Genomic DNA, 56184 nt, shown 5'->3' with positions numbered 1-56184 from the left:
CTCCGCGAGGAGGGAGGTGCCGATGAGTACGCACCCGGCGATCAGGATGGCGCAGCCCAGCGGCAGGGCGCGGCCCGGACCCGTACGGCCCATCAGCTGCCCGGCGGTGGAGGCCAGGAACACCGTCAGCACGATCGCACCGGCCACGGCCAGGTTGTCGACGCCCAGGTACTGTGCGGCGAACGACGGGGCGACGGCCGTGAACAGCCCCAGCACCGAGAAACCGGCGAACGACGCCAGCCCGGCCGGTACGAAGACGGACCGCGTCTGCGGCGGCACGACCATGCCCTCGGGACGCAGGGGCGGGCGCGGAACGGGCCGGTGCACGGACTCGGGCAGCGCCGCGACCAGGACCATGGCGACCGCCAGCATGCCGATATGGACCAGAAAGGGCAGCCGCAGCGGGTGAGGGGCGTACTCCGCGAGGACTCCGGCCAGCAGGGGCCCGCACCCCAGTCCGCCCATGTTGGCCGCGGTGGCCGCGAACGCGGCTCGCGCCCGCTCGTCGGGGCGGGCCAGTTCGGTGACGGCCGCCGTGGCGGCGCCGCTGAGCAGCCCGGCCGCGAACCCCGAGAACACCCGGCCCACGAACAACAGCGGGAGTCCGTCCTCGAAGAGGAAGCAGAGCGCGGAGAGGACCGACAGCACGAGCGCGGTGAAGATGATCGGCCGGCGGCCCAGCACGTCGGAGAAGCTGCCGGCCAGCAGCAGGGCGACGATGACACCGACGGCGTACACGGCGAAGATCACCGTGATCAGGAACTGCGAGAAGCCGATCTCCTCGCGGTACAGCCCGTACAGCGGGGTGGGCAGTGTGGTGCCGGCCATGCCCACGGCGAACACCACGGCCGCGACGACGTACCAAGGGAAACTCCGCTGCCTGGGTTCCGTCATTCCGCCCTTCCCTGGGTCGCCGGGGCGCGACGGCCTCCCGCGCACGGAGCCGGCTCGACCTGATCAGCTCACCACAGGCGGGCGGCGCTCGCACTCCGTGACGGTGACAGGGAGTCAGACGGTCCTGGCGTCCTCATTCGACGGACGCCCACGACGGCACCCTGGCCGCCTCGGGGTCGTGGTCGAGCCGTTCGCGCAGGCAGGCCGGCAGGACGCCGACCGGTGCCAGCGCCAGGGGCAGCAGGACCAGCGCCACCGCCACCGGCACGATGAGGACGAGGACACCGGTGACCCAGACGTTGTCGTCGGTGGTGGCCAGCATGAGCAGCCCCGCCCCGTGCGCGACGTACGTCCCGAGCCACTTCAGCAGCGTGAAGGCGACCGCCAGGACACCGAGACCCAGCAGCCAGAGCCCCGTGGTCCGGGACCGGGCCGCGCGGGTGAGCGTCCAGGAGCGCCGCATGGCGACGGTGGCCGAGCAGTCGTCCGCCACCCGGATGGCGGTCGCCAGGGAGAAACGGCCCAAAAGGACGAGCCCGCCCGCCCAGATCAGCACGGGCAGGATCCGGCCGACGAGGATGAACTGCACGGTCGCCGGGTCGTGATAGGTCGGCCGGACCACGCCCGGCACCAGCTCCTCCTCCACCGCGACCAGCACCGCCAGACCGGCCAGCGCGGGGCCGAGCGCGCACGCCACCGTCAGCGCCTGCACGCGGAGGGCGGCGCCGAGGTGCCCACGCGAGCGGTCCCACACGGCACGCAGGGGGAGCCCGCCGGACCGGCGCCGGGTGTGCGCGACGATCACGGCCTGGGCGGTGAGCAGCCAGGCGACACAGGTCATGGCGACCAGGAGCAGCAGGGGGAACACGACCAGGGCGACGCGGACCAGGTCGTCCCACTGGTCGGCGTACGCGACATAGGAGTCCTCCGACGCGATGCTGAACTCGGCGTCCCTCCTGGCCTGTAAGAAGAGCCCCCAGGAGGCGGCGAACGCACCGGCCACCACACTCCCGCCGACGACCAGCGCCCCCGCGCACGCCAGAAGTGCGGAACCGAGCACGGGGCGTCGGGCGCGCACGGTGGTCCGCGCGGCCTCCCTCAAGAGGCCGACGCCACCGCGGTGGGGGTCCGCGTGATCCTTCATGCTGGCTGCGACGCCCGCACCCGTCCGCCCGGTTCCGCTTCCGAGCGGTCCGCCGGTGATGCACGGGCCGCACGACGAGATGGGAAGGCCAGGTGTGACGCAGGTCATGGGAACTCCGCCGCACGGGCCGACAGTTCAGGACGTGACGACAGACAGACGAGCGCGGGTGCGCAACGGGGACCCGGATGCCTTCGCGGAACTTTTCGACGAGTGCGCCCGCGCGGTGTACAACCACGCCTTCCGCCTGACCGCCGACTGGTCGACGGCCGAGGACGTCATGTCGACGACGTTCATGGAGGCCTGGCGGCGCCGGGAGACGGTCGACGCCGAAGGCGGCACGCTGCGGCCGTGGTTGCTCGGCATCGCCACCAACGTGGCCCGCTCCCACCACCGCGGCGACCGCCGCTACCGCGCCGCCGTGGGCGCGGCCGCGGCGGCGATGGAGGACGTCGAGGACCATGCCGAGGCGATCGCCGGACGCGTGGACGACCGGCGCACGCTCCACGCCACGCTGACCGCCCTGAGCCTGCTCAAGCGCCCCGAGCGCGAGGTGCTGACCCTGTGTCTGCACGAGGGGATGGCGTACGCCGAGGTGGCGCGCGTCCTCGGGATCCCCGTCGGGACCGTCCGCTCCCGCCTGTCCCGCGCCCGCGGCAGGCTGCGCAAACTCACCGACGCGCAACTGCTCCGCGAAAAACGGGAACCCACCCCCGCAAACCGGCAGATACAGGATGACCGCGGATACACGGTCCGGTCCGCACAGGAAGGAAACCGATGAACGCCAGCCCCTCCCACCAGCCGCACCCGGCTGAGTGGACGGAGACGCAGGGCCTGCTGCCCTGTGCCGAGCGGGATCTGCCGGCGGGCCGCCACCAGTTCCACAAGGAGCAGTTGATGGCCCAGATCCACGAAGACCTGCGCACCACCACCCGCCCGGAGGCCCCGAAGCGCCGCCCCAACCCGTTCCTGCGCCGTACGGTCCTGCTGCCGGCCGCCGCCCTGGCGCTGGCCGGAGCGGTCGCGGGCGGCCTCGCCCTCACCTCGGGCTCCCCGGACGACGGCAGGACCGCCCTGGCCACCGGGCCCGCCCTGACCACCACCGTCGGTGTCGCCGACGCCAAGGGCGCGCCCCGGCTGCTCGACCAGATCTCCCTCGCCGCCGCGGACACCTCCACGCCCGCCCCGCGCAAGGGCCAGTACATCTACATCGAGTCGCAGGTGGCCAGCACCTACCCCAAGTCCGTCGGCGACACCACCACGGTGGTCAGCGAGGAGCTGCACCCCCGCAGGGTGTGGAACTCCCTCGACGGCAAGGACGGCTGGCTGATCGAGCCCGGCCAGACCGGCGACGAGGGCATCACCCTGGCGAGCAAGGTCAGGTTGGCCGGGGCCTACGACGTCCTCGCCGCGCTGCCCACCGACCCCGACGCGCTGCTGCGCCACATCTACCGCGAGTCGGACGCCACCCGGGACCACGAAGTGCCGCGCGACCAGGCCGCGTTCGTCGCCATCGGCGATCTGCTGACCGAGAGCTACCCGCCCGCCGAGGTCAGCGCGGCCCTCTACAAGGCCGCCGCGAAGATCCCCGGGGTCGTCGCCGTGAAAGACGCCGTCGACGCCATGGGCCGCCACGGGGTCGCCATCGCCCGGGAGGACACCACCGGAGGCGAGCGCGTCGAGTGGATCTTCGACAAGAAGACACTGCGCTTCCTCGGCGAGCGGATCGTCGTGGTCAAGTCGGTGGCGGACAGCCCGTTCAAGGTGGGCACGGTCACCTTCACCAGCGCGATCACCCGCCGCGCCGTCGTCGACGCCAACCAGCAGATCCCCGGCGCGGCGGGCTGAACGTCTGTGGTCCAGAGGCACGGGTGAGCTTGCCGGCCGTACTCGGGCCGGCAAGTGCATCCCACCCCTGAGCAGTTGAAAGGAGCGGGGCGACGGCTGCAGACAGAAAAAAGTCGCTCGCCCCGTACAACCCTTCAGCCCCTCCGGGAGTCTCTCCTGCGCCGGTCATGATCGTGCCATGCCAAACGGTGTCGGCGACGGCGACCGCGATGGCCACGGGACCGGCACGGACACCGCTTCCCTGGGAGGACCTTCGTGCGCAAACGCACCCTGCTGATGTCCGCGACGCTGCTCGCGTCGGGCCTGTCCCCGCTCGTCGCGGCAGGAGCGCAGGCCGCTTCCGGGGCCCCGGGCGACATCGACAAGGACGGCTATCGGGACGTCGTCGTGTCGGCCCAGGACGCCAAGGTCTCCGGGCATGCCAAAGCCGGGGCCGTGGTGGTCCTGTACGGCACCGCCCGCGGCATCGACCCCTCCCGGCGCACGGTGCTGACCCAGAACTCCACCGGCGTGCCGGGCACCGCCGAGGCCGGCGACCGCTTCGGCGCCGCCGTCGCCGTCCACGACCTGAACCGCGATGGCTACAGCGACCTCGTGGTCGGCGCGCCCGGCGAGGACGTCGACGGGGACGACGGCGGCGGCTCCGTCACCGTCGTGTACGGCGCCGCCTCCGGCCTCACGAAGGCAAGGACCGTCGCCGACCCCTGGCCGACGACGCACGACGCCTGGGGACGCACCCTCGCCGTGGGCGTCTACAACGGACTCAACCCCGTCAACGACGGCAAGCTGTCCATCGCCATCGGCGCCAACGACGCCGAGGTCACCTACATGCCGGCCGACCTGTCCGCGCAGTCCGGCACTTCCGGCAACGGGTTCATGTTCAATCCGGCCCACGGCATCGTCGCCCTGACCCAGGTCGACCTGCCCAACAGCGACAACGACCGGCTGATCGTCCACGGCCGTGGAGTGTCGGACGGCGGCTGGGGCTACGACGGAACGGGCGACGACCCGGCCACCTGGCTCGCCGACCCGGCCGGGTTCGAGGACGCCCAACTGCCCGCGGGCACGGTCTCCGCCGTGGGCGACCTCAACGGCAACGGCTCGCCCGACCTGGTCATCGGCAACCCCGAGGACCCCTCGCAGAGCCCCGGGACCGCGCTCGGCGGGCAGGTGACCGTCTACTTCGACGCCGGATACGGCGGTTCGCCGAGCAGCGTCCAGACCATCACCCAGGACACCTCCGGCGTACCCGGAGCCGGTGAGGCCAAGGACCGCTTCGGCGCCTCCGTCGCCGTCGGCGACACCGACAAGGACGGCCGGGCCGACCTCGTGATCGGCGCCCCGGGGGAGAACGGGAACAGCGGATCCGTCATCGTCGTCCGCGGCACCGCGGGACGGCTCGACACCGCCCACGCCCGCACCTGGACCCAGAACACCGCGGGTGTGGCGGGCACCTCGGAGACCGGCGATACCTTCGGCGCGGCCGTGCGCGTCCTCGACACGAATAAGGACGGTTACGGCGACCTGCTCGTCGGCGCCCCCGGCGAGAACGGCGGAGCGGGCAGCCTGTGGCTCCTGCGCGGCTCGGCCACGTCCGTCACGGCCGCCGGCTCGGTCAACGTCGGTCCCGGCGGCGCCGGGCTCGGCTCGAGCGGTGCCGCGCACTTCGCCCAGGTGGTGACCGGCCCGTGACCGCTCGCACCCCGCACACCCGACTTTCCCTCCCCGGAGCAGACATGCCGTCCCCCGCCCGCGTCCCCTCGCGCTCCCTCGCCTGCGCGATCGCCGTCACCACGGCGGCCACCCTGACCGCCGTCGTGCTCCCGGCCGGGACCGCGGCCGCCGCGGCGCCGTACAAGGGCGCCAACACCGCCGCCGTTCAGGACGACTTCAACGGTGACGGCTACCGCGACCTGGCGGTCGGTGCCCCCGGCGCCGCCAACGGCTCGGTGGACGCCGCCGGTGCGGTCGTCGTCCTCTACGGCTCGGCGAGCGGCGTCTCCGCCACGCACCGCACCGTCATCACCCAGGCCACCACCGGCGTTCCGGGTGCCCCCGAGGAGTGGGACGGCTTCGGCACGTCGGTCGCCTCCGCCGACCTGGACCGCGACGGCTACGCCGACCTGCTCGTGGGCACGCCGAGCGAGGCGGCGGGCACGATGGACGGCGTCGGCTCCCTCACCGTCGTCTGGGGCGGCAGCTCCGGACTCAAGGGAGGAGCGGCCGTCTCACCGCCCACCGGCCTCGACGAGGGCTGCGGCTTCGCCGCCGGCATCGCGGTCGGAGACGTCACCGGCGACGGCGCCCCCGACATCGGGGTCACCGGGAACTGCGGCGCCACCTCGTACACCGGCCCGTTCACCCGGACCGGCCGCCCGGCCCAACGGTCCTTCGTCAACGCGCTCGGCACCAACCGCGGTGTCGCCATCGACGACGTCGACCGCGACGGACGGGCCGAACGCTTCTGGCTGCCCGGCCCCACCGGTGGAGACGCCAACGGCACGGTGTACGTCGACCGGGGGGATGGCACCTACACCGAACTGCCGCTCGCCGACGGCGTCACCGGCCGCGTCGGGGACGTGAACGGCGACGGCTACGGCGACCTCGTCACCGGCGTGCCCTACGACGCCTCGCTGACGTCCGACCCCAGCGCCGCCCACCGCGGCGGAGAGATCCAGGTCCTCTACGGAGGCCCTCACGGCATCGACCCGGAGCAGAAGCCGCAGGTCATCCACCAGGACACGGCCGGAGTCCCGGGAGCGGGCGAGGACGGCGACCTGTTCGGCGAGTCGCTCAGCGTGGGGGACACCGACGGCGACAAGTACGCCGATGTCGTCGTCGGCGCTCCGTGGGAGGCCCTGGGTTCCCGCGTGGGCGCGGGACAGGCGACGCTGCTGCGCGGCTCCGCCACCGGCCTCACCGCCACCGGCGCGGTCGCCTACACCCAGGACACCGCCGGCGTGCCCGGCACGGCGGAGCAGGGCGACCGGTTCGCCGCCGCGGTCCACCTCGTCGACGTCACCAAGGACGGCCGGGCGGAGCTGGCGGTCGGCGCCCCCGGCGAGAACGCCGACGGGTTGCTGTGGACGGCCAAGGGCGCCACGGCCGGCCTGGTGACATCCGGGTCGAAGACGCTCAGCGGAACCGCCGCCGGTGCCAAGCGGAGGTACGCGGACGTCGAGTTCGGTGCCGCACTCCCGGGTGCGCGCCAGACCGGCTGAGCCGGACGACGAAAGCCGAGGGGCAGGCGCCCGTCACGGTCGCCCGCCCCTCGTGTGCGCGCCGGCGCCCACCCGCTCAGCGCCAGCCGAGCTCCGGTGCCACGTGGGTGAGGATGCTCTCCAGCACATGCGTGTTGTAGTCGACGCCCAGCTGGTTCGGGATGGTCAGCAGAAGGGTGTCGGCGGCCTGGATGGCCTCGTCGTCCTGGAGGAGCTTGATCAGTTCGTCCGGCTCCCCGGCGTACGACCGGCCGAAGATGGCCCGGGTCGTGTCGTCGATCATGCCGATCTGGTCCCGGGAGTTGCGGTCGCGGCCGAAGTAGGCGCGGTCGCGGTCGTCGGTCAGGGCGAAGATGCTGCGGCTGACCGACACCCGGGTCTCCCGGGTGTGGCCCGCCGCGCGGTACGCCTCCCGGTACGCCTCGATCTGCTTGCGCTGCTGCACGTGCAGCGGCTCGCCCGTCTCGTCGTCCTTGAGCGTCGAGCTCTGCAGGTTCATCCCCAGCTCACCGGCCCAGACCGCCGTCGCGTTCGACCCGGAACCCCACCAGATCCGGTCGCGCAGTCCCTCGGAGTGCGGTTCGATCCGCAGCAGGCCGGGCGGGTTCGGGAACATCGGCCGGGGGTTGGGCTGGGCGAACCCCTCGCCGTCCAGGACCTTGAGGAACTCCTGGGTGTGGCGGCGCGCCATGTCGGTGCCCGTCTCGCCGGGGGCCGGTTCATGGCCGAACAGACGCCAGCCGTCGATGACCTGCTCCGGTGAGCCGCGGCTGATGCCCAGCTGCAGCCGGCCGCCCGCGATGAGGTCGGCGGCGCCCGCGTCCTCCGCCATGTAGAGCGGGTTCTCGTAGCGCATGTCGATCACGCCGGTGCCGATCTCGACGGTCGAGGTCCGCGCCCCGATCGCGGCGAGCAGCGGGAACGGGCTCGCCGCCTGCCGGGCGAAGTGGTGCACCCGGAAGTACGCGCCGTCCACGCCGATCTCCTCGGCGGCGACCGCGAGGTCGATCGACTGGTGGAGCATGTCCGCGGCCGACCGGGTCCGGGAGTACTCGCCGGGCGACCAGTGACCGAAGGAGAGGAAGCCGATTTTCTTCACACTGTCCCCAGCGTCCGGACGCCCTCGTTGATTCCCGCCCTGGTCAGCGGGGCAGCAGGGCCAGCGCCGCCGCGGCGTTGTGGTCCGCGATCCCCCGCATGACCTCGCGGTGCGGGAAGTCGCCGTCCAGGAGGCGCAGCGGGCCGGCCACGAGCGAGAGGTGCGTCGCGAGGGCGTACAGGTCGAGCCGGGCGGGGTCGAGTCCCGGACGTGCCAGAGCCGGGTACCGCTCGCCGAAGCGCAGCCTCAGGAAGACGTGCTCCCACTCGACGTCGAAGTACATCAGGCCCTCGATGTCGATGAGGACGGGGTGCCCGTCGGTGCCGACCAGGACATGGTCGGGCCCCAGCTCGCCGTGGATCAGCCCGTGCCCGGTGCGTGGAGCCACCCGCGCGGCCAGCTCCCGCAGACGGTCCCGCAGGGCGTCCGCGACGGCACCGATCCGGGCATCGCGCTCGGCCGCCTCCGCGAGGTCGTCCAGAGCCCGCTCCAGCACCAGCTGCCGGCACGACTCCCCGGCCGCCGTACCCCCGCGTTCCAGCACGTCCACCCGGCCGTACCGGGGACCGCGCTGCCCGTGCATCACGTCGAGCATGACCGCCAGCTCGTCCATGGCGGCCGCCCCCCGTACGGGATCGGACTCCAGGAGGGCTTCCAGGGTGTCGCCGGGGACGTCCTCGACGACCGCCACGTCCGCCGGATACCGGGTGCGGCCGGCGTCGGAGAACAGCGCGGCCGGGACCCGGACGCCGAGGCCGTCCAGCGTGCGCTGGGCCGCGAGGAAGGGAGCGAGGCCAGAGGCCGGGGCGAAGGGATGGGCCGGGTCCACGCCGTCCACGCCGGGCCAGAAGTTCTCGTCCTCGGCCCAGCTGTAGACGATCACCCGCGTGACCGGCGATCCGTCCGTGTGGACGCGGTACACGCCCTTCTTGCTGCCGCCCCGCAGCCGCTCCACGCCGACGACACGGGCCGCCGCTCCCAGCGCTTCCCGCACGACCCCCGACAGGGCTTCCCCCTCCGCGAATTGACGCATCCGGCGACCTTATCCCGGCCCGTGCCGCACCTGGGCCGGGATAGGCCGCGCAGCACGTCCTAGCGGTGGAGGTCGTACCGGTCGAGGTTCATGACCTTGTCCCAGGCGGCCGCGAAGTCGCGGACGAACTTCGCGTCGCCGTCCCGGGCCGCGTACACCTCGCTGAGGGCGCGCAGTTGGGAGTGCGCGCCGAACACGAGGTCGACGGCGGTCGCGGTCCACTTGACGTCGCCCGTGACCCGGTCGCGGCCCTCGTACACGTTCTCGTCCATGGTGGACGTGGACCACTCCGTGCCCATGTCGAGGAGGTTGACGAAGAAGTCGTTGGTCAGCGCCCCGGGCCGCTCGGTGAGGACGCCGTGCCGGGCCCCCTTGAAGCCGGTGTCCAGCGCGCGCATGCCCCCGATCAGGACGGTCATCTCGGGGGCGGTGAGGGTGAGCAGGTTCGCGCGGTCCAGCAGCAGCGTCTCCGGGGAGAGCTTCTCGCCGGGCTTCAGATAGTTGCGGAAGCCGTCGGCCGCGGGCTCGAGGACGTCGAAGGTGTTGACGTCCGTCTGTTCCTGCGTGGCGTCCGTACGGCCGGGAGCGAACGGGACGGTGACCTGGTGCCCGGCGTCGGCCGCGGCCTTCTCGACGGCCGCGCAGCCGCCCAGGACGATCAGGTCGGCGAGGGAGATCCGGGTCCCGCCGCTCTGCGCGCCGTTGAAGTCCTGCTGGATCCGCTCCAGCGCCCGCAGCGTCTCGGTGACCTCGGGCAGGTTGTTCAGCTCCCAGTCCTTCTGCGGCGCGAGCCGGATCCGCGCCCCGTTGGCGCCGCCGCGCTTGTCGGTGCCGCGGAAGCTGGCCGCCGAGGCCCAGGCGGTGGTGACCAGCTGAGGGACCGACAGCCCCGAGTCGAGGATCGTGCGCTTGAGGGCGGCGATGTCCGCGTCCCCGACCAGGTTGTGATCGACGTCGGGAACGGGGTCCTGCCACAGCTGCGGCTCGGGGATCCACGGGCCGAGGTAGCGCGAGCGGGGACCCATGTCACGGTGCAGCAGCTTGAACCACGCCTTGGCGAAGGCGAGCGCGAACTCCTCCGGGTTCTCGTGGAACCGCTTCGAGATCGGCCCGTAGACCGGGTCCAGCTTCAGCGCGAGGTCCGTCGTCAGCATGATCGGGGCGTGCCGCTTGGACGGGTCGTGGGCGTCCGGCACCTTGTCCCGGGCGGACGGGTCGGTCGGGGTCCACTGGTGGGCGCCCGCCGGACTCGTCGTGAGCTCCCAGTCGTAGCCGAACAGGTTGTCGAAGAACCCGTTGTCCCACTTGGTCGGCTCGTACGTCCACGCCCCTTCGAGCCCGCTGGTCAGCGTGTCGGAGCCCTTGCCGGAGCCGCAGGTGTTCCGCCAGCCCAGACCCTGCTGCTCGATGGGGGCACCCTCGGGCTCCGGGCCGAGGCAACTCGGGTCGACCGCGCCATGGCACTTGCCGAACGTGTGACCGCCCGCGATGAGCGCGACCGTCTCCTCGTCGTTCATCGCCATCCGCCCGAACGTCTCCCGGATGTCCCGGGCGGCGGCCATCGGGTCGGGGGTGCCGTTCGGACCTTCCGGGTTGACGTAGATCAGCCCCATCTGCACGGCGCCGAACGGGCCGGTGAGCTCCCGGTCCCCGCTGTAGCGCTCGTCCCCGAGCCAGGTGTCCTCGGGACCCCAGAAGATCTCCTCGGGTTCCCACACGTCCTCCCGCCCGAAGGCGAACCCGTACGTCTTGAACCCCATGGACTCCATGGCGCAGTTCCCGGCGAAGACCAGGAGGTCCGCCCAGGAGATCTTCTTCCCGTACTTCTGTTTGACCGGCCACAGCAGACGGCGCGCTTTGTCCAGGCTCGCATTGTCCGGCCAGCTGTTCAGCGGCGCGAACCGCTGCGCGCCGCTGCCGCCACCGCCCCGGCCGTCCGCGATCCGGTACGTCCCCGCCGAGTGCCAGCTCATCCGGATGAAGAGCGGGCCGTAATGCCCGTAGTCGGCGGGCCACCAGTCCTGCGACGTCCGCATCACGTCGAACACGTCCCGCTTCAGCGCCTCGACGTCGAGGGACGCGAACTCCTGGGCGTAGTCGAAGTCGGGGTCCATCGGATTCGCCCGCGGAGAGTGCTGGTGGAGGACCTGCAGGTCCAGCTGGTTCGGCCACCAGTCCCGGTTCGTCCGGGGCCGGGTGGCCGTCGGGGTGGGGGAGGGGATTGCCGGGTTCTCGCTCTCACTGCCGGGCATGTGCGCGTCCTGCTTCCTGGAGTGTCGTGTCCCTTTTGCCGGATTCTCCTTCTGACGGTGGGTGCTTTGCGCGCGCCGGGCAATCCGACACGCGCGCGAACGGACCCATGGCGCCCGCAGGAGGGAAACAGGGCGCGTCGCGCGCCCGGTCGCCTCCGGCTCAGAGCGCTCCCCACGCCGTGGCCGCGTCGGTGAGCTGCTCGCGTACGACGGTGAGGGCCGGGTTGGCCGGCGCGCCCCGCCGTACGGCGAGGTAGAGCGTGTTCAGTGGAGGCGCCTCCGAGCGGTGGAGCCGTACGACCCGGCCCGCCGCCAGGGCCGGTTCGGCGAGGTAGCGCGGGAGTGCCGAGATTCCCGCGCCCGCCTCCACGGCCGCCAGGACGGCACGCAGATCCGGGGCGACGAGGGCGACCGGGTTGGCGGGGCGGTGGCCGAACTCGCTGCGCCAGTAGCGGCGCAGGATCGGCAGCTCCTCCCCGTAGGCGACGAGTGGCAGCGCCGCCAGCGCCTCGGCGGGGTCGGTCCGCAGCCGCTCGGCGTCCACGGTGCGGGCCATCGACGGCGGGCCCACGAGCAGGAACTCCTCGTCGACGAGCGGGACGCCGAGAAGGGCTTGATGGGTAGGCCGGATGGACGACACGACGAGGTCCAGCCGGTCGGCGGCCAGGTCCGCGAGAAGAGCCTCCGCCAGACCGAAGGACGCCTGGAGATACAGACCGCGGCCGGTGAGCGGGGCGAGCGCCGGCAGTACCCGCAGGGTCATGATCTCGGCCGCGCCACCGATCCGTACCGTCCCGCGCAGCGGCGGCTCGGCCTCCGTGGAGCCCAGGACGTCCCGCAGGCTGTCCAGATGCAGACTCACCCGGGCCGCCAGGGCGGCCGCGCGAGGTGTGGGCGTGACCCCCTGCCGGGAGCGCAGGAACAGCGGCTCCCCGATCTGCTCCTCCAGGCGGGCCAGCTGACCGGTGACGGCGGGCTGTGTCACGCCCAGCCGCTGGGCGGCCGCGGACAGCGAGCCGGCGCGGTAGATCTCCAGGAACGTGGCCAGCAGGTCCAGGCTCGGCACGCGGTCTTCCTCCTCTCGAACGGGTCAGCGACGGGTGTCCGGATAGAGCCAGTTCCGGAAGAGCCGGCTGAGGCGGGGCATGATCAGGAACGTCAGCAGCGGTGCCGCCACCACGGGAAACGCCAGGGCCCGCAGCGGCAGTGGCCAGGACCCGAGGTGCGGGCTGAGGAGCCAGTTGATGAGGAGCGACACGGGGTAGGCGCCCAGCATGGTCATGAGGGTCGCCTTCCACTTCGGCGGGGCCTTGACCGGTTGCTCCGGCAGCCTGAACCAGGTCTCGGTCCCCGTGGTCTGCGGCGGCGACGTCGACACCTCGTGCGCGATCTCGTGGACGCGCCGGAGCCAGTCCTGCCGTTCGGGCAGTTGGACCCACTCCATGAGCCGATCCTCGTCGGTGAAGCGGAGGACGCTGTGGTAGACGCCCTGGCTCCCGTGCGGACGCAGCCAGGTCACACCGTCGTGGCCGCAGAACTCGCGTGCGCGGTCCGCGATCTCGTGCGTGAGCTCTTCGAACTCCTCCTCGCGGCCCCGCTGGACGGCCCAGCTGATGACGAGCGTGACGCCCTGTGGTTCGTCGGCGGCGGGCGTCGGCGGCGGGGACGCCGGTCGTCGCGTCATCGGGCCGTCCTTCCGGTGCGGGTGGTCAGTTCGTGGGCTCGGTCAGCAGGGTGTAGCGGACGGTCTGGGCGCGGATGAGGCCGTCGCGGAAGACGAAGGTGTCCACGCCTGCCTTTTGGCGGCGATCGTGTCGAGGTCTCCCGAACCGAGGGCCCGGACGTGGTCGCTGAAGGTCTCCTGAGGGCTGCGCGTCATCGAGGCGTGTCCGTTCGTGAGATCCGTGCCGCGGGTGCGGCACAGGAAGCATGTCAGGGGAGGTAGGCGATGCCGTGGGCGCCCTGCGTCGTGTCGGGGTCCCCCCGGGTCGACGTCCAGCACCGTGATCACGGAGCCGTCGACCAGCACCGTCAGCCGCCCGTCCTGGGGCACGCCCGCGGCGTCCGCGGGGGCGAGACCGACCAGGACCCGCCCGTCCGCGGCGACATGCACCGGGCAGCCGGGAGCGGCCAGCGGCTCACGCGCGACCTTTCGTCCATCGGGTAAGGAGGGGGAGGGATCGGCGGGGCCGGGGGAGGGGCTTCACGCCCTGCCCCCGGCCGTGTGCGCGTAGGCGCCGCCGCGCCCGGCTCAGGCGGAGAGGGTCTTGAGGACCGCCTCGGCGGTGGCCGTGCTCGACTGCGGGTTCTGACCGGTGATCAGGTTGCCGTCGACGACGACCGTGCTGCTCCAGGCGGCACCGGTACGGACGTCCGCGCCGCGCTCACGCAGCCGGGACTCGACGTAGTACGGCGTGTTGGCGCCGAGGCCGCCCTGGTTCTCCTCCTCGTCGGTGAACGAGGTCAGCGCGCGACCGGCGAAGGTGAAGGTGCCGTCCTCCTTGGTGGCGCTGAGCAGACCGGCGACACCGTGGCACAGGGCGGCCACCGTCTTGCCCTGCGCGACGGCCTCGTTCAGCAGAAGGCCGAGGTCGGCGTCCTGGGCGAGGTCGGTCATCGGCGCGTGGCCACCGGGGATGTAGACCGTGTCGTAGTCGTCCAGCGTGACGTCGGACAGCGACAGCGGAGCCGCGAGCGCGTCGGCGACACCGGCGAGGTACGACTCGAACTCGGCGGCGTCGGCCGCGGAGACGCCGCCCTGCTCGCTCAGGCTGAGGGCGTCCACGGTGGGCTTCGCGCCACCCGGCGTGGCGATGTCCACCGTCGCCCCGGCGGCCGTCAGCACACGGTGGGAGGCGGCGACCTCCTCGGCCCAGAAGCCGGTCGGGTGGGCGGAACCGTCGGCGAGCTCCAGCGTCGTGGCGGCGGAGACGACCATGAGGATCTTCGACATGAGTAGGCCTGGCCTTGTCAGTGGGAAACGGATGTCACGCGGTGAACCCGCGCGCCGTCCGGACGGGGTGCCCGGCGGCTGACGGGAACAACCCCACGATCCATCACCGATCTTCCACTGGCATTGCGAGAGCCATAAGGAAACTTATAGACGCCGCTCAGCGAGCCGCGGCGGGTGCGGTCGGGTCAGCCACCGACGGAGGGGAAGCCGACGGCGCTCACATGGGCCATGGCCCGGCTCGACACCCGGTAGCGGTCGTTGGGCACGTCACGGGACGTGGTCACGTGCACGGCCAGGGGCCCCGCCCACTCGTAGCCGCGGTGCGCGCCGTACTGCGCGAGCTTGTCGGTGAGCACCTGCCCCACCCGGGAGCGGTGGCCGCCGAGTTCGGCGTGGACGTGCTCGGCGAGCTCCACGTCGTAGGCGTTGGGGACCACGACACGGCTCTCGCTGCACACCACCGCATGCCGGTCGCACTCGCGCCGCAGCGCGGCCACCAGCTCGACCGGCTCCTTGCGGAACCACCGCTCGAAGAGCCGTCCTCCGACCCGCTCGAGCGCCTGCTCCCATCCGGTGAGGTTGCTCATCTGAACGCCACTCCTCTGTCCCGTCGTCAGTGCCTTGTGTCACGCGCTGCAGAAGCGGGTGCCCAGAACGCCGACTTCATTGCCTCGGGACGACGCTCGGATGGAAGTGCGCGTCTTAAGAGCCGGTCACGGTGGGGTAGTCCGTGTATCCGTTCACTCCACCGGCGTAGTACGTGTCGCGGTCGCCCTCGGCGAGGGGGTGGCCGTGCGTGAACCGCTCGACGAGGTCCGGGTTGGCGATGAAGGGGGCGCCGAAGGACACCGCGTCGGCGAGCCGCCGTTCGAGGAGGTCGTTGGCGGTCGCCTGGGTGAAGCCGAGGTTGGCGATGACGGAGCCGCCGTAGTGGGAGCGGAAGCGGGTGAACGCGGTGAGGGTGTCGTCGGTGTCCGGGTCGGGGGCCGGGCCGACGAGGTGGAGGTAGGCCAGGTCGGTGTCGTCGAGGCACTTCAGCAGCAGGTCGTAGTCGGCCAGCGTGTCGGCGTCCGCCGTGAAGGCCGGCCCGCCGTTCCAGTACGGGGAGAGCTTGACGCCGACCCGCTCGCCGCCCCACACGTCGCTCACCGCGTCCACGAGGTCGAGGAGGAACTGGGCGCGCTTCTCGGTCGTACCGCCGTAGGCGTCGGTGCGCTGGTTGAGGCGGGGGTTGAGGAACTGGGCGATGAGATGGGACCCCTGTGCGTGGATCTCCAGGCCGTCGAACCCGGCGCGCCGGGCGTTGGCGGCGGCCTGACGATAGCTGCGGATCGTGTCCGCGATCTCCGCGCTCGTCAGGGCGCGGGGTGTGACGGTGGCCTTCGGGCCGTCGGGGGTGAAGGACGTCTCCTGGGGGTTGACGGCCGAGGGGCCGACGGGGAGGCGGCCGCCCTGGTGGTCGGGGTGCGAGACGGCGCCGAGATGGCCGATCTGGGAGACGATCCGGCCTCCCGCCGCGTGCACGGCGTCGGTGACCTGGGCCCAGCCGGTGGTCTGGGCGTCGGTGTAGATGCCGGGGACGTGGATGTAGCCGATCGCGTCCGGGTTGACCCAGGTTCCCTCGCTGATGAGCAGACCGGCGCTCGCGCGCTGGGTGTAGTAGGTGGCGTGCAGATCGGTGGGGGTCAGTTCGGGGTTGGCGGCCCGGGCGCGGGTCATGGGCGCCATGACGACCCGGTTGGGCAGTTCGAGCGCGCCCAGACGGACGGGGCGCAGGAGGGGCTGGGTGGTGGTGGGGGCTGGCGTCTGGTCGGACATGAAGTTCTGTCTCCTGAACGGGAGTTGGGGGAGAAGGTCAGTCCTGCTTGAGGACATGGAGGCCGGACAGGGGGCCGCCGAGCTGGAGGAGCCGGCCTCCTTCGCGCAGGCTGCCGACGTCGACGGGCGCGAAGCCGAACTCCGAGGTCAGCCGCACCACGGTGTCCTTGGCGCCGGCGTCGTCACCGGCCAGGAACAGCACCTGGCGCCCGGCCTCATGGCGCGGGTCGGCTGCGATGTACCGCGCGAACAGGGAGTTGAAGGCCTTCACCACGCGTGCGCCGGGGAGGAGCGAGGCCACGTACTCGCTGCCGGTGATCTCGCCCAGGTCGGCGACCGTCGGGCGCGGGTGCAGGGTGGCGAACTGATTGGTGGCGTCGATGACGACCGTCCCGTCCAGGGACGGGAGTTGGGCGGCCACATCGGGGATCTGCGGCCAGCCGACCGCCAGGACGACGAGGTCCGCCATGGCGGCCTCGGCGGGGGTCGCGGCGGACGCGAGCGGGCCGAGGTCCTGCACCAAGGGGGTCAGGGAGTCGGGTCCCCGGCTGTTGCTGAGGACGACCTCGTGGCCGTGCCGGAGCGCGTGCCGGGCGATGGCCTGGGCGATGGTCCCGGCTCCGAGCATGCCGATCTTCATCAGGGAGCTCCAGTTTTAATGACGAGCATCATCAAAATAATGATGAGAGGTAACCTTGAAAACGTCAAACGCGGTGCGGTCGGCGAAGGAGAGCGGGCATGCCACGGATCACCAGGGAAGAGAAGGCCAGAAACCGGCAGAACATCGTGGAGGCGGCCGGGCGGCTGTTCCGCGCACAGGGCATCGACGCCGTCGGGATCGCCGACCTGATGAAGGAGGCGGGCCTGACCCACGGCGGCTTCTACAACCACTTCGCGTCCAAGGATGACCTGGCCGCGGAGGTGTGCAACGCGTCCTTCGCGTCGTCCCTGGGCGTGCTGGCGCAGGCCGTGGAGGCGGGTGACGAGCCCACCGGCTCACCGCTGCGCAGGGTGGTGGACGACTACCTCTCGCCCGAGCACCGCGACGCCCCGGATGGAGGCTGCCCCTCCGCCTCCCTGGTGATCGACGCCGGACGCCACGACGACACGATTCAGCGCCCGTACGCGGGTGGTGTGGAGGGCTATCTGGCGGGATTCGCCGGTGAGTTCGCGCGCGAGGCGGACGAGGAGCTCACTCCGCGGGAGGCCCGCGAGCGGGCGGTCCTGCTGCTCAGCCAGATGGTCGGCGCGATGGTGCTGGCCCGCGCGGTGCGGCACGTCGAGCCCGGGCTGTCCGACGAGATCCTGGAGACATGCCGGGCGCACGCACTCGACTGAGCGCCCTCAGCCGTGCCCGTACGGCACGACGACGATCTGCACGTCGTCCTCGTAGACGACCTGTCCCGGATCCGTGGAACGCAGCACCTGGCAGTCGACGCCGTGCGCGGCCAGGATCTCCAGATAGCCGGGGACGCGAGCGAGGAGATGCGTGGCCGACGGCTTGAACCATGCCGCGGCACCCGGGTTGACCTCGTCGTCGTAGACGGTGGGGTCGATGGTGGAGGGGTCGGTGTACGCCGCGTCGTACCACTTGTTGTTGAGGCGCCGGAACGCCTCCTGCTCCTCTGACAGCCTGCCCTCCCGAGCGAGGTTGTTCACGAGCCCGAAGACCCCGGTGAACCGACCTCGGTCGTTGCGATGTGGCGACTGGAACCGCAGGTACTGAACGCCCTCGCTGTCACTGATCCCCATCGGCACATCCTCGCACCGTCCTGTGCAGCGGCGATGCCGTTCGAGTGTCAGTGCCGGGACGACCTGTGCCAAGGTGTCAGCCGCATCAGCCGCCCGGGGATCTCACCTTCAGGAGGAGCCAGTGCCGCATCCGGAACCGCTCACCCCCGAGGAGAAACTCACCGAGGCGAAGGATCTGTTGAGCCTGCCGCGGATCGTCGCGATCTGCGGCTCCACCCGTTTCATGGCGGAGATGCACGAGGCCGATGTGCGGGAGACCGAAGCCGGCAGGATCGTCGTCAAACCGGGCTGCGACCTGAAGTCACCGCACCCGCTCTGGTCCGATCCGGACCAGGCCGAAGCGCTGAAGGCCCGGCTCGACGAACTGCACCGGGCGAAGATCCGGCTCGCCGACGAGGTGCTGATCGTCGGCGACCACATCGGGGACAGCACCCGGGCCGAGATCGCCTACGCCCGGTGGCTGGGCCGGCCCGTGCGGTTCACGCACCCGGAGGTCGACCCCGGCCCGTCTCCTCGGTGAGGGACGTCGGCCGTCACTCTGCGGCCTGGGTGCCCTCCTGGCTCTTCTCGAAGAGGGCGACCAAACCGTGAGCCGTGTTCTCCGGGGAGTCGAGCCCGGGCATGACGTGCTCCTCGACCTCGGCGGCGCGGGCGAACATCGCCTCCTCGTACTCCCTGAGGGCCCTGTCGACGTCCTCGGGGTGCGCGGAGAGGGCTTTGCCGAGTTCGGCGCCGTCCAGCAGGGCGAGGTTGGCGCCCTCGCCATTGGGTGCCGCGAGATGGGCGGCGTCACCGAGCAGGGTCACGCCCGGCACCCTGTCCCACCGATGCCCGGTCGGCAGGGCGTACAGCGGGCGCAGGACCGGTGGGACGTCGCTTTCCGTGATCAGGGCGGTGAGTTCGGGAGCCCAGCCGGCGAACTCCTGCGCGACGCGTGCGAGGGCGGTGGCGGGGTCGGAGGCATCGATCGCGGCGAACCAGTCCCGCGGCTTCGAGAGACCCACGTAGGCGTGCAGGGTGTCGCCCTTCTCCCGGTGGGCGAATATCTCCCTGCCCGGTGACGGCGCGAGCAGCATGCCGCCGCCGACCGCCTTCGCGGCGGCCGGATGGCGGGTGTCGGCGTCGAACAGGTAGGTCTCCACCACCGTCTTGCCGGTGTACTCGGGCGTCGCGCCGGACAGCAGCGGCCGTACGCGCGACCAGGCCCCGTCCGCGCCGACCAGCAGGCCGGTGACGACCGTGCCGCCGTCCGCGAACGTCACCTCGTGACGGCCCGTGCCGAGCGCACGGACGCCGGTGACCTTGTGCCCCCACCGCACGGTGCCCGCGGGCAGGGAGTCGAGCAGCAACTGCCGCAGATCGCCGCGCTGCACCTCGGGGCGCCCACCCGTGCCGTCGTCGGGGACCTCCATCACGACCGTTCCGTCCCGGTCGAGGACGCGCGTCGCCTGCCTGCCCTCCACGACGATCGCCCGGAACTCGCCCATGAGCCCGGCCGCCTCGACGGCGAGCTGCCCGTTGTAGTCGTGGATGTCGAGCAGCCCGCCCTGCACACGGGCCGAGGGGGACGGCTCCGCCTCGTAGACGGTGACGGGGACGGCGTGCAGGTGCAGGACACGGGCCAGCGTCAGCCCGCCGAGTCCGGCGCCGATGATCGTCACTGGGGTCCGCATGGTGTGGCTCCTTCGTCCGCGTGCCGCCGGTGGGTTCCGGTCGGCCTCCGCTGCCCAAGGTGCCGAGCGCCGCCGACAGGCCGCCGACAGCGGGTCGACCGTGCCGACAGTGCCCCGACAGCAGACCGACAGCGCGGCCGTACGCCGTGATCGCGAGCGGGCGCAGACGCTCCCCGATACACGGCTGATACAGGGCTGAGCTGTGACGGATGCACGGTCGCGGGGTGCGGCGGACATAATTGCGGACCTGGACGACAGGCCGCCGCGTGTGCGACGTGGGCGGTGTACGGCACGGAAGGAAGGTCGGGCCCCATGGCTGACGGGGACACCCCGGCACCCGTGTCGATCCTGCTGGTCGAGGACGACGAGGTCATCCGCAGGTCGGTCGCGCTGGCGCTGGAGCGCTACGGCTACCGGGTCACCAGCGCCGCCGACGGTCTGACCGGACTCGAACGGTTCCGGGAGGGCGGCCACGACCTGCTGCTGCTCGACGTGATGCTGCCCGGCCTCGACGGCATCGGGCTGTGCCGCCGGATCAGGGAGACCAGCATGGCCCCGATCCTGATCATGTCCGCGCGCGGCGACGCCCTGGACGTCGTCTCCGGGCTGGAGGCGGGCGCGGACGACTACGTCGTCAAGCCCGTCGACACGGCGGTCCTGGTGGCCCGTATCCGCTCCCTCCTGCGGCGGGCCGTGTACGCCCCCACCGCCGACCGGACCCGGGTGGGACCGGAGCCGTCACCGGCCGACACCGGCACCCGGCTCGTCTTCGGCGACCTCGTCATCGACACCGCGGGACTCGAGGTCGCGGTGGCGGGGCGTCCCGTCGCGCTGGCCCCCACCGAGCTGCGGCTGCTGCTCGAGTTCGCCGCCAACCCCGGCATCGTCCTCGACCGGCAGACCCTGCTGCGCAACGTCTGGGACTACGGCTGGGACGGCGACAGCCGCGTGGTCGACCTGTGCGTGCAACGACTGCGCAGGAAGATCGGAGCCGAGCGCGTCGAGACGGTACGCGGCTTCGGCTACAAGCTGCGGCGCTGACATGGACTTCATACGCGACCTGCGCAACTGGCGTTCGCTGCGCTGGAAGATCGCCCTGCTCGTCGCCGTCTGCTGCTGCGCGGTGGCGCTGACCGTCGGCCGGCTGGTGCACTCCAGCACCCTCGAACGGTCCATGAACGACGGCGGCGCCAAGGCCGTCGAGTCGCTGAGCCGGGCGCTGGAGGACTACGAGCGCGACGGCACCCCGCCGACCGGACTCCACCTCACCCCCGGCGCCCTGCCCGACGAACTGCTGCACCGGCTGCGTTCGGATCGGGACGCGAGCGGCGGCTACGTCACCTGGTACGACGGGGACGACCCCGGTGACCACCCGTCGATGTGGGCGGCGAGGACGTACCGCGGCGAGCCGGTCGCCGTGGAAACCGACATGACGAGCGACCTGCTCACCCGCCGTGCCCTGGACCGGCACATGTGGAAGTACTCGCTGCTCACCCTGGGTGTCGCCGTGCCCTTGGCGGCACTCGCCGCCGAACTGCCGCACCGGCGACTGCGGCGCGTGGCGCGCACCGCCCGCCGGATCGCCGCCGGTGACCTCACCGCCCGCACCGGGTCCGGCGGCCGGGGCGGTGACGAGATCACCGACATCTCGGCCACAGTCGACTCGATGGCCGACAGCCTGCACCAGCGGCTGCTGACCGAGCAGCGCTTCACGGCGGACGTCGCGCACGAACTGCGCACCCCGCTGATGGGCCTGGTCACCGCGAGCGGACTGCTGCCCGAGGGCGAGGCCACCGAACTGGTCCAGGACCGGGTCCACGTCCTGCGGACCCTGGTCGAGGACCTGCTGGAGATCTCCCGGCTGGACGCGGGCGCCGAGCGGGCCGACGTCAGGCGCGTGCCGCTGGCCGAGGCGCTCGCGGAGTCACTGAGCCGTACGGGACTGGAGACACCGCTGACCGAGGAGGACGCCGCGTCCGTGGAGACCGACCCGAGGCGTCTCGACCGTATCGTGACCAACCTGGTCGTCAACGCCCATCGGCACGGGCGGCACCCCGTCACCGTGACGGTGACCGGCGCGACGGTGACCGTACGGGACCACGGGCCCGGCTTCCCCGCCGAACTGCTCACCGACGGACCCCAGCGCTTCCGCACCGGGACACCGGAACGGGGCCGCGGCCAGGGCCTGGGCCTCACCATCGCCCTCGGCCAGGCCCGGGTCATCGGAGCGTCCCTGTCGTTCGCGAACGCCCCCGAAGGCGGGGCCGTGGCCACCCTGCGCCTGCCCCCATCCGCCTGACGCGCCTCCCTGTTACGTGACGGATGCACGGCTGAGCGGAAGCGAAGACTCGGGTACGGCCGTCCGGACATCCGTCCCGCCCACAGTGACCGATGTGCGTGAACGCCGCGCACCGAGCCCTGTGGAGGTACCCCCATGCCCGAGCCTCAACTGCGCCCCCGTCATGGCTCCTTGTGGCGCCGCCCCCTGCTCCTCTCGACCGGCACCCTGTCCCTGGCCGGCCTGCTGGCCCTCGGCGTCGTCCACCTGGACGGCGGGGACCGGGCGGGCACCGCCGGCGCGACGGCCCGTACGCCCTGGGCGGCCGAGCTGCCCTGGCCCCGGGAGGGGCAGGCCGCGGTACGGATCAACGGCGTGGGCGACCTGGGCTCCCACGGCCCGCAGACGCCGGTGCCGATCGCATCCGTCACGAAGGTGATGACGGCTTACGTCATCCTGCGCGACCACCCGCTGCGGGACGGCGACTCCGGTCCCAGCATCACCGTCGACCGGCGGGCCGCAGAGGAGTCGGTCTCCGGTGTGGAGTCCACCGTCCCGCTGGAGCGTGGACAGCGGCTGAGCGAGCGGCGGCTGCTGGAACTGATGCTGGTGCCGTCGGGGAACAACGTGGCCCGGCTGCTGGCCCGTTGGGACGCCGGTTCGGAGGAGGCGTTCGTGAAGAAGATGAACCGTGCCGCCGACGCGCTCGGCATGCACCGGACCACCTACACCGGGGCCAGCGGCTTCGAGCCCACGACCACGAGCACGGCCGCCGACCAGCTGAAACTGGCCCGCCAGGTGATGCGGGACAAGGCGTTCCGGGCCGTCGTCTCGAAGCCCCGCACCACCGTTCCGAGCACCTCCCGCACCCTCCCCAACACCAACACCCTGCTGGACACCCCCGGCGTGGTCGGCATCAAGACCGGTTCCAGCACACCGGCGGGCGGCGCGCTGATGTGGGCGGTGACGGTGCCCGACGGGCGGGGGCGGGAGCACCTGGCCCTCGGTGTCGTGCTGCACCAGCGCGCCGGCACCAGTCCGCAGGAGGGTCTGATCGCCGTCTTCGACAGCAGCCGGGCACTCATCGAGGCGGTCCGGGACCGGATGTCGGCGACCGAGGCCGCTCTCGCCGCGAACGCCAGGTGAGGCGGAGCCATGACCACGGTCCTCGCCCCCTCGCCCAGCTCGACCCCACCACCGCCCGCCCGGCCGCGCCGTTACGACGGCGTATGGCGCCGGGGACGGATCATCGCCCTGCTCGCCGCTCTGACGGCCTCCCTCATGCTGGGGCACTCCTTGATCCCTGCCGGGCCCGGGCATCTCGGAAGTCTGGTCGAGACGTTCCTGCCCTGGACGGGCCTCGCGGTCCCGCTGCTCCTCCTGTGCGCGGCGATCCGGCGCTCCGCCACGGCCGCCGTGGCCGTGCTGGTCCCCGCGCTCGTGTGGTGCTCCCTCTTCGGCGGGCGCTGTCTCGACAAGCGCGCGCCCGGCGGGGACCTGACCGTCGTGACGCACAACGTCAACGAACACAATCCGCACCCGGCCCGCACGGCCCGCGCCCTGGCCGCGACCGGTGCCGACGTGGTGGCCCTGGAGGAGCTGGGGGACAGCACACCCGTCTACGAGCGGACGCTGGCCACCGGTCACCCGTATCACTCGGTGCGGGGCACGGTCGGGCTGTGGAGCCGCTACCCCCTCGCCGACACCCGAACGGTCGACATCGCACCCTGGCCGCGCGCCCTGCGGGCCACCGTCCGCACCCCCGAGGGGCCGGTGGCCGTGTACGTCGCCCATCTGTCGTCCGTCCGTTTCACGGCTACGTCGGGGTTCGGCACGGGCGCACGGGACGCCGGTGCCCACCGCCTCGCCGCCGCGCTGAGCACCGAGCGGCTGGCCCGGACCGTCGTCGTCGGCGACTTCAACGGCACCACGGACGACGACGCCCTGTCCGTCCTGACGGCGCGCCTGCGCTCGGCTCAGGACGCGGCCGGGGACGGCTTCGGCCTGAGCTGGCCGGCCTCGTTCCCGCTGGCCCGGATCGACCACATCCTCGTACGGGGTATGGAGCCGCGATCGGCCTGGACGCTGCCCGCCACCGACAGCGATCACCTACCGGTGGCGGCCTCCCTGCGGCTGAGTGGAGGGCCATGCCCCAGGTCCGAGGCCGAAACGGCCGCGCCCCCGCGTTGTGATTAACTGCCTGACGTGGTGCGTAAGCGCCCGTGGTCCGGTGGAGGAGGAAGCGGATGAGCCGCCGGGACGAGCCCTCGACGACGTCAGAGCGCGGCCCTGCAGGCGGAAGCGGAGCCGACGCCGTCACCCGTATCCGCGCCGGCCGCCCCACACTGCCGCCCTCCCTGCGGCGGGTCGCCGACGCCGTGATCGCGGACCCGGCGGGCAGTTCGGAACTCTCCATCGGCGCGCTGGCCGAGCGGGCGGCCACGTCACCCGCCACCGTACTGCGGTTCTGCCGGACGCTCGGCTTCGGCAGCTATCCCCAGTTGCGCCTCGCGCTGGCCGCCGCGGTCGCGCACGAGCGTGCGGTGGGCGGGGAGCAGTCGGCGCTCGGGACGGACATCGATCCCTCCGACAGCCTGGAACAGATCGTCAAGAAGATCATCTACAACGAGGTCCGTGCCCTCGACGAGACGTCCCGCAGCGTGGACCCGTCCGTCCTCGGCCGAGCCGTGGACGCCATCACCGGGGCCCGGCGCATCGACATCTTCGGCGTCGGAGCCAGCGCGTTCGTCGGCCAGGACCTGCACCAGAAGCTGCATCGCATCGGCCACATCGCGTTCGTCTGGACGGACGTGCACGCCGCCCTGACGGCGACCGCCCTGCTGGGCCCCGGCGACGTGGCGATCGGCATCTCGCACTCGGGGGAGACGGAGGACACGGTCGAGCCGCTGACGGTGGCCGCGGCACGGGGAGCCACCACGGTCGCCCTCACCAACTTCCCGCAGTCACCTTTGGCGCAGGCGGCCGACCTGGTCCTGACGACGTCCGCCCGCGAGACCCCGTTCCGCTCAGGCGCAACGGTCAGCCGAATCGCCCAACTGGCGCTGGTCGACTGCCTGTTCGTGGCCGTGGCGCAACGGTCGTACGACGCGGCGGCGGAGGCACTCCAGGAGACGTACACCGCGGTGCAGCGCCGACGAAAGCGACACCCGTAGTCCGCCGGGCCCTGCGGGCAGTTGATGGCATGTGCAGCCGCCGGTCGGTGAGTCGACGCGTGAACCGTGACCTCTCTCTAGAGGAGCTCGAGGGCCGTCGCTGGTCGGTCCCGGCGGGCGGCGAAACCCGCCTCATGGCGACCGTGCGCGAGCTCCGGCGCAAACCGATCGGCGGCCTGAAGGTCGAGGACATGCGGTTGCTCATCGGACAGGACGTGGGCCTCGCCTACCTCCTACCGCTGGCGATGGAGGTCCTTCGGGTCAACCCGCTGGCGGAAGGCGACATGTACGAGGGTGATCTGCTGGCCGCCGTGCCTCACCATGCAAGGGGCCGGTCAGTTCCGCAGATATCTCAACGCTTCGCAGGTCCGCGCGATCATTCCAGACGATCAGTTAGTCGAGTGACCAATTCGTCAGCTTCATGGGATTCAGCATCAGCCACACGTTCGTGACGCACTCAGCGCTGACGTCGAAGGTCATCATTCCGTATCGATCGCCGCCACTTCGAAGAATGTAACCGAGGCCGTCAGCCGTATCGCGTCGCTCAAGGCGGAGGGCGGGCTGCTTGCGCATCACTCCCATGAACCACCGGGCCACATGATCCGACCCGCGGATGACCCGAGGTGCGGCATTGACGAAGCCTCCGCCGTCTACTCGCAGTTCGACGTCTGGAGCCAGCAAGCGAAGCAGGTCCTCGATGTTCCCTCCGACGGTCGCATCACGGAATGCCCGGACGACCTCGTCATGCTGGTGTGGAGAAACCTGTGCGCGTCTCCCCCGACGGACGTGGCGGCGTGCGGACGTCGCCAATTGCCTTGCCGCCGCGGGGGAACGACCTACGACGCCGGCGATCTCGTCAAACGGGACGCTGAACACGTCATGCAGCACGAATGTCACTCGCTCCGCCGGGGTCATGGCCTCGAGGACCGTCAGCAGCGCCATGCTGACGGCGTCATCCAAGGTGACACGTTCAAGCGGATCGGCAGCAGGGTGACCGGAATCCAGTGGCGCCTTCGCTGTGCCCGCGAACAGGTCGGCCGGAACCGGCTCCGGCAGCCACTGCCCGACGTACGTCTCCCGTCGAGCGCGCGCTGAACCGAGCAGGTCGAGTGAGATGCGGCTCGCGACTCGCATCAGCCATGCCGCCGGCGTGGCGATTCGGTCGCGTTCCTCGGGCTCGAGGCGGTACCACCTCACATACGTCTCCTGCACGACGTCCTCGGCATCGGCCAGGGTGCCCATCATGCGAAAGGCCAGCGACAGCAGACGATGGCGTTCCGTCATGACCGCATCGAGAGTCCGCGATTCATCGCGCTCGACTCCTCCGGAGTCCGTTGATTCGGCAGGAGAATCTTTCGGCATGGGGCACCCTTTTCCAATCTGTTCGCGCCGTCCTTCACTACCGAATTCAGGCGATGGGGATTCCAGGAATCGGATACCGCACGGTTCCTCTCCGGTACGCGCCGCGTGGGATCATGGCCTCGAGGAGCTCCTTTCCGTCTACGGTCACCACCTCACGGTGGTCTCCCCGATGGGCCAGCGTGGCGCGGAAAAGGTCGTCATGGTAAAAGCGATCGGGTCCCGCGATCTCGACCTCACTGCCCGGCTTCGGAGTCGTGACCGCTTCGGTGAGCAGGTCGATGACTTCGGCCAACTCGACGGGCTGGATGAATGTCCTCGGAGCGAGAACCTTCCCGTCCACGGTGTGCTGGTCGATGAGGGCAGGGATGTAGCTCTGGAACTGCGTCGCCCGAATGATCGTGGCGGGGATCGAAGCCGAACGCACGGCCTTCTCCTGTGCCACCTTGCCGAGGTAGTAGCCGATCTCCGACGCGTCCCCCTCCCCGACGCCGACGATGGAGAGCACGATGTGATGGCGCACACCTGCCCGCTCGCCCTCCGCCGTGAGGTTGTTGATCGATCCCTCGAAGAACGAGATCGCCCCGTCCGCATCGAAGCGGGGCGTGTTGAGGACGTTCACGATGGTGTCGACTCCGGCGAGAGCCTCGGCGAGGCCCTTGCCCGAGATCACGTCGATCCCGTCCTCAAGGCCTCCCGAGACCACCTCGATGCCCTTGGCCTCCAAGGTGTCGGCAAGTGGGGACCCCACACGACCGCGTCCGCCAGCGATGAAGACCTTCATTTCCTCACTCCGTTCCGGGGCGCCAGTCGCTGCCCCCACCAACATGACGACGCACCCGGGTCAGATGTGAGGTCGGCGGCCAGGGCGGCCTTGCCGTCACCCGGTCGACGTCGGTTCCTGCCTGCGGTCGTACGGCATCCCCACACCCACCCCACCGCATGTAACTAATTTTCATCGCACGCATCCGATTGAAAGTTATTGACATCCGGCGCCACAGCTCCCGATACTCCCGTGACCCACCGTCGTCCCGCGCCGAACCCGCGCCGATCTGCGGCGCCGCCGAGGAGCCATGAGTCACCCCACCGCCTCCGTCCCGTCCGCCGCCGCGTCACCGCCTCCTTCGGACGAGCGGCTGGCCGATCTTCTGGCCTCGTGCGTCGGGGACCCGGCCCGAGTCACGACCGCGCTGCCCCGCCGGATCGCGGCGGCCCACGACGCCTCCCCCTATCTGTTCACCCCGCGTGCCGTGGTCCGGGCGGCGTCGGCCGGCGAGGTCGGCGCGCTCATGGCCGGGGCGCGTGCGGCCGGCCTCCCCGTGACGCTGCGCTCGGGCGGCACCAGCCTCGCCGGGCAGGCCGGTGGCGACGGCGTCCAGATCGACGTACGCACGCACTGGCGGGAGGCGGAGATCCTGGACGACGGGCGTCGCGTCCGGCTTCAGCCCGGGGTGACCGTTCGGCAGGCCAACGCGCGGCTCGCCCGGTACGGCAGGCGGCTCGGGCCGGATCCGGCCAGTGAGAGCGCCTGCACGATCGGCGGTCTGGTCGCCAACAACTCCAGCGGCATGAACTGCGGCACCCGGGACAACGCGTACCGCACCATCGAGTCCCTGCGGTTCGTCCTGCCGTCCGGGACGGTCGTCGACACGGCGGACGCCGACGCCGACGCGGCGCTCCGGGCGCGCGAACCCGAGCTGCACGCGGGGCTGTTGCGGCTGCGGGACCGGGTGCGCGGCTCGGCCGCCTCGCGGGCCACGGTCGAGCGGCTCTTCGCCATGAAGAACACCATGGGGTACGGGCTGAACTCGTTCCTCGACCATGACACCCCGGCCGACATGCTCGCCCGGCTCATGGTCGGCAGCGAGGGCACGCTCGGCTTCGTCGCCGAGGCCGTCTTCCGTACGGTTCCGCTGCTCCCGCACACCGCGACCGGTCTGCTGGTCCTGCCGGGTCTCGCCGAGGCCACCGACTGTCTGCCCGTCCTGCTCGCCGCCGGCGCCCGGACCGTAGAACTGCTCGACGCGGCCTCCCTGCGGGTCGCGCAGCGGTCCGGCGAGCCGGTGGAGGCCCTGCGCCGGCTCACCGTCTCCGGGCACGCGGCCCTGCTCGTCGAGTTCGCCGAGGACAGCGCAGAGGCGCTGGAGCACACCGTGGCCGCCGCCGAGCCGGCCCTGCGGCTGCTGCCCACGCTCACCCCGGCCGCGCTCACCCGTGACGCAGGGGAGCGGAACAAGCTGTGGCGGCTGCGCAAGGGCCTGTACACCGCGGTCGCCGGGGCGCGCCGCCCGGGCACGACGGCCCTGCTGGAGGACGTGGCCGTGCCGATGGACCGGCTCACCGCCACCGGCGAGGGCCTGATCGACCTGTTCGCCCGGCACGGCTACGACGACGCCGTGATCTTCGGGCACGCCCGGGACGGCAATCTGCACTTCATGCTCACCCAGGAGTTCGACTCCGACGGCGAGCTGGAGCGCTACGCACGCTTCACCGACGACATGGTCGACCTCGTCCTCGACGCCGGCGGCACCCTCAAGGCCGAGCACGGCACCGGGCGCGCCATGGCGCCCTTCGTCCGGCGCCAGTACGGTGACGAACTCCACGACGTGATGCGCGAGCTCAAACGGCTCTGCGACCCGCACCAGCTGCTGAGCCCCGGCGTCCTGCTGGACGACGATCCCCGGGCGCACCTCGGCCATCTGAAGAGCGTCCCGCAGGTGGACCCGGCCGTCGACGCGTGCGTCGAGTGCGGCTACTGCGAACCCGTCTGTCCCACCGCGGACGTCACCACGACCCCGCGCCAGCGCATCGCGCTGCTGCGCGAGATCGCCGTCGCCGACGCGGCGGGGGACGACGCCCGCAAGCGCGTCCTGGAGGACGACTACGGCTATGCCGCCGTCGCCAGCTGCGCGGTCGACAGCCTGTGCGTGACCGCCTGCCCCGTCCACATCGACACGGGCGAGGTCATGAAACGGCTCCGCGCCGACGGACATGGCAGGACGGCCCAGGGCGTCGCCGACCGGGTGGCGCGGCACTGGGAGGGCACGGTCACGGGGGTGCGTACGGCCCTGAAGGCGGCCCACGCCGTCCCGCTGCCCGTCACCCGGGCGGCGACGCGCGCGATGCGCGGGCTCGGCGCCGGGGAACTGGTGCCGGAGTGGACCGGCGACATGCCGCGCAGCGGACCCGAGCGGCCCGCCGCGCGGCATCCCGCCGGGGCGGAGGCCGTGTTCTTCGCCGCGTGCATCGGCAGCCTCTTCGCCCCCGAGGAGGGCGGTGGTACGACCGGAGGGTCGGCGCGGGCGTTTCTCCGGCTGTGCGAACGCGCGGGGGTGCCGGTCGCCGTGCCGGACGGGCTCGGGGGGCTGTGCTGCGGCACCCCGTGGCAGTCCAAGGGGTACACCCGCGGCCATCGGACCATGGCGGCCCGCACGCTGGACGCCCTGTGGGCCGCCTCCGACCACGGCAGGCTGCCCGTCGTCTGCGACGCCTCGTCCTGCACGCATGGACTGGAACGGCTCGCCGACGCCCTGTCCGAACCGGTCCGCGCCCGCTACGCGGCCCTGAGGTTCGTGGACAGCGTCGCCTTCACCGCCGAACGGCTGCTGCCCGCGCTGCCCGCCGTACGCCCGCTGGCGTCCATGGCCCTGCACCCCACGTGTTCCACGGCTCATCTGGGCGCCGACGAGGCGCTGCGGACCGTGGCCGCCGCCCTCAGCGCCGACGTCACCGTGCCCGACTCCTGGGGCTGCTGCGCCTTCGCCGGGGACCGGGGACTGCTGCATCCCGAGGTCACCGCGGTGGCCACGGCACGCCAGGCCGCCGAGATAAACAGCCGGTCGTACGACGCCTACGCGTCCTGCAACCGCACCTGCGAGATCGGCATGACCCGTGCCACGGGGCGGCCCTACCGGCACATCCTCGAACTCCTCGACGAGGCCACCGCCCCGGCCGTTCCCGGAGCGTGACCCGGTGATCGCCCGGAGGGTCTTGACGCACCCCCTGTCTGAAAATATGTTTCATGTCGGCGGAGCGTAGTGAAAGAAAGTTTCGACGCTCGGGATCCCGCCTCTCGTGTGTCTCTCGTGTCACACGGGACAGTCGAACCGGCCTCCCGTCGCGTATGACGGAAACCTCCCAGGTGGCCCAAGTCGCCCCAGCCCCCTCAAACGCCCGAAGCACAGGAGCCGTGAACGTTCATGTCCATCCAAGACGCCGTCGGTGACGCCAGGCTGCGTGACCAGCTGGCCACCCTGGCCACGGAGGCGTACCGGCCCGACCTGGCGGACATCGACCGCCGCAGCACGCTGGACATCGCCCGCCACATGAACGCCGAGGACGCCACCGTCGGCGCGGCGGTCGCGGCCCGGCTCCCCGAGATCGCCGCCGCGATCGACGGCATGGCCGAGCGGATGTCCCGGGGCGGACGGCTCGTCTACGCCGGCGCGGGCACCGCCGGGCGGCTCGGCGTGCTGGACGCCTCCGAGTGCCCGCCCACCTTCAGCACCGACCCCGCGCAGGTCGTGGGCCTCATCGCGGGCGGCCCCGCCGCCATGGTCACCGCCGTCGAGGGCGCCGAGGACTCCGAGGAAGGGGCCCGGCAGGATCTGGACGCGCTGAAGCTGACCGCCGACGACGTCGTGGTCGGCATCTCCGCCTCCGGGCGCACCCCCTACGCCGTCGAGGCCGTCCGGTACGCGCGCTCGCTCGGCGCGCTCACGGTTGGGCTGTCCTGCAACGCCGGCAGCGCGCTCGCGCACGCCGCCGACCACGGCGTCGAGGTCGTCGTCGGACCGGAGATCCTGACCGGCTCGACCCGGCTCAAGGCGGGCACCGCGCAGAAGCTGGTGCTCAACATGTTCTCCACCATCACCATGATCAGGCTCGGCAAGACCTACGGGAACCTGATGGTCGACCTGCGCGCCTCCAACGAGAAGCTGCGGGCGCGCGCCCACCGGATCGTGGGCCTCGCGACCGACGCCTCCGACGAGGCCGTCACCGCCGCGCTCGCCGCCACCGGCGGCGAGGTCAAGAACGCGATCCTCCTCCTGCTCGGCGACGTCGACGCGCCGACGGCCGAACGCCTCCTCCGCACCGCCCACGGACATCTGCGCAGCGCCCTCGAAGGCGCGGCCGGCTGACAGCCGTAGCCGACCGGCAAGCCGCAGCCGACTGACAAGCCGCAGTCGACTGGCAAGCCGTATCCGCCTGACGCACCAGCCCCTACCACTCACAGCAAGGCCGATCTCATGGCGAACGAGAACAAGTACCGCGACACCGCGGCCGCCATCCTGCCCCTCGTCGGAGGAGCACGGAACGTGGCGTCGGTGGCCCACTGCATGACCCGGCTCCGGCTGGGCCTGCACGACCGGACCCTCGTGCAGGAGGAACAGCTCAAGGCACTGCCCTCGGTGATGGGCGTCGTCGAGGACGACACCTACCAGATCGTGCTCGGCCCGGGCACCGTCGCCCGCGTCACCCCCGAGTTCGAGACCCTCGTCGAGGAGGAGCGCGCCGCCGCTCCCGAGCCGGCCGCCCCCGCCGGCGGTGCGGCCCCCGACGCCGTGACCGCCGACGACCTCGCCGCCCAGGGTGCCGCCCTGCGTGCCGAGCGCAAGGCGCGCAACGCCACCCCCTTCAAGCTTCTGCTGCGGCGCATCGCGAACATCTTCGTGCCGCTGATCCCCGCCCTCATCGGCTGCGGCATCATCGCGGGCCTGAACGGCCTGCTGGTCAACCTGGGCTGGCTGCCCGGCATCACCCCGGCGCTGGCCGCGATGGCCTCCGGGTTCATGGCGCTGATCGCCGTGTTCGTCGGCTACAACACGGCGCAGGAGTTCGGCGGCACACCGATCCTCGGTGGCGCCGTCGCCGCGATCATCGTGTACGCGGGCGTCGCCAACGTGGAGGCGTTCGGCCAGCACCTTTCCCCGGGCCAGGGCGGCGTCCTCGGCGCCCTCGGCGCGGCCTGGCTCGCCGTGCAGGTCGAGAAGTGGTGCCGCCGCTGGGTGCCCGTCTCCATCGACGTCCTCGTCACCCCCACCATCACCGTGCTGGTGTCCGGTCTCGTCACCCTCTTCGGGCTGATGTTCCTCGCCGGTGAGGTCTCCACGAAGATCGGTGAGGCCGCCAACTGGCTGCTCTCCCACGGCGGCGCCGGCGCCGGCCTGATCCTCGGCGGCCTCTTCCTGCCGCTGGTCATGCTCGGTCTGCACCAGGCGCTCATCCCGATCCACACGACCCTCATCGAGCAGCAGGGCTACACCGTGCTGCTCCCCATCCTCGCCATGGCCGGCGCGGGCCAGGTCGGCGCCGCGATCGCCGTCTACTTCCGACTGCACCGCAACACGTCCATCCGCAGGACCATCAAGTCCGCGCTGTGGCCGGGCTTCCTCGGCGTCGGCGAGCCGCTGATCTACGGAGTGTCCCTGCCGCTGGGCCGCCCGTTCATCACGGCCTGCACCGGCGGCGCCCTCGGCGGCGCGTTCATCGGATTCTTCAACCAGCTGGGCACCGACGTCGGCTCCACCGCGATCGGCCCGTCGGGCTGGGCGCTCTTCCCGCTGCTCGACGGCGACCACGGGCTCGGCCAGACGGTCGCCGTGTACGCGGGCGGTCTGGTCGTCGGCTACCTCGGCGGCTTCCTCGCCACGTACTACTTCGGCTTCACGAAGACGATGCTCACCGACCTCAACGTGGCGCCCGCGCAGTCCGCCCCGGACACCGCGACCGCCGCCGGCCCGACTTCCGTCAAGGATGAGGCACCGGCACCGGCCGGGGTCCCGGCGGGCTGACGCGCCGCAGCACATACACCGACCCACCCGTGGGGCGGTCACCGTTCAATCGCGGTGACCGCCCCACGACGCGTTCCGGAGAGCCGACCGCTCCGGCACCCCGTCATGCGCTCGGGGAGCCGCCGTCCGCCGCCAGCCGGGTCAGCCACTCGCGCAGCAGGTGCTGCTCCGCCTCGCTCAGGACGTCGGCCTTGTCCGGGAGGGCGGCGCGCAGGGCGCGGGCCGCGGCGGCCGGGCCGTTCTCCGTGGCGGGGACCGTGGGCTCGGAGCGTGTGATGGCGGCGACCGTGGCCTCGCGCAGCGCGGTCAGAAGCGCGGGCGTGCGCCGTTCCGCCGGGGTGGAGTGCCAGGTGGTGACCGCGCCCCGGCCGGTGGCCTGGATGATCTGGGCCGCCAGTTCCTCGTCGACCCGCAGCCACCCGCCCGCCGCCAGCCTGCGTACCCGCCCGTAGAGCATCTCCAGGCCCGCGCGGTGCGCCTGGTCCGCTCCGCGCCCGGTCGCCCTGGTCATCACGGCGAACATCTCGGGGCGGGAGATCCCGAATTCCACCACCGTGTCCCACGCGCGGCGCAGATCCTCCACCGGGTCCTGCGGCGCGGGATCGAGCAGCGCCCGCTTGGTCTCCAGGAACTGCGCGTAACCGTGCTCGGCGACGGCCTCGAGCAGCCCCTCCTTGTCCCCGAAGAGACGGTAGATCGCCGGCGGCTGCATACCCGCTGCCGAGGCGACCGCACGGGTGCTCACGGCGTCCGGGCCGCCGGTCTCCAGAAGCTCGACGGCGGCCTCGACGATACGGCGCCGGGGGCTGTCGGGGGTGTCACGCGTGGTCATGAATCGATGATATCGGCAAGTTGCTTCCAGTGATATTCCAGTGTTAGCGTCAACGTGTTTCCACTGGAAACAATCACTGGAAACACCCACTGGAAACATCCGCCCGAGACACGGGAGAACCGCATGATCATCGTGACCGGAGCCACCGGAAAGCTCGGCCGTCGCGTTGTCGAACGCCTCCTGGAGCGCGTCCCCGCCGACCGCGTGGGCGTCAGCGTCCGCGACCCGGGCAAGGCTCAGGACCTCGCCGACCGCGGCGTCCGGGTCCGGCAGGGCGACTTCGACGACCCCGCCTCGCTCGTGCACGCCTTCGAAGGCGCGGAGCAACTGCTCCTCGTCTCCCTCGACCGCGCGGGCGAGGACTGCGTCGCCGGCCATCGCACCGCCATCGACGCCGCCGTGAAGGCGGACGTCGGCCGCATCCTCTACACCAGCCATATGGGGGCCGCCCACGACTCCCGCTTCCAGCCCTGCCGCGACCACGCCGCGACCGAGGACCTGCTGCGCGCCACCGGCCTGCCCTGGACGGCGCTGCGCAACGGCTTCTACGCGTCCAGCGCGCTCCAGTTCCTCGAGGCCGCCCGCCGCACCGGCGACATAGCCCTCCCCGCCGACGGCCCCGTCGCCTGGACCGGCCACGACGACCTGGCCGAGGCCACCGCCGCGATCCTCACCGGGGAGACCCGCTTCGAGGGGCCCACCCCGCCGCTCACCGGCGCGGCCGCGCTCGACCTCGACACGGTCGCCGAGATCGCCTCCCGGGTCACCGGACGCCCGTTCACCCGTACCGTCGTCCCCGACGACGCCTACCGCGAGCAGATCCTCGCGCACGGGGCTCCGAGTCACCTCGCCGACCTGTTGCCGAGCATCTTCGCGGCCGCACGGAACGGTGAGTTCACCGCCGTCGCCCCGACACTCGCCGGACTGATAGGACGCGCTCCCGTCCCCTTCGAGGCCCTGCTGGAGCGCGCCTGGACGGAGGAGAGCGCCACCGGACCCGCGGTCTCGTGAGTCGGCCCCGTCCCTGTGTCCGCCCAGAAGGCGAGCGTGCATCGCGCCTTTCGGGGGACACGAGGCGGTATGGCAAGAAGAGGCGGAAACAGCATGACGGCGCAGGCGGGGACGGGTACGGGGGGATCGGGCGGGGCACGGGAGGGCACGGTGCTCAAGCGCGCCCTGACGACCCCGCTGCTCTACTTCTTCATCCTGGGCGACGTCCTGGGCGCCGGGGTGTACGTCCTGGTCGGCCAGGTCGCCGCCGACGCCGGGGGAGCGGTCTGGGTGCCGCTCGTCGTCGCCCTGCTGCTCGCCCTGCTGACCGCCGCCTCCTACGCCGAGCTGGCGACGAAGTACCCGAGGGCGGGCGGAGCGTCCCACTACGCGACGCGCGCCTTCGGGCCGTTCGCCGGGTTCGTCGCGGGCTTCTGCATGCTCGCCGCCGGCGTCGTCTCCGTGGCCGCCCTCGCCCGGGGCTTCGGCGGCGACTACCTGGCGGAGTTCGTGACGCTGCCCGTGGGCCTGGTCGCCGTCGCGTTCCTCGGTCTGCTCGCCCTGATCAACGCGCGCGGCATCAAGGAGTCCACCCGTGCCAACGTCGTCGCCACCCTCATCGAGGTCGGCGGACTGGTCCTCATCATCGTCCTCGGCGCCTGGCTCCTGCTGCGCGGCGACGGTGACGTCGGGCGGCTCACTCAGCTGGGCACGCCCGAGAAGGGGGCCGCGGCGGCCGTCCTGAGCGGCTCGGTGCTGGCGTACTACTCCTTCGTCGGGTTCGAGACCTCGGTGAACGTCGCCGAGGAGACCCGCGACCCGCGGCGCTCCTACCCTCGCGCCCTGTTCGGCGCCCTCGCGACCGCCGGTGCCGTGTACGTGCTGGTGGGCCTGGCCGCGTCCGCGGCGGTGCCGACGTCGCGGCTCGCCGAGTCCAGCGGGCCGCTGCTGGAGGTCGTCAAGGAAGCGGGCGGCGTACCCGACCGGCTGTTCAGCGCCATCGCGCTCGTCGCCGTCGCCAACGGCGCGCTGCTGACCGGCATCATGTCCTCCCGCCTCGCCTACGGCATGGCGAAGGACGGCCTGCTCCCCTCCCCGCTGACCAAGGTGCTGCCCGGCCGCCGCACCCCGTGGGCGGCGATCGCCGTCACCACGCTGCTGGCGATGCTGCTCGCCCTCACCGGAAGCGTCGCCACCCTGGCCTCGGCGCTGGTCCTGCTCCTGCTGATCGTCTTCTTCATGGTGAACACCGCCGTCCTTGTCCTGCGCCGCGACGAGGGCGAGGCCGACCACTTCCGCGCCCCGACCGTGCTGCCGGTGCTGGGCCTCGCCTCGTGCGTCCTGCTGGCCACTCAGATCGAGGGCGCGGTGTGGCTGCGCGGACTGGCCATCGTCGGCGTCGGTGTACTGCTCGCCGCACTGACCACCCTGCGCCGCCATAAGGACGGCGCCGCTCCCGAGACCACCGCCGACGTCAGGACCGAGCAGCGGACGGAAGCGGAACGGGAAGGCTCCGCCACGTGAGCACACGTGAACCACCGGAGAAGACCCCCGACGGGCACTACGTCGTCATCGACGGACGGAAATGGCGGGCCACCGACCCGTCCCTCCCCGAGGAGACCGCCGCGCGCTTGCGGAAGCACCTGATGTCCGCCCGCCGCGCGGTCCGCTCGGCGACGACGGCGAGTGACGAGCAGGCCGAGCGAGAGGCCCGCGCTCGCGTCCAGCGGGCCAAGGTCGCCCTGGGGGAGCGAGGCGCCCCCTGGTGGGAGCAGTCCGAGGAGGAACGCCGACGACGGTGGCAGGACGGGCTGGCGGCGCTCGACGCCGAGGAATGAGCCGACCCGGCGACTGTGTCCTCAGTCGAGTCGCTCGTGCCGTCCGCCCAGGTCGAGCCCCGCGCGGGGCCTTACGCCGCTCCGGCCGGCCGGAGCGGGGAGGCGTCCAGCAGTACGGCCGCGGCGCCCCGGGCGGTCGTGGCCGCGGAGGGATCGTGGTCCATCTTCGCGGACTGCCCGGCGCCGTCGTACAGCAGCATGAACTGCCGGGCGATGGTGTCCGGGTCGGCGAACCCGGCCTCGGCGGCCAGCTCGGCGAACAGGCCGCGCAGCCACTCCCGGTAGCCGTCGGCGACCTTGCGCACGGTACTGTCCTCGTCCGCCTCGGACGTGGCCCGGGCGAAGGCGCAGCCGTTGTACCCGGGGTCGGTGAACGCCTCACCCAACGCGTCGAAGACGCCGAGCAACTGCTCGCGCGGTGTACGGAAACGTGTCAGCGCCCGGGTGATGTGTTCCTTACGGCGCTCGAAGCGGAGTTCCAGGTAGGCGCAGACCAGGCCTTCCTTGCTGCCGAAGGTGTTGTACAGGGACGCCTTGGCCACTCCGGCGTGCTCGATCACCCGGTCGATACCGACGGTCTGCACGCCTTCGCCGTAGAAGAGCTCGTCGGCCGCGGTGAGGAGACGCTCTCGCGCGGACACCCGGGTGGAGGCCCTGGCAGCCATGGCGCTCACCTTTCTCTAGACAGACCTGTTCATTGTAGACCCGTGCGAGCGTCCGGATCAGGCTTCGGACACCTGGGCCTCGAGCCGGTTCCGGTTCCGGCGGCCGTTGCGCAGCAGTCCGGCCAGGGCGACGAGGGCCAGCACGATGAGAGTGATGCTGTACTCCCTGGACGTCACGATCAAGCCGCCGCCGTGCACGACCAGCACCCCGGCGATGATGGCGGGCAGGCCCAGGCCGACGTAGCAGACCACGTACAGCAGGGAGAGGACACCGGCCCGCTCGTGCGCCTCGACCTGCGGGATGACCAGCCTGATGCCGCCCTGGAACCCGCTGCCGAAGCCGATGCCGGCGATCGCGGTGCCGACGAAGAACCCGATCACGGACCCGGTGCCGCCGTCGCCCGAGCCGATGGCCAGCACGGTGATGGCCGCGCCGAGTATGAGCGTGCCGATGCTGAGCAGCATCACGGACCGCGCGCCGGCGCTCCGCAGCGTCACCGTGGTCAGCGCCGCGGAGACCGCGAGCACGAACAGCGGCAGCCCGCCCCACACCACCGAGGTGGAGTGCGTCAGGGCCCGGGTGATCGACGGGCCCAGGGCCCCGTACAGACCGCTCATGGACCACACGGCGAACATCACGGGCACGGCGATGGCCACGCCGGCGCGCGCCGATCTGGGCAGCTTGAACTCGGGGATCATGCTGGCGCGGGCGCCGGGCTTGCGGCTCACCGTCTCCGGCATGGCGAGGACGGCCAGGGCCTGCAGGGCGAAGACGACGAGCAGGATCGCGTAGACGAGGCGGGTGGGCGCCGGCAGGTACTGCACGATCAGCCCGGAGACGATCGCCCCGGACGCGGTGCCCAGCATGGGCGCGAAGGAGTTCAGGAACCCGCCCCGGCGCGGGTGGATGTCCAGCATCCCGGCACCGAGGGCTCCGACGGCCGCGCCCACGCTCAGTCCCTGCAGGACGCGGGCCGTCATCAGTGCCCCCACGTCACTGGCGCCCATGAAGACGGCCATGGCCACCACCTGCACGACCAGGGCCGTCACGACGACCGGCCGCCGGCCGACATGGTCGGAGAGCTTGCCGAAGAACAGGAGCGCGGAGAGCACGGCCACCGCGTACACGCCGAAGACGACGGTGATGGTGATGGGCGAGAACCCCCAGTGCTGCTGGTAGATCGCGTAGAGGGGGGTCGGTGCGCTGGACGAGCCCAGCAGCGACATGAGGATCGAGGCGAAGACGGCCATCGAGGTCCTGGGCCCCAGAGGCAGGAACCTGCGCCGTGGAACCGCGTGCGCCGGGTGCTGCTTGATCGTGACGGTCGGAGGGGCGGAGGGGGAAGCGGTGGTTGCGCGACTCATGAGTCACTTTCGGCAAGAGGGGCGAACCGGACTCGTCGATAGTAGACAGGTCTGTCTAATCGCCGGGTGTTGGGGAGGTAAGAATTCGGCATGGTCGCGGTGGGTGTGGGGTGCGCTGCGCACGGTCACTGGTGAATCGGTCGGGACCGGTAATCAGATGCACCGCCTCCCCGCCAGGCCACAAGATGGTGCGCATGACTCTGCCGACCCCGACCCTGCACACCGCGCGCCTGCGACTGCGCCCCTTCACGGACGCCGACGCGGCACCTCTCTACGCGCTCCACAGCAGCGCCCACGTGATGCGCTACTGGGACTCCCCGCCGTGGACGGACCGCGCACGCGCGGAGCGGTTCATCGCGGTGTGCCGGACGATGGCGGAAGAGGGCACCGGGGCGCGCGTGGCCATCGACCGTGCCTCGGACGGGGCGTTCGTCGGCTGGTGCGGGCTGTCCGGATGGAACCGCGACTACCGCAGCGCCTCGTTGGGTTACGTCCTCGGCGATGCGATGTGGGGACACGGCTACGCCACGGAGGCCGCACACGCCCTGCTGCGCTGGGCGTTCGAGACGCTGGACCTCAACCGCGTCCAGGCCGAGGCCGACACACGCAACGCGGCATCGGCCCGGGTCCTCGAGAAGATGGGATTCGTGCGCGAAGGGACGCTCAGGGAGGACTGCGTCGTGAACGGGGACGTCTCCGACTCCTGGGTGTACGGCCTGCTCAGAAGGGAGTGGCGGCCGTCAGCCACGCATCCCGTGGGCAAGACCGTCCCGCACACCTGAAACCTACAACTCGGCCACGAGCAACCGGTATCCGACATCGAGTGACTCCCGGCCGAGCAGGTCGGCGTGACGCCGGTGCCACCGGCCGGACGACAGATCGTCGGCCAGCCGGTGCAGCCCGGACCGGACGACGTCCTCACCGGCCTGGGCGAACATCGAGATACCGGCCCGGATGCGCGGATCGAGGTAGGCCTCGGGCCGGCGCCAGAAGGCGGCGAGAAAGCCGTCGGTGCAGTCGTGCGGCACGGGGACCGTCTCGACGCGGGCGCCTCCCATGAGCGCCGCCAAGCGGTCGATCGGAGCAGCGCGTGTGCTGTCGAACGCGGCTGCCTCCGGCAGGTATTCGTCCAGCAGCCAGAACCTGTGGTTGACGTCCGGGTCGAAGGTGAAGACGACGACCCGTCGCCGCGCGACCCGGCGGAGTTCGCCGATACCCGCAGCCAGGTCAACCCAGTGATGCACCGTCAGCAACGCCATCGCCGCGTCGGCCGATTCGTCGGCGAGGGGGATCGCCTCCGCGGTCGCCTCCACGGCCCGCGCGGCGTGGTCCGGCCGTTGGGCGATCATCACCGCGCTGGGCTCCACGGCCACGACGGTCTCGGGTGGTTCGTAGGAGCCGGTGCCGGCACCCACGTTGATGACGGTGGCGGCACCACCGAGGGCTCGACGGATGGTGGCCGCGATGCGGGGGTCGGGTCGCCGGGTCTGCGCGTAGGTCACACCGATGCTGTTGTAGGTCGCCACGCCCGCAGTATGCCCACCCGCCGCAGCCGAGAAAGGGCTCACCGACGCGATGGCGCGCACCACCGCCCCGGTACCGCCAAGTGCCGTATGCAGGAAGCCACCTCAGCAGGCAGAACGCAACTTCGACAACGCCGCCGGATGCGGCTACGTTCCACGGGTCCTCGCCCTCGTACGACCCCCTGCGCCCCTCGGAGAGAGCCCGCATGCCCCGTCTCGCCCTGTACACCTTCGGGACCCTGAAGACCCCTCTGGCCGACTCCACGCCTGCCACACGCGAGTTCTACGAGACGGGTGAGGCGGTCTACCGGAAGATCGGTCAGCACCCCGGGTACCTGGGGCATGCCATCACGAACGGCGGTGACCGAGGCCTGCTCTTCGGCGCGGACTGGGGCGCCTGGGGCGAGTTCACCGTGCCCAGCTGGTACGACAAGGGCCGCACGGTGGAGACCACCGCCCTCGCCGCGACCCTGTCACTCTGGACCGGCCTGCGCCCCGCGTTCGACGCCATCTACACCGGTCTGCACCGCGCGGCACTCAACAGGCGCTACGACTGGTTCGAGCGGACGGGGCGCCCGAGTCACGTCATCTGGTGGGTCCCCGACGACGCGACCCCCACCTGGCAGGACGGCGTCGCCAAGCTTGAGCACCTCCACGACCACGGCCCGGCGCCGCACGCCTTCACGTTCCACCGCGCGTTCACGGGGGCCGGCGTGCCCGTCACCGGAGTCGCAGAACGCCAGGAGCGCGATCGTTGAAGATCTCGATCAGCCAATCGAAGATGTGGGCCCGCTCTTCTGTCTCGCTGCGGCAAGATCCGCGCTCACCGAGGGCCGGTTCGTGGGGTGACCGCGTGACAACCGGATCTCGAGCTGCCTTCGCTCTCCCGGAGCCGAAAGGACCAAAGGCCGGGCCGGCAGGATTCCCCTTCCACGCTCCCACCGGCCCGCGCCGGTCGCACTCCGTGTTCCGGCCGCGCGGGGGAGGGGAATTTCCCTTCGCGGCACGGCGCGGGGAAGCAGAATGAGCGGCATGACCCTGCTCGGAGACATCGACGCGCGCGGCATGCAGCACTGCGAGACGACGACGCTCGGTGTGCTCCTGCGACACGAAGGGATCGACCTGTCCGAGCAGATGCTCTTCGGGCTCGGCTCCGGGCTCTCCTTCATCTACTGGGACAGCAAGAACATGGGCTTCCCCTTTCTCGGTGGCCGGGTCAAGCCGTTCGAGCTCACCAGGAATCTGACCGCAGCGCTCGGCCTCGACCTTCAGGTCGAGGAGACCACCTCGCCGCGCAAGGCGTGGCAGTACGTGACGACCGCCATCGACGGCGGACGGCCGCTCGGCCTGCAGCTCGACAGCTACCACCTCAACTACTTCACGACCAAGGTGCACTTCGGCGGCCACGTCGTCGCCTTGTACGGCTACGACGACGACAACGCCTACCTCGTGGACACCGACCCGCAGGGCGGAGCCGTCACCACGAGCCTCGACAGCCTCGCCAGAGCGCGGGCCGAACGTGGCCCCATGACCGCCCGGCACCGCTCGTTCACGATCCGCGCGCCCCGCGATCACCGGCTGCCCGAGGAGAGCGCGCGTCCCGCGATCAGAGCGTGCGCCGATGCCTTCCTCAACCCGCCCATCGCCAACCTGGGGCACCGCGGCATCGAGAAGGCCTCGCGACTGGTGCGGTCGTGGCTCCAGCGCAGCGACCGCCCCGGCGAGGACCTGCCCCGGGCCGCGCTCCTCATGGAGAAGGCCGGAACCGGGGGAGCGCTGTTCCGCAACCTGTACCGGGACTTCCTCGCGGAGTGCGCCCAGTGGATCGACAGCGACCACCTGCGCACCGGACACAGGCTGTACGGCGAGGCGGCCACCCTCTGGACCCGGGTCGCCGGGCTCATCGCGGCAGCGGGAGAGTCCGGCGACCCGGAGCACCTCACCCAGGCCGGCGACCTGCTCCAGCAACTCGCCCGCATCGAACGCGAGGCCATGCAGTCCCTCTGCCAGGTCTAGCGGCGTGCCGAGAGCTGATCCCTCGCCGCGCACCCCCGCCTCAGGCACCCCTCACCCTCGAACGCACCTGAAGCCGGCCGCGTCATCAGGATCCCCGGTCCGGTACCTCGGCCAACTCGGGTACTCGCACAGGGGCCGTGCCCTGCCGCCGCCCGCGTCCACGACGACCGGTGCGACCGGCGCCCTGCCCTGCTCGGACCACCGCTCGATCGCCGTCAGGGAGTCCCAGGAGGCGGCGAAGGCAGGGCTGCCGAAGTTCGCGTGATTGGCGCCCGGCACCAGGTAGTACCGCATGAACTCCCGTGTCCCGCGCGGCCCCACCACGTCCGACACCCGCTCGTAGTAGTCGTTCGTCGCCCGGTGCGAGACCAGTTCGTCCGCCGCCCCGTGCAGGAGCAGAAGCTTGCCGCCCGCCCGGGCGAAGGGGGAGAGGTCCGCGTCGTTCATGTCCTGGAGCTTCGACAGCTCGCTGATGCGCTTGAGCCAGGTGCCGGGCCGCGCCGGGTCGACGCTCAGGGAGTCGCGGTCGGGGTCCCGCGTGAGGAAGTACCGCACCCACTGGTCCCAGTACTGCATGCCGTACCCGCTCGTGAGCGGCATCGGTGTGGACGGCGCGGTCGTGCCGAAGCCCAGGACCGGGGTGCGCAGATCGGCTCCGGAGAGGAACGGGAAGCCGGGGTAACCGCGTTCACCACTGGCTACGCGGTACGGCCACTTCCAGGGGGAGGAGATGACCCTGATCGCGGCGATCTGGCGGTCCGAGAGGCAGGAGGGGCTGGTGTCGGCGCCGTCCGGGCAGCGCAGGGTGCCGGGATCGAATCGGCAGGCGTCCGGGTTCGAGACGACCCGGTCGGTCAGTCCGTCCAGTCCGTCGCAGGCGCGCATGACACTCTCGTAGAGCAGTGTCTGCTTCTCTGGCCCAGGGAACGCCCCGGGGCGCGCCAGTTCGTGTGTCGCGTGTCCCAGGTAGAGCGCTTCGGCGAGGTTGTTCCAGGCCGGGTAGGCGGAGATCACGCCGTCCATGGCGGTGGGCCACCGCTGGATCATCGCCAGCGCCTCCCGGCCCCCGGTGGAGCCGCCGGCGAAGTAGGTGTGCCGGGGCTTCGCCCGGTAGAACGTACGGATCAGGAACTGGGCCGCGTCGTGCGTCTTCTTGAGCGCGTCCCCGGCGGCGAAGTTCCGCAGCGCCTCGTCGTTGACGGCGAAGGAGCCGTCCAGGGAGAGGATGGGGTGCTTGGCGGGGTCCGCCTGGTGCCCGGAGTCGCCGGCGTACGTCGCATAGCCGCGCGCGAGCGGCGGGGCACCGTCCGCCGGCGCGAAGGGGACGTTGCCCCGGACGTCGGGAACGGTGCCGTTGTAGCCGCCGCCCCCGAACATCATGGATCTGCGGTTCCAGTCGAGGGGGAGGGCGACGCGGAGCCGGATGTCGGGCGCGGAGCGGTCGACGGGGGAGAGGGCGGCGTCGGCCCGGCAGTAGGTGAGGCTCACCCCGCCGACGGTCTCCGTCACCGGGGACGCGGTGTCGACACGGCCGCCACGGGTGCGTAAGGAGATGGCGCTCGACGGGATGGCGGTCCCGGCCAGCGAAGTGCACCGGGCGTCGGCACTCGGGGTCACGACCTGGGACGGACGCGCGTGCGCCGGGACGGCCAGGAGCACGCCGGCCGTGGCGAGGGCGACTCCCGTCAGCGTGCGCGGGTTCATGCGGTTTCCTCCTGCTCGGTCCGGTGGCGAGGTCGGTACGGGGGAGGCGTCATCGGCTCGGCTCCGGCATGCGCTCGGCGCGCAGCTCCGAACGCCTCACCTTGCCCGCCGCGTCACGCAGGGAGTCATGGACGAGCTCGATCGACCTGGGCAGCTTGTGCCCTGACAGCCGGCCGTCGAGGAAGGCGTGGATGTCGTCCGGCGTGACGTCGGCCTGGCGGGGCGTGTGGACGATCGCGTGCAGCCGGTTCCCGGTGTCGGTGTCGGGCAGGCCGATGACGACCGCGGTCAGCACCTGCTCGTGCTCGACCAGTGCGGCCTCGATCTCCGCCGGATACACGTTGACGCCCCCGACCGTGATCATGTCCGAGCGGCGGTCGAGCAGGTACAGATAGCCGTCCGCGTCGAACCGTCCCATGTCCCCCAGCGAGGACCAGCCGTCGCGCGTGGTGGCCTCGGAGCCGATGTAGCGGTAGGTGGCAGGGGCCCCCGGAGTGACCCGCATGTAGATCTCCCCGGAGACATCGGGCTCGGTGATCTCCGTACCCTCGGGGTCGAGGAGCTTCATCTGACCCCATGTCACCTTGCCCACAGAGCCGACGTGTCGGGTCCACTCGTCGCCGCGGAGGGTGCAGCCGGCTTCCGCCTCCGTGCCGCCGTACAGTTCCCAGATCCGTTCGGCGCCCAGCCAGTCGATCCACTTCCTCTTCAGCCAGACGGGGCAGGGCTCCGCGCAGTGCCAGACGGCACGCAGGGAGGCGAGCGAGTATGTGTCGCGGACCTCGTCCGGGAGCGCCGTGATCCTGCGCATCATCGTGGGCACCAGATACACCCACGTCACCCCGTACTCGTCGATCGCGGAGAGCGTCCGCTCGGCGTCGAACCTGGTCAGCAGGGTCACCGAGCCGCCGAGGAAGATCGTCGTCAGGGCGGTGACGAACGGGGCGTTGTGGTGCAACGGAGCCGTGATCAGCGCCTCCTCGCCGGCGCCGATCCGCCACATGTCCGAGTCGAACGAGGAGGTCACGGCCGGCCTGCCGGACAGGATGATCTTCGGGCGGCCGGTGGAGCCGCCGGAGGTGGGGGCCTTCCAGGACGTCGCGATCGCCGGTTCCAGGTCGTCGTCGCTCTGCCCGGCGCCCAGTTCCTCGACCGTCACCGCCCTCGTGCGGTCGACGAGCGAGCTGTCCGCCTCGGTGACCACCACGGCCGGGTCGCCCAGTTCGAGGACGGCGTCGAGCTCCGCCGGCCTCATGCGGGGCGACAGGACCTGGGGGGTGGCGCCGGCCTTGTAGCAGGCGAAGACGGCCAGGACGAGATCGGTCGAGTTGGGCAGCAGCAGGGTCACGATCCGGCCGGTGGCCGCTCCGGCGGCCAGCAGTCCGCGCGCGACCCGGTTGCTCCCTCGATGCAGCTCCGTCCACGTCAGTGTGTCCGCTCCGGCGCGCACCACCACGGTGTCCCCGATCTTGGCGGCGTACGCGCCGGGGATCCCGGACAGGGGGAATCCTTCTCCGGGCAGGAACGTCACGTCAGTACCTCCGGGTCGCGCTCGACGGTGGACGGTGCCGCGGCCTGCGGGGTCGCGCGGTCCTCCCTGCGCAGCGCCCAGCGCAGGGCGACGGCGAGTCCGCCCGCCACGAGGGACGCGACGATCACGATGGGGAAGCCGGAGGTCGGGTCCCCGGAGTCGGACTCGGCCAGACCGAACAGATACGGCCCGACGAACCCGCCGCAGAGGCCGACCGTGTTGATGAAGGCGAGCCCGGCGGCCGCCACGATCCCCGACATCCGGGCCATGGCGACCGACCAGAAGACGGGCAGGGTGCCGAAGAGCAGCATCGACATGACACCGATCAGGACGATCCGCACGGCGGGGGAGGAGACCGCGAGGAACACCGCCGCGATCAGGGCGGGGGTCACCGCGAGGACGCCGATGGTCAGCGACTCGCGGGGGAGGCGGCGGAACAGCGCGGGGACCACCAGCACGCCGATCGTGCCGCCGATGCCGGTCACTCCGCTGAGCAGGCCGATCAGGAAGGAGCCGTTCACGTCCAGCGACTCGATGATCGAGGGCACGTTGAACGTGACTCCGTTCATCGTCAGCTGGTTCAGGAAGTAGATGACACCGATGAGCAGGATGAACGGCCGCCCGAACGCCTGACCGACGTTGCCCTTGAGGCTGTGCCCGCCGGCGCCCCGGCCGCCGTCCTCGGCCCGCTGACTGAGCACGGCGGCCTCATCCTCGGCCAGCCACTTCGCGTCGGCCGGGACCTCGGGCAGGAAGGCCAGGACGACCAGCCCGATGGCCATGGTGATCAGGCCCTCGATGAGGAACATCCACTGCCAGCCGTGGAATCCGGCGACGTCGTCGAGCTCCATCAGGGCACCGCCGAGCGGCCCGCCCAGGAGCAGACCGAGCGTCGGCGCCAGGTAGATGAACCCGATCGCGGTGGCGCGGTCCTTCTGCGCGAACCATCGCGTCATCATGAACATCATCGCCGGGTACAGACCCGCCTCGGCGGCGCCGAGGGCGATCCGCCCGATGTAGAAGGTGACGTCGTCGGCGATGAACATCATGAGGGACGTCACCGCGCCCCAGGTCAGAGCGATCCGGGCGATCCAGCGCCGCGGACCCACGCGGTACATGACGAGGTTGCTGGGCACCTCGAACAGCGCGTACGTCAGGAAGAAGAGCCCGGCGCCCAGGCCGAACGCCGCCGCGCTGATGCCCACGTCCGCCTGCAGATGGGTCTTGGCCAGGGCGATATTGGTCCGGTCGACGTAGGACATGAAGTAGGTGAGGCAGAGGAGAGGCAGCAGCCGCAGCATCGCCTTGCGGGTCGCGACGGTGTGCAGACCGCCGACAGCAGGAATCGACATGCTTGTCACTCCAAGGGAAGCCGGGCCCCGACGGGGTTACGTGTGCGGTGACAGGTGACAGTAGGGCGCTGCGGGCCTGAGCGGAGATGGAACGTACCTACACCGCTGGTGCCGCGATGGTGTATGAATTCACCACCTGAGGCAGAGGCGGTGGCAACGATGGCGCAGAACGACTCCGGCACGGCCGGCTCCAGCGGCGACGGCGAGCTGACGTCCTACCGGCTGCGCCGCGAACGGGAGTTGAGCAGCCTCTACCAGACGGCCCGCTCGCTCACCGCGTTGCGCGAGGTCGACGAGGTGCTGCGGTCCATCGTCCGGCACGCCCACGAACTGATCGGCAGCGACTTCGTCTATCTGTCCCTGCTGGACGCCGAGGGCTACCTCACCCTCAAGGCGTCCGCCGGCACGATCTCGTCGGAGTTCTCGTCCGCGCGCGTACCGCCGGGACGGGGCCTCGGCGGGCGCGTACTCGAGGACAAGGCGCCGTTCTGGGTGAGCAACTACCGCCAGGCGCAGGCCCTGCCCCACGACCCCACCTTCGACCTGCTCGTGCCCCGCGAAGGACTCACGGCCCTCCTGGGTGTACCGCTGCTGGTGGGCGAGGAGGCGATCGGCGCGCTCTTCGCCGCCGACCGCACCGAGCGCCCCTTCGAGAAGGACGAGGTGGCGCTCTTCAGCGCCTTCGCCAGCCATGCCGCGGTCGCCCTCAACAATGCCCGCCTCTACGAGCAGACCCGGGTGTCGCTCCGGCGGCTCGAGGACGCCTACCGCACGATCGAGGAGCAGGTCTCCACACTGGAACGGGCCGCAGCCGTGCACGAGGCCCTGACCCATGTGGTGCTGACCGGCGGCGGGCCCGGCGACATCGCCCACCTGCTGGTCGAGCAGCTCCAGGGCACGGTCACCATCCAGGACCGCGACGACAGGGTCCTGGCGGTCCGGCCGCACGGCGAGGCGGGCGAGGACGGAGAGGAGGACCTGGGACGCCGGCTGCGCGACGAGGCCCGCGGCACCGGGCGGTGCGTCTCCGCGCGGGGCCGGGACGGCGGCTACCGCAGCGTCATCGCCGCGCGGGCCGGTGGCAGCCACTTCGGCTTCCTGTGCCTCACTCGCGAGGCCGCCCCGCAACCGGCGGACGTCCGCATGCTCGAGCGCTCCGCCCAGATCATGGGGTTGCTGATCCTCATGCGGGACGCGCGCGTCGAGGCCGAGGAACGGGTGCGGGGCGAACTGCTCATGGAGCTGATGTCACCGTCGCCCCTGCATCCCGCCCAGCGCGACCGGGCGCTGTCCCGCGGGGTCGACGTCGACCACCTCGACACCCTCGTCGTGGTCGAATGCCCCGAACGATCCGCCGCCGACATCGTCCGGCAGCTCAAGCCCTTCTCCTCCGCCTGGTCGGGGCTGGCCGGCGAATACCTCGGCCGCGCCACGATGCTCCTGCGCACCGGGGACGAGAACGACCTGCCCCGCGCCCTGCACGACTCGCTGCGCCGGGCGCTCGGCGCCCCCGCCCTCGTGGTCTGCGACCGGATCACCGGCCAGAAACGGTCCCGCTCCCACGCCCTCGCCCTGCGCTGCCTGAAGGTCCTGCGCGCGCTGGGCGAGACCGACCGCGGCGCCGGCACGCAGCAGTACGAGATGTACGCCCTCGTCTTCGACCCCGACCGGGCCGACGACCTCGACCGGTTCCTCGCCGACAGCCTGGGCCCGCTCCTCGAGTACGACCGCCGCCGCTCCACGCGCCTGGTGGCGACGGCGGCCGCCTACTTCGCCCACTCGGGAAATCTGAGCCAGACGGCACGCGCCTTGCACGTCCACCTGAACACCCTGCTGAAGCGGCTGGACAGGATCGGTGTCCTGCTCGGCGAGGACTGGCGCTCGGCGGACTCGGCCCTGCGCCTCCATCTGGCACTACGGCTGCACGAGCTGCGGGCCGCCGTCGACGGACCGGCGCCGGGCTGAACCACCCGCCGTACGCGGTCAGTTGTCGTTCACGTCGCGTTCGAAGTCCTGGGCGCACTGGTCGCGCTCCGCCTGGCTGTCGGCGTGCTGGACGCAGTCGTTGTAGTCCTTGAACGAGTCGGAGGTGAGGAAGGAGACCCCGACCGCGACGATCACCGACGACGCGATGAGCCCCAGCGCACCGAGGATCGCCCCGGCGACGGCCATCCCACGATGCCGCGCACGTCCACCGCGGGCGCGCCGGGCGGCGACGATCCCGAGGATGAGGCCGAGCAGGCCCAGGATGATGCCGCCGAAGACCGTCCAGAAGAACACGCACGCCGTGATGCCGAGCACCAGGGCCGCGATCGCCATGCCGTTGCTCCGGGGAGCCTCGGGCTCGTGGTACCCGTCGGAGGAGTAGGGGTGAGGGGCCTGGTGTGTCATCCGATTCCTCGCTGCTCGCAGTCCGCTGTGACCTCGCTGTGGTGCCTCGCTGCCCGTGTGCCCCGTGCAGCGCGGGACATACGCCGTGTCAGACGGCGTCTGCCGGCCGGGCGTTGACGCTGAGGCCGGCACCCCAAGCCGACCGCATCCCGCCCGGGAAGCCAGGCCGCATCACGTACCCCGAGCCGTGCCGCACCACGCACCCGGCGCGGGGCAAGATCGTCACCGATCTCTGACCTACGCGTCGTCTCCCCACAGCTCGGTGCTGTGCGCCCCGACGAGAGCGCCGATACGTCCGAGCACGTCATCGACCGGTAGTGGGTCGAGCCGGCGGCCGTCGCGCAGCCGCAGCGCCACGCGGTCGGCGGCGGCCTCCCTGGCACCGATGACGGCCTGGTACGGAACCAGGCGCGCGTCACGGATGCGGGCGCCGAGGCTGCCCCGGTCCGGGCCGTCGATCCGGGCCCGCAGCCCCAGCCCGGCGCAACGCCGGGCGAGGGACGCGGCGTTCGGGATCTCGGCGTCGGAGATCGGCAGGATCACCAGCTGGGTGGGGGCGAGCCAGGCGGGGAAGGCACCCTGGTGCTGTTCGATGAGATGGGCGACGGCACGCTCCACACTGCCGATGACGCTGCGGTGGACCATGACCGGGCGGTGCTTGGCGCCGTCCGCGCCGATGTAGTGCAGATCGAACTGTTCGGGCTGGTGGAAGTCGACCTGGACGGTGGACAGGGTGGATTCGCGGCCGGCGCCGTCGGTGACCTGGACGTCGATCTTCGGGCCGTAGAACGCGGCCTGTCCCTCGGCCGCTTCGTAGGGCAGGCCGCTGCTCTCCAGGACGTGGATCAGCACGGCGGTGGAGCGCTGCCACTTCTCCGGCGCGGCGACGTACTTGCCGCCCGGGCCCGGAAGGGAGAGCCGGTAGCGGGTCGGGGTGATGTCGAGTGCCTCGTAGGCGCGGCGGACCATCTCCAGCGCGACCCGCGCCTCCTCGGCGACCTGGTCCAGGGTGCAGAAGATGTGCGCGTCGTTGAGCTGGATGGACCGCACCCGGGTCAGCCCGCCCAGCACACCGGAGAGCTCGGAGCGGTACATGCCGCCCAACTCCGCCATGCGCAGCGGCAGTTCACGGTAGCTGTGAGAGCGGGAGCGGTAGATCACCGCGTGATGAGGGCACAGACTCGGCCGCAGGACGACCTGCTCCCCGCCGAGGTCCATCGGCGGGAACATGTCGTCGCTGTAGTGGGCCCAGTGCCCCGAGATCTCGTACAACTCCCGTTTGCCGAGGACGGGCGAGTACACGTGCTGATAGCCGGCCCGCCGCTCGACGGTACGGATGTACTCCTCCAGGGTGTGCCGCACGGCCGCCCCGTCGGGGAGCCAGTACGGCAGACCGGCCCCGATCAGCGGATCGGTGTCGAACAGCCCGAGTTCACGGCCGAGTCTGCGGTGGTCCTGCACGGTGGTCATCACGGTCTCCCTGCTGGTGGCGGGGCAAGTGGACCGGGCCCACGAAGCCCCGGGACACTCGCCCGGGGCTTCGGATCAGATCGTCTGTCAGCGCGCCGGGACACTCTCCGGCGTCGTCGTCATGGCAGCGCGCTTCATGCCGCAGACGGTAGCAGCGCGCCGTGCTGTCCGCCCGCCCATTTTTGGCGGACTGTCGGCTCAGCTCTCCGCGACCCGAATGATCGTCTTGCCGTGCACGCGCTTGCCTGGAGAGAACGCGGCGGCCGCCTCCGCGAGCGGGCGGACGGCACCGACGATCGGCTTGAGCCGCCCGTCCCGCACCCGCTGCGCGAGGTCGGCCAGACGGGTCCGGTCGGGCTCGACGACGAAGAAGACGCCGCGTCCGCCACGGGGGTGGACGGTGACCGGTTCGGCGATGGTGACCAGGGTGCCACCCGGGCGGACGACGGCGGCGGAGCGTTCGAGGATCTCACCGCCGATGACATCGAGGACGACGTCGACCTCGCCGACCTCCTCCAGCTTCTCGGCTCCGAGGTCGACGAACTCGTCCGCGCCCAGGTCATGGGCGGTCTGACGGTCGGCCGCGCGCCCCGTGCCGATCACCCGCGCGCCGGCCTCGCGCGCCAGCTGGACGGCTAGGGAGCCGACGCCTCCCGCCGCGCCGTGGATGAGCACCGTCTGCCCGACGGTCAGGTGTGCGTGGTCGAACAGGGCCTGGTAGGCGGTGAGCCCGGAGATCGGCAGCGCGGCGGCCGTGACGTGGTCGACGTCGGCCGGAAGCGGGGCGAGATTGCGTGCCTCGACAGCCGTGTACTGGGCCAGCGTCCCGTTGCGGGCCCAGTCGGTCAGGCCGAAGACACGCTGACCGACGGTCAGCCCGGTGGTGCCGTAGCCGAGCTCGGTGACCACCCCGGACAACTCGTGCCCGGGCACGCTCGGGGCGCGGTCACGACCGGCCCGGTCCGTCCAGGTGCTGGGCCAGTCCAGCTCACCCGGGGTGAACCCGGCGGCGTGGACCTCGACGATCACGTCGTTCTCGGCGGCGTGCGGATGGGCCACCTCGGAGAGGGTCAGACCATCGACACCGGCGTCACGGTCTTGGACGGTGATGGCTTGCATGAGGGGTCCTCGAAGTCGGGAGGGAAGCAGGGGAGCGGACGTCGCGCCTGATGACGCGGGCGATCCGTGGGAAGCCGGTTCGCCCGCCGTGACCGCTCCCCGCACCCGTCCACCCCGTTATCGCACACGGTGGGGGATACGGCACGACAGGCAGATGCCGGGCGCGATCACGTCTCCGACCCTACGACCGGAGCGGCCCAGAGATCTGGGCCATTTCGGGACCCTGCCACTGGTCCATTCGCAGGTCGTCCCGGTGATGATCGTCGCGCGATCGGGCGGCTTGCCGGGGTCGACGGCGTCCATCACGCTGACTGTCGAGGGCGGTTATCGGAATGAGGGCGACCGGGGCGTACGGATTGCGCACCGATGAGTTTCCCGCGCCGCGCGGGTCTCACTGTCGGACACCCACGGAGGGAAGGCTGCGCCATGCGGAAGCTCATCTACGGCATGAACCAATCCCTGGACGGCTACATCGCCGCCACCGGCGACGACATCGGCTGGAGCGGTCCGCCGAGCGAGGAGCTGTTCCAGTGGTGGCTCGACCTCGAGCAGACGTGTGAGCTGGCGCTGTACGGGCGCAAGCTGTGGGAGACGATGAGCTCCTACTGGCCGACCGGCGACCAGCGACCCGACGCCACCCCGGCCGAGCAGGAGTTCGCGCGGACCTGGCGGGACACGCCGAAGGTGGTGTTCTCCTCGACGATCGACAAGGTCGACTGGAACGCCCGCCTGGTCACCGGCGACGCCGTCGCCGAGATCACCCGGCTCAAGGCCGAGGACGGCGGCCCGATGCACATCGGCGGCGCCACACTCGCCGCGGCGGCCATGCGCGCCGGACTCATCGACGAGTACGTGGTCGCGACCCACCCGGTCCTGGTGGGCGGCGGCACACCGTTCTTCACCGCGCTGGACGGCTGGGCGAACCTGGACATGCTGGACACGCGAACGTTCCCCGAGGGCGTGGTCATGACGCGATACGAGACGAGGCGCTGAGCAGATGCCCTGAACTCGCCGCTCCGCATGCCCAGTTGCTGAGACAGGGGTACCTGGTCGCATGGATCCCGACCTAACGTCCGGTCCATGACCGACACCGCGTACGAACTCGCCCAGGTGAACATAGCCCGACTCAAAGCGCCTTTGGACACCCCGCTCTTGAAGGACTTCGTCGACAACCTCGACCCGGTCAACGCCGACGCCGACGCCGCCGCCGGATTCGTGTGGCGGCTGCAGGACGAGGAGGGCGACGCGACGGCCATCCCCGTCTTCGGCGACCCGTGGCTCATCATCAACATGTCGGTGTGGCGGGACACGGACGCGCTGACCGCCTTCATGTACCAGGGCCGCCACCGGGAGATGCTCAGCCGCCGGCGCGAGTGGTTCGAGCGGGTCGAGGAGGCCATGACCACGCTGTGGTGGGTGCCGGAGGGCCACCGTCCGACCGTCGCCGAGGCCGAGTCCCGGCTGCTGCACCTGCGCACCCACGGCCCGACGCCGTACGCCTTCACTTTGCGCACGTCGTTCCCACCCGGCGGCGCCGACCCACTGCTGGGCGAGGTCCCGGAAGGGCTGGGCTGCTCGGCGCTCTGAAGTGGCCCGGGACTCCCGTCCACGAAATGCCCGCGCCGCCAAGAACGTTGACCACATCATGACGCAACGACCAGCACCCCGCGCCCTGTCCGACGAAGCCCTCTCCGACCTGCTCGGCAAGCAGCGGTTCGGCACGCTCGCCACCGTCAAACGCAGCGGCCACCCCCACCTGACCACCATGGTCTACAGCTGGGACGCCGAAGCCCGGACGCTACGGTTCTCGACCACGGCCGACCGGGTCAAGACCGCGCATCTACGACGCAACCCGAGCGCGGCGCTTCATGTACAGGGCGGCGACGTGTGGTCGTTCGCCGTCGCCGAGGGCGAGGCCGAGGTCTCCGACGCCACGACCGTGGCGGGCGATGCGGTCGGACGGGAACTCCTGGCGATGATCCCGCCCGAGGCGAAGCCGGACGACGAAGCGGCGTTCCTGGCGGAACTGGTCGCCGAGCGCCGAGTGGTCATCCGGTTGAAGGTGGACCGCCTGTACGGGACGGCGCTCGATATCGACGGCTGAAAGCCCGTCTCACATGGCAGATCAGCTCAACGGCGTAGGTGAGCCAGGTCCCCTTCGGCCACGGGGTAAGGACTTTCACGGGGCAGCAGTTGCCGTGCGGTCTCCAAGTCGCCGTCCTGTACATGCGCGTGAATGGTGTGGGCGAGGGACGTGATGTCGGTGATGGAGACGGTCCACTCATCGGCGTAGAGACGTGCGGCTTCGCCGGCGAGGCCGAGCTGGAGCGAGCGATGGTCGAGCGGCCGAAGATGCAGGTCGCGTTCGGGGTCCCATTGAACCCGGGCCGGAGCACGCTTCAGTTGGCGCTTCCACGTGGCACGGTCGGCGTGGAGCCCACGCTCGTAGTGGGACAGGCAGGCGTGTTCCAGTGCCCACTCGAAGCCCGCACGGGAGATCTCGACGGCGAGGACGGTCTCCTGCCCTTCTTTGCTGCCCCAGCCGCAGCGGTACATCATCCACAGGAACGACGGCTTGATCCATGTCATCCGGTCCCGCTTCCATGCCCCGGGGAAACGGCCATCTCGGGCGGCCGGCAGGCCGATTTCCGGGGAGTAGGCCTGGTAGACGGTGACTGTGGAGCCCGTGTGCAGGGATCGAATCTGGTATTTGGGTTCTGGCACGGGGACCAGAGTGGGCCCACTGTTTCGCGCGCGCCATCCAATTACCGTGGCCGGCCGTGGGCCTCCTTACTGATCGTCTCAGAGGGAGAGCCAGACGGTCATTCCTCGTCGAGCCGCTGGAGAAGTGTCACCGACCAGCTGTGGATTGGACGGCCGCGCTGCTGCAGTTGCCGCGCAGGCTGCCCCTCCGCCTCAGCAGTGCGACAGCCCGGTCACCTCGCCTTGCCGAGGACTGTGACCCGTGCGGGCGCGTACCCCAGCCCACACCACCCCTGCCCGCCCTTGTCCGACCGCGATCAGCAGAGGATCATGACCGCGTGCGGCCGCGACAGAGCCTCGACGAACTACTCATCCGTGCCGGGCTCACCGTCGTCGCGGAGGCGCGTCCCGGCAGCCTGTTCCCGCCGGAGGCCGGCTGGCGCATCGCGCGGGGCATCGCGGCGCCGGACGGTGCCACCGTAGAGGAGCTCGACGCCACCTGGTGGCGCCGACTGACCAGCGCCGACGGCGAGTTCCTCGTGGCGGTGGGCGGGCATCGGATCGGCGGCAACGACGCATGGTGGACGCGGGTCCGCGCGACGGACGTCATACCGCGGCTGACCGGCGGCCCGGGGTTCCTGGCGCTCTCGCTGGACGGGCGGACACTGCTGGCGGAAGTGCCCGGCGCGGACGGCACCCGGGTCACCGCGCTCGACCGGCTCCCCGAGCGGTTGGCGGCGGCCGCGGAAGCCGCCGGGAGCGAGACGGACGCCGAGCGCGACGAGGTGTGGGCGGCGGTGCCCGGAACGCCCGCTCACCCCGCGCACTGGGCCGAGGGAATCGGGCGCAATCCGGCCGCGCCGGACGAACTCCTCATTGAGTTGCTGGACGTGGCCGACGGATTCCTGCACAGCTGCGATCGACCGGCCGTTCTGGACGCCGCGCTGGCGCACCCCGATCCCCGGGTGCGGAGCAGCACGGCCGACACGTTCCGGCCGAAGCTCACCCCGGAACAGTGGGTGCGGCTGATCCTCGCCGAACCGTCGCCTGGCCGCCGCGTGCTGTGGGCCGAGCATGCCTGCGCCCGAGGTGTCGAAATCCCTGAAGACCTGTACGACGACCTCCTGGCCGGCCCTTCCCGCGCCCAGGCCGCCGAACTCCCCGGCATCCCCACGCACCAGCTCCCCGGCCTCGCGGCCGATGCCGATCCCGGGGTACGCGCGGCCGCCTGCGCCCGGTGGGACGACCTGCCCGCGCTTCCGCGGGAGCGGCTGCTGGCCGACGCCGAGGGCACGGTGCGCGCCGCCGCGCTGCTCGCCCATCACATCGCCGTCCCGATGCCGCGCGAAGTCCTCGCCCTCCTGCCCGAACCCCGGCGCGCGCTCGAACAGTGCCGC

The 56184-nt window shown here is 71.4% G+C and carries 52 protein-coding genes (2 of these 52 running past the window's edge); 26 read left to right on the top strand and 26 right to left on the bottom strand.

Going from position 1 to position 56184, the window contains the following annotated elements; translation table 11 throughout:
* Together KBY32_RS14470 and KBY32_RS14465 are read right to left on the bottom strand one after the other, a co-directional pair.
* On the bottom strand, positions 1-894 hold the 5' portion of the coding sequence (locus tag KBY32_RS14470) for an MFS transporter (RefSeq protein WP_210980318.1). It extends 318 nt beyond the left edge of the window; 894 of the gene's 1212 nt are visible here — the first part of the coding sequence; it begins with the start codon at positions 892-894; the stop codon falls past the left edge of the window.
* Between the two features lie 133 nt (positions 895-1027).
* On the bottom strand, positions 1028-1996 hold the full coding sequence (locus KBY32_RS14465; RefSeq protein WP_210980317.1) for a hypothetical protein: 969 nt from the start codon (positions 1994-1996) through the stop codon (positions 1028-1030).
* A gap of 184 nt (positions 1997-2180) precedes the next feature.
* On the opposite strand from KBY32_RS14465, the gene KBY32_RS14460 reads away from it, so the two are divergent.
* The 4 genes from KBY32_RS14460 to KBY32_RS14445 all read left to right on the top strand — a co-directional run bounded on the left by KBY32_RS14460 (position 2181) and on the right by KBY32_RS14445 (position 7104).
* Positions 2181-2816 carry an RNA polymerase sigma factor gene (locus tag KBY32_RS14460; protein WP_210980316.1) on the top strand — a complete coding sequence of 212 codons (636 nt, stop codon included), beginning with the start codon at positions 2181-2183 and terminating at the stop codon, positions 2814-2816.
* Positions 2813-3883: a CU044_5270 family protein gene (locus tag KBY32_RS14455; RefSeq protein ID WP_210980315.1), complete on the top strand. Its 1071-nt coding sequence runs from the start codon at positions 2813-2815 to the stop codon at positions 3881-3883. The genes KBY32_RS14460 and KBY32_RS14455 overlap by 4 nt, the downstream gene beginning before the upstream one ends.
* A gap of 255 nt (positions 3884-4138) precedes the next feature.
* Positions 4139-5575, top strand: a complete 1437-nt coding sequence (locus KBY32_RS14450; protein WP_210980314.1) for an FG-GAP-like repeat-containing protein — start codon at positions 4139-4141, stop codon at positions 5573-5575.
* Positions 5576-5619: 44 nt separating this feature from the next.
* A complete protein-coding gene (locus KBY32_RS14445) occupies positions 5620-7104 on the top strand; it encodes an FG-GAP-like repeat-containing protein (RefSeq protein WP_210980313.1) in 1485 nt (494 codons plus the stop codon).
* A 76-nt stretch (positions 7105-7180) separates the two neighbouring features.
* On the opposite strand, the gene KBY32_RS14440 is transcribed toward KBY32_RS14445, so the two are convergent.
* The 9 genes from KBY32_RS14440 to KBY32_RS14400 all read right to left on the bottom strand — a co-directional run bounded on the left by KBY32_RS14440 (position 7181) and on the right by KBY32_RS14400 (position 16899).
* On the bottom strand, positions 7181-8203 hold the full coding sequence (locus KBY32_RS14440) for an LLM class flavin-dependent oxidoreductase (protein ID WP_210980312.1): 1023 nt from the start codon (positions 8201-8203) through the stop codon (positions 7181-7183).
* A gap of 43 nt (positions 8204-8246) precedes the next feature.
* A complete protein-coding gene (locus tag KBY32_RS14435; RefSeq protein ID WP_210980311.1) occupies positions 8247-9236 on the bottom strand; it encodes a phosphotransferase family protein in 990 nt (329 codons plus the stop codon).
* A gap of 59 nt (positions 9237-9295) precedes the next feature.
* Positions 9296-11488, bottom strand: coding sequence for a catalase/peroxidase HPI (katG, locus tag KBY32_RS14430; protein ID WP_210980310.1), 2193 nt, complete (start codon positions 11486-11488; stop codon positions 9296-9298).
* Between the two features lie 160 nt (positions 11489-11648).
* On the bottom strand, positions 11649-12554 hold the full coding sequence (locus KBY32_RS14425; protein WP_210980309.1) for a LysR family transcriptional regulator: 906 nt from the start codon (positions 12552-12554) through the stop codon (positions 11649-11651).
* Between the two features lie 24 nt (positions 12555-12578).
* A complete protein-coding gene (locus KBY32_RS14420) occupies positions 12579-13172 on the bottom strand; it encodes an antibiotic biosynthesis monooxygenase (protein WP_210980308.1) in 594 nt (197 codons plus the stop codon).
* 567 nt (positions 13173-13739) lie between these two features.
* The gene (locus tag KBY32_RS14415) at positions 13740-14441 is read right to left on the bottom strand and encodes a type 1 glutamine amidotransferase domain-containing protein (protein ID WP_210980307.1); all 702 of its coding nucleotides are present in this window, start codon (positions 14439-14441) and stop codon (positions 13740-13742) included.
* A gap of 185 nt (positions 14442-14626) precedes the next feature.
* On the bottom strand, positions 14627-15028 hold the full coding sequence (locus KBY32_RS14410) for a DUF3662 domain-containing protein (RefSeq protein WP_055619922.1): 402 nt from the start codon (positions 15026-15028) through the stop codon (positions 14627-14629).
* Positions 15029-15143: 115 nt separating this feature from the next.
* A complete protein-coding gene (locus KBY32_RS14405) occupies positions 15144-16259 on the bottom strand; it encodes an alkene reductase (protein WP_210980306.1) in 1116 nt (371 codons plus the stop codon).
* 37 nt (positions 16260-16296) lie between these two features.
* Complete coding sequence (locus tag KBY32_RS14400; protein WP_210980305.1) at positions 16297-16899, bottom strand: NADPH-dependent F420 reductase; 603 nt, start codon at positions 16897-16899, stop codon at positions 16297-16299.
* Positions 16900-16997: 98 nt separating this feature from the next.
* On the opposite strand from KBY32_RS14400, the gene KBY32_RS14395 reads away from it, so the two are divergent.
* Positions 16998-17597: a TetR/AcrR family transcriptional regulator gene (locus tag KBY32_RS14395; RefSeq protein ID WP_055619925.1), complete on the top strand. Its 600-nt coding sequence runs from the start codon at positions 16998-17000 to the stop codon at positions 17595-17597.
* Positions 17598-17603: 6 nt separating this feature from the next.
* Here the strand turns inward: KBY32_RS14395 and KBY32_RS14390 are convergent, their stop codons facing one another.
* Positions 17604-18011: a hypothetical protein gene (locus KBY32_RS14390; RefSeq protein WP_210980304.1), complete on the bottom strand. Its 408-nt coding sequence runs from the start codon at positions 18009-18011 to the stop codon at positions 17604-17606.
* A 121-nt stretch (positions 18012-18132) separates the two neighbouring features.
* Here KBY32_RS14390 and KBY32_RS14385 point away from each other — a divergent pair, with 121 nt between their 5' ends.
* The gene (locus tag KBY32_RS14385; protein WP_210980303.1) at positions 18133-18531 is read left to right on the top strand and encodes a hypothetical protein; all 399 of its coding nucleotides are present in this window, start codon (positions 18133-18135) and stop codon (positions 18529-18531) included.
* A gap of 13 nt (positions 18532-18544) precedes the next feature.
* Here the strand turns inward: KBY32_RS14385 and KBY32_RS14380 are convergent, their stop codons facing one another.
* A complete protein-coding gene (locus KBY32_RS14380) occupies positions 18545-19684 on the bottom strand; it encodes an NAD(P)/FAD-dependent oxidoreductase (RefSeq protein ID WP_210980302.1) in 1140 nt (379 codons plus the stop codon).
* A gap of 312 nt (positions 19685-19996) precedes the next feature.
* On the opposite strand from KBY32_RS14380, the gene cseB reads away from it, so the two are divergent.
* From cseB to KBY32_RS14350, 6 genes are all read left to right on the top strand, one after another.
* On the top strand, positions 19997-20725 hold the full coding sequence (cseB, locus tag KBY32_RS14375) for a two-component system response regulator CseB (protein WP_210980301.1): 729 nt from the start codon (positions 19997-19999) through the stop codon (positions 20723-20725).
* A 1-nt stretch (position 20726) separates the two neighbouring features.
* Positions 20727-21983: a HAMP domain-containing sensor histidine kinase gene (locus tag KBY32_RS14370; RefSeq protein WP_210980300.1), complete on the top strand. Its 1257-nt coding sequence runs from the start codon at positions 20727-20729 to the stop codon at positions 21981-21983.
* Between the two features lie 135 nt (positions 21984-22118).
* Positions 22119-23108, top strand: a complete 990-nt coding sequence (locus tag KBY32_RS14365) for a D-alanyl-D-alanine carboxypeptidase family protein (RefSeq protein WP_210980299.1) — start codon at positions 22119-22121, stop codon at positions 23106-23108.
* Positions 23109-23117: 9 nt separating this feature from the next.
* Positions 23118-24158: an endonuclease/exonuclease/phosphatase family protein gene (locus tag KBY32_RS14360; RefSeq protein ID WP_210980298.1), complete on the top strand. Its 1041-nt coding sequence runs from the start codon at positions 23118-23120 to the stop codon at positions 24156-24158.
* 50 nt (positions 24159-24208) lie between these two features.
* On the top strand, positions 24209-25135 hold the full coding sequence (locus KBY32_RS14355) for a MurR/RpiR family transcriptional regulator (protein ID WP_055619933.1): 927 nt from the start codon (positions 24209-24211) through the stop codon (positions 25133-25135).
* A 29-nt stretch (positions 25136-25164) separates the two neighbouring features.
* Positions 25165-25587: a contact-dependent growth inhibition system immunity protein gene (locus KBY32_RS14350; protein ID WP_282107996.1), complete on the top strand. Its 423-nt coding sequence runs from the start codon at positions 25165-25167 to the stop codon at positions 25585-25587.
* Here the strand turns inward: KBY32_RS14350 and sigJ are convergent.
* Complete coding sequence (gene sigJ / locus KBY32_RS14345; RefSeq protein WP_210980296.1) at positions 25529-26497, bottom strand: RNA polymerase sigma factor SigJ; 969 nt, start codon at positions 26495-26497, stop codon at positions 25529-25531. The genes KBY32_RS14350 and sigJ overlap by 59 nt on opposite strands.
* 46 nt (positions 26498-26543) lie before the next feature.
* Complete coding sequence (locus KBY32_RS14340; RefSeq protein WP_210980295.1) at positions 26544-27278, bottom strand: SDR family oxidoreductase; 735 nt, start codon at positions 27276-27278, stop codon at positions 26544-26546.
* A gap of 289 nt (positions 27279-27567) precedes the next feature.
* Between KBY32_RS14340 and KBY32_RS14335 the strand changes: the two genes are divergently transcribed.
* The 3 genes from KBY32_RS14335 to KBY32_RS14325 all read left to right on the top strand — a co-directional run bounded on the left by KBY32_RS14335 (position 27568) and on the right by KBY32_RS14325 (position 33288).
* On the top strand, positions 27568-30462 hold the full coding sequence (locus tag KBY32_RS14335) for an FAD-binding and (Fe-S)-binding domain-containing protein (RefSeq protein WP_210980294.1): 2895 nt from the start codon (positions 27568-27570) through the stop codon (positions 30460-30462).
* A 231-nt stretch (positions 30463-30693) separates the two neighbouring features.
* The gene (gene murQ / locus KBY32_RS14330; protein ID WP_210980293.1) at positions 30694-31635 is read left to right on the top strand and encodes an N-acetylmuramic acid 6-phosphate etherase; all 942 of its coding nucleotides are present in this window, start codon (positions 30694-30696) and stop codon (positions 31633-31635) included.
* Positions 31636-31743: 108 nt separating this feature from the next.
* Positions 31744-33288: a PTS transporter subunit EIIC gene (locus KBY32_RS14325; protein ID WP_210980292.1), complete on the top strand. Its 1545-nt coding sequence runs from the start codon at positions 31744-31746 to the stop codon at positions 33286-33288.
* Between the two features lie 103 nt (positions 33289-33391).
* On the opposite strand, the gene KBY32_RS14320 is transcribed toward KBY32_RS14325, so the two are convergent.
* Entirely contained in the window at positions 33392-34120 is a 729-nt protein-coding gene (locus tag KBY32_RS14320) for a TetR/AcrR family transcriptional regulator (protein ID WP_210980291.1), read from the bottom strand.
* Positions 34121-34243: 123 nt separating this feature from the next.
* Between KBY32_RS14320 and KBY32_RS14315 the strand changes: the two genes are divergently transcribed.
* The 3 genes from KBY32_RS14315 to KBY32_RS14305 all read left to right on the top strand — a co-directional run bounded on the left by KBY32_RS14315 (position 34244) and on the right by KBY32_RS14305 (position 36948).
* Positions 34244-35131 (top strand): SDR family oxidoreductase, encoded by an 888-nt coding sequence (locus KBY32_RS14315; protein WP_210980290.1) that lies wholly within the window; start codon positions 34244-34246, stop codon positions 35129-35131.
* A 93-nt stretch (positions 35132-35224) separates the two neighbouring features.
* A complete protein-coding gene (locus tag KBY32_RS14310; protein WP_210980289.1) occupies positions 35225-36634 on the top strand; it encodes an APC family permease in 1410 nt (469 codons plus the stop codon).
* Entirely contained in the window at positions 36631-36948 is a 318-nt protein-coding gene (locus tag KBY32_RS14305) for a hypothetical protein (RefSeq protein WP_210980288.1), read from the top strand. Before KBY32_RS14310 ends, KBY32_RS14305 begins: the two co-directional genes overlap by 4 nt.
* Positions 36949-37019: 71 nt before the next feature.
* On the opposite strand, the gene KBY32_RS14300 is transcribed toward KBY32_RS14305, so the two are convergent.
* Entirely contained in the window at positions 37020-37613 is a 594-nt protein-coding gene (locus KBY32_RS14300) for a TetR/AcrR family transcriptional regulator (protein ID WP_210980287.1), read from the bottom strand.
* A 57-nt stretch (positions 37614-37670) separates the two neighbouring features.
* Entirely contained in the window at positions 37671-38978 is a 1308-nt protein-coding gene (locus KBY32_RS14295) for an MFS transporter (RefSeq protein WP_210980286.1), read from the bottom strand.
* Between the two features lie 194 nt (positions 38979-39172).
* On the opposite strand from KBY32_RS14295, the gene KBY32_RS14290 reads away from it, so the two are divergent.
* The gene (locus KBY32_RS14290; protein WP_210980285.1) at positions 39173-39760 is read left to right on the top strand and encodes a GNAT family N-acetyltransferase; all 588 of its coding nucleotides are present in this window, start codon (positions 39173-39175) and stop codon (positions 39758-39760) included.
* A gap of 3 nt (positions 39761-39763) precedes the next feature.
* Here the strand turns inward: KBY32_RS14290 and KBY32_RS14285 are convergent, their stop codons facing one another.
* On the bottom strand, positions 39764-40504 hold the full coding sequence (locus tag KBY32_RS14285; protein ID WP_210980284.1) for a class I SAM-dependent methyltransferase: 741 nt from the start codon (positions 40502-40504) through the stop codon (positions 39764-39766).
* A gap of 203 nt (positions 40505-40707) precedes the next feature.
* Between KBY32_RS14285 and KBY32_RS14280 the strand changes: the two genes are divergently transcribed.
* Entirely contained in the window at positions 40708-41259 is a 552-nt protein-coding gene (locus KBY32_RS14280) for a DUF3291 domain-containing protein (protein ID WP_055619946.1), read from the top strand.
* Positions 41260-41533: 274 nt separating this feature from the next.
* Positions 41534-42517, top strand: a complete 984-nt coding sequence (locus KBY32_RS14275; RefSeq protein ID WP_210980283.1) for a BtrH N-terminal domain-containing protein — start codon at positions 41534-41536, stop codon at positions 42515-42517.
* Between the two features lie 51 nt (positions 42518-42568).
* Here the strand turns inward: KBY32_RS14275 and KBY32_RS14270 are convergent, their stop codons facing one another.
* The 3 genes from KBY32_RS14270 to KBY32_RS14260 are packed head-to-tail and all read right to left on the bottom strand — an operon-like array spanning position 42569 to position 47104.
* The gene (locus KBY32_RS14270; RefSeq protein WP_210980282.1) at positions 42569-44221 is read right to left on the bottom strand and encodes a tannase/feruloyl esterase family alpha/beta hydrolase; all 1653 of its coding nucleotides are present in this window, start codon (positions 44219-44221) and stop codon (positions 42569-42571) included.
* A gap of 49 nt (positions 44222-44270) precedes the next feature.
* Positions 44271-45752, bottom strand: coding sequence for an AMP-binding protein (locus KBY32_RS14265; RefSeq protein ID WP_308293729.1), 1482 nt, complete (start codon positions 45750-45752; stop codon positions 44271-44273).
* Positions 45749-47104 (bottom strand): MFS transporter, encoded by a 1356-nt coding sequence (locus KBY32_RS14260; protein ID WP_247689435.1) that lies wholly within the window; start codon positions 47102-47104, stop codon positions 45749-45751. The genes KBY32_RS14265 and KBY32_RS14260 overlap by 4 nt, the downstream gene beginning before the upstream one ends.
* A 159-nt stretch (positions 47105-47263) precedes the next feature.
* Between KBY32_RS14260 and KBY32_RS14255 the strand changes: the two genes are divergently transcribed.
* Positions 47264-49069, top strand: a complete 1806-nt coding sequence (locus tag KBY32_RS14255) for a GAF domain-containing protein (RefSeq protein WP_210980281.1) — start codon at positions 47264-47266, stop codon at positions 49067-49069.
* A gap of 18 nt (positions 49070-49087) precedes the next feature.
* Here the strand turns inward: KBY32_RS14255 and KBY32_RS14250 are convergent, their stop codons facing one another.
* From KBY32_RS14250 to KBY32_RS14240, 3 genes are all read right to left on the bottom strand, one after another.
* Positions 49088-49495: a DUF4190 domain-containing protein gene (locus KBY32_RS14250; RefSeq protein ID WP_055619950.1), complete on the bottom strand. Its 408-nt coding sequence runs from the start codon at positions 49493-49495 to the stop codon at positions 49088-49090.
* Positions 49496-49732: 237 nt separating this feature from the next.
* Positions 49733-50956 (bottom strand): threonine--tRNA ligase, encoded by a 1224-nt coding sequence (gene thrS, locus KBY32_RS14245; RefSeq protein WP_210980359.1) that lies wholly within the window; start codon positions 50954-50956, stop codon positions 49733-49735.
* 207 nt (positions 50957-51163) lie between these two features.
* A complete protein-coding gene (locus KBY32_RS14240; protein ID WP_210980280.1) occupies positions 51164-52084 on the bottom strand; it encodes an NADP-dependent oxidoreductase in 921 nt (306 codons plus the stop codon).
* A gap of 426 nt (positions 52085-52510) precedes the next feature.
* Between KBY32_RS14240 and KBY32_RS14235 the strand changes: the two genes are divergently transcribed.
* From KBY32_RS14235 to KBY32_RS14225, 3 genes are all read left to right on the top strand, one after another.
* Positions 52511-53077 (top strand): dihydrofolate reductase family protein, encoded by a 567-nt coding sequence (locus KBY32_RS14235; protein ID WP_210980279.1) that lies wholly within the window; start codon positions 52511-52513, stop codon positions 53075-53077.
* Positions 53078-53164: 87 nt separating this feature from the next.
* Entirely contained in the window at positions 53165-53671 is a 507-nt protein-coding gene (locus tag KBY32_RS14230) for a DUF3291 domain-containing protein (RefSeq protein ID WP_210980278.1), read from the top strand.
* Between the two features lie 58 nt (positions 53672-53729).
* Positions 53730-54188 carry a pyridoxamine 5'-phosphate oxidase family protein gene (locus KBY32_RS14225; RefSeq protein WP_210980277.1) on the top strand — a complete coding sequence of 153 codons (459 nt, stop codon included), beginning with the start codon at positions 53730-53732 and terminating at the stop codon, positions 54186-54188.
* 26 nt (positions 54189-54214) lie between these two features.
* Here KBY32_RS14225 and KBY32_RS14220 read toward each other — a convergent pair whose 3' ends face one another.
* Positions 54215-54808 carry a DUF4291 domain-containing protein gene (locus KBY32_RS14220; RefSeq protein ID WP_210980276.1) on the bottom strand — a complete coding sequence of 198 codons (594 nt, stop codon included), beginning with the start codon at positions 54806-54808 and terminating at the stop codon, positions 54215-54217.
* Positions 54809-55125: 317 nt separating this feature from the next.
* Between KBY32_RS14220 and KBY32_RS14215 the strand changes: the two genes are divergently transcribed.
* Positions 55126-56184, top strand: the 5' portion of a protein-coding gene (locus KBY32_RS14215; RefSeq protein WP_210980275.1) for a hypothetical protein. It continues 903 nt past the right edge of the window; 1059 of the gene's 1962 nt are visible here — the first part of the coding sequence; it begins with the start codon at positions 55126-55128; the stop codon falls past the right edge of the window.

The organism is Streptomyces sp. RK62 (assembly GCF_018070255.1).
Taxonomy (GTDB): Bacteria; Actinomycetota; Actinomycetes; order Streptomycetales; family Streptomycetaceae; genus Streptomyces; species Streptomyces nigra.
The sequence above is the reverse complement of the archived record's forward strand: the minus strand, read 5'-3'. Positions and strand labels throughout refer to the sequence as shown.

Coding starts and splice junctions, on each gene's coding strand:
- KBY32_RS14445 (WP_210980313.1), top strand. CDS start 5,620: ATGCCGTCCCCCGCCCGCGTCCCCTCGCGCTCCCTCGCCTGCGCGATC.
- KBY32_RS14420 (WP_210980308.1), bottom strand. CDS start 13,172: ATGACGCGACGACCGGCGTCCCCGCCGCCGACGCCCGCCGCCGACGAA.
- KBY32_RS14350 (WP_282107996.1), top strand. CDS start 25,165: ATGTGCAGCCGCCGGTCGGTGAGTCGACGCGTGAACCGTGACCTCTCT.
- cseB (WP_210980301.1), top strand. CDS start 19,997: ATGGCTGACGGGGACACCCCGGCACCCGTGTCGATCCTGCTGGTCGAG.
- sigJ (WP_210980296.1), bottom strand. CDS start 26,497: ATGCCGAAAGATTCTCCTGCCGAATCAACGGACTCCGGAGGAGTCGAG.
- KBY32_RS14335 (WP_210980294.1), top strand. CDS start 27,568: ATGAGTCACCCCACCGCCTCCGTCCCGTCCGCCGCCGCGTCACCGCCT.
- KBY32_RS14230 (WP_210980278.1), top strand. CDS start 53,165: ATGACCGACACCGCGTACGAACTCGCCCAGGTGAACATAGCCCGACTC.
- KBY32_RS14455 (WP_210980315.1), top strand. CDS start 2,813: ATGAACGCCAGCCCCTCCCACCAGCCGCACCCGGCTGAGTGGACGGAG.
- KBY32_RS14380 (WP_210980302.1), bottom strand. CDS start 19,684: ATGCGGACCCCAGTGACGATCATCGGCGCCGGACTCGGCGGGCTGACG.
- KBY32_RS14400 (WP_210980305.1), bottom strand. CDS start 16,899: ATGAAGATCGGCATGCTCGGAGCCGGGACCATCGCCCAGGCCATCGCC.
- KBY32_RS14365 (WP_210980299.1), top strand. CDS start 22,119: ATGCCCGAGCCTCAACTGCGCCCCCGTCATGGCTCCTTGTGGCGCCGC.
- KBY32_RS14275 (WP_210980283.1), top strand. CDS start 41,534: ATGACCCTGCTCGGAGACATCGACGCGCGCGGCATGCAGCACTGCGAG.
- KBY32_RS14360 (WP_210980298.1), top strand. CDS start 23,118: ATGACCACGGTCCTCGCCCCCTCGCCCAGCTCGACCCCACCACCGCCC.
- KBY32_RS14225 (WP_210980277.1), top strand. CDS start 53,730: ATGACGCAACGACCAGCACCCCGCGCCCTGTCCGACGAAGCCCTCTCC.
- KBY32_RS14435 (WP_210980311.1), bottom strand. CDS start 9,236: ATGCGTCAATTCGCGGAGGGGGAAGCCCTGTCGGGGGTCGTGCGGGAA.
- KBY32_RS14315 (WP_210980290.1), top strand. CDS start 34,244: ATGATCATCGTGACCGGAGCCACCGGAAAGCTCGGCCGTCGCGTTGTC.
- KBY32_RS14300 (WP_210980287.1), bottom strand. CDS start 37,613: ATGGCTGCCAGGGCCTCCACCCGGGTGTCCGCGCGAGAGCGTCTCCTC.
- KBY32_RS14290 (WP_210980285.1), top strand. CDS start 39,173: ATGACTCTGCCGACCCCGACCCTGCACACCGCGCGCCTGCGACTGCGC.
- KBY32_RS14280 (WP_055619946.1), top strand. CDS start 40,708: ATGCCCCGTCTCGCCCTGTACACCTTCGGGACCCTGAAGACCCCTCTG.
- katG (WP_210980310.1), bottom strand. CDS start 11,488: ATGCCCGGCAGTGAGAGCGAGAACCCGGCAATCCCCTCCCCCACCCCG.
- KBY32_RS14325 (WP_210980292.1), top strand. CDS start 31,744: ATGGCGAACGAGAACAAGTACCGCGACACCGCGGCCGCCATCCTGCCC.
- KBY32_RS14310 (WP_210980289.1), top strand. CDS start 35,225: ATGACGGCGCAGGCGGGGACGGGTACGGGGGGATCGGGCGGGGCACGG.
- KBY32_RS14250 (WP_055619950.1), bottom strand. CDS start 49,495: ATGACACACCAGGCCCCTCACCCCTACTCCTCCGACGGGTACCACGAG.
- KBY32_RS14260 (WP_247689435.1), bottom strand. CDS start 47,104: ATGTCGATTCCTGCTGTCGGCGGTCTGCACACCGTCGCGACCCGCAAG.
- murQ (WP_210980293.1), top strand. CDS start 30,694: ATGTCCATCCAAGACGCCGTCGGTGACGCCAGGCTGCGTGACCAGCTG.
- KBY32_RS14390 (WP_210980304.1), bottom strand. CDS start 18,011: ATGGGGATCAGTGACAGCGAGGGCGTTCAGTACCTGCGGTTCCAGTCG.
- KBY32_RS14410 (WP_055619922.1), bottom strand. CDS start 15,028: ATGAGCAACCTCACCGGATGGGAGCAGGCGCTCGAGCGGGTCGGAGGA.
- KBY32_RS14240 (WP_210980280.1), bottom strand. CDS start 52,084: ATGCAAGCCATCACCGTCCAAGACCGTGACGCCGGTGTCGATGGTCTG.
- KBY32_RS14340 (WP_210980295.1), bottom strand. CDS start 27,278: ATGAAGGTCTTCATCGCTGGCGGACGCGGTCGTGTGGGGTCCCCACTT.
- KBY32_RS14255 (WP_210980281.1), top strand. CDS start 47,264: ATGGCGCAGAACGACTCCGGCACGGCCGGCTCCAGCGGCGACGGCGAG.
- KBY32_RS14355 (WP_055619933.1), top strand. CDS start 24,209: ATGAGCCGCCGGGACGAGCCCTCGACGACGTCAGAGCGCGGCCCTGCA.
- KBY32_RS14415 (WP_210980307.1), bottom strand. CDS start 14,441: ATGTCGAAGATCCTCATGGTCGTCTCCGCCGCCACGACGCTGGAGCTC.
- KBY32_RS14405 (WP_210980306.1), bottom strand. CDS start 16,259: ATGTCCGACCAGACGCCAGCCCCCACCACCACCCAGCCCCTCCTGCGC.
- KBY32_RS14370 (WP_210980300.1), top strand. CDS start 20,727: ATGGACTTCATACGCGACCTGCGCAACTGGCGTTCGCTGCGCTGGAAG.
- KBY32_RS14320 (WP_210980291.1), bottom strand. CDS start 34,120: ATGACCACGCGTGACACCCCCGACAGCCCCCGGCGCCGTATCGTCGAG.
- KBY32_RS14270 (WP_210980282.1), bottom strand. CDS start 44,221: ATGAACCCGCGCACGCTGACGGGAGTCGCCCTCGCCACGGCCGGCGTG.
- KBY32_RS14295 (WP_210980286.1), bottom strand. CDS start 38,978: ATGAGTCGCGCAACCACCGCTTCCCCCTCCGCCCCTCCGACCGTCACG.
- KBY32_RS14235 (WP_210980279.1), top strand. CDS start 52,511: ATGCGGAAGCTCATCTACGGCATGAACCAATCCCTGGACGGCTACATC.
- KBY32_RS14395 (WP_055619925.1), top strand. CDS start 16,998: ATGCCACGGATCACCAGGGAAGAGAAGGCCAGAAACCGGCAGAACATC.